Source organism: Halonotius aquaticus (genome assembly GCF_003605575.1).
In the GTDB taxonomy this organism is placed as follows: Archaea; Halobacteriota; Halobacteria; order Halobacteriales; family Haloferacaceae; genus Halonotius; species Halonotius aquaticus.
Genome location: NZ_QKNY01000005.1, coordinates 1 through 54,197, shown reverse-complemented (window position 1 = coordinate 54,197; position 54,197 = coordinate 1). Strand labels below are relative to the sequence as shown.

General features: G+C 60.2%; 62 protein-coding genes and 4 tRNA genes (1 of these 66 running past the window's edge). 28 read left to right on the top strand and 38 right to left on the bottom strand.

Features of this window, described 5'->3' with window-relative positions; all coding sequences use genetic code 11:
• From ubaA to DM826_RS03395, 7 genes are all read right to left on the bottom strand, one after another.
• Positions 1-409 carry the 5' end (the start) of an SAMP-activating enzyme E1 gene (ubaA, locus tag DM826_RS03425; protein WP_120101491.1) on the bottom strand. Its footprint begins 416 nt before the window's first position, so only the first 409 of its 825 coding nucleotides appear in the window; its start codon is at positions 407-409; the stop codon falls past the left edge of the window.
• A 55-nt stretch (positions 410-464) separates the two neighbouring features.
• Entirely contained in the window at positions 465-2,219 is a 1,755-nt protein-coding gene (locus DM826_RS03420) for a methyl-accepting chemotaxis protein (protein WP_120101490.1), read from the bottom strand.
• Positions 2,220-2,352: 133 nt separating this feature from the next.
• On the bottom strand, positions 2,353-2,943 hold the full coding sequence (locus DM826_RS03415; RefSeq protein ID WP_120101489.1) for a 50S ribosomal protein L15e: 591 nt from the start codon (positions 2,941-2,943) through the stop codon (positions 2,353-2,355).
• Between the two features lie 186 nt (positions 2,944-3,129).
• The gene (locus tag DM826_RS03410) at positions 3,130-3,669 is read right to left on the bottom strand and encodes a hypothetical protein (RefSeq protein WP_120101488.1); all 540 of its coding nucleotides are present in this window, start codon (positions 3,667-3,669) and stop codon (positions 3,130-3,132) included.
• 37 nt (positions 3,670-3,706) lie between these two features.
• Positions 3,707-4,873, bottom strand: a complete 1,167-nt coding sequence (locus DM826_RS03405; protein ID WP_120101487.1) for an asparagine synthase C-terminal domain-containing protein — start codon at positions 4,871-4,873, stop codon at positions 3,707-3,709.
• On the bottom strand, positions 4,870-5,556 hold the full coding sequence (locus tag DM826_RS03400; RefSeq protein ID WP_120101485.1) for a PHP domain-containing protein: 687 nt from the start codon (positions 5,554-5,556) through the stop codon (positions 4,870-4,872). Before DM826_RS03400 ends, DM826_RS03405 begins: the two co-directional genes overlap by 4 nt.
• Before the next feature lie 75 nt (positions 5,557-5,631).
• A complete protein-coding gene (locus tag DM826_RS03395) occupies positions 5,632-5,823 on the bottom strand; it encodes a hypothetical protein (RefSeq protein ID WP_120101483.1) in 192 nt (63 codons plus the stop codon).
• 129 nt (positions 5,824-5,952) lie between these two features.
• Between DM826_RS03395 and DM826_RS03390 the strand changes: the two genes are divergently transcribed.
• Complete coding sequence (locus DM826_RS03390; protein WP_120101481.1) at positions 5,953-6,294, top strand: glutaredoxin family protein; 342 nt, start codon at positions 5,953-5,955, stop codon at positions 6,292-6,294.
• 137 nt (positions 6,295-6,431) lie between these two features.
• Positions 6,432-6,995 (top strand): DUF7110 family protein, encoded by a 564-nt coding sequence (locus DM826_RS03385; protein ID WP_120101479.1) that lies wholly within the window; start codon positions 6,432-6,434, stop codon positions 6,993-6,995.
• 46 nt (positions 6,996-7,041) lie between these two features.
• On the opposite strand, the gene DM826_RS03380 is transcribed toward DM826_RS03385, so the two are convergent.
• Complete coding sequence (locus tag DM826_RS03380; protein ID WP_120101477.1) at positions 7,042-7,731, bottom strand: methyltransferase domain-containing protein; 690 nt, start codon at positions 7,729-7,731, stop codon at positions 7,042-7,044.
• Between the two features lie 140 nt (positions 7,732-7,871).
• Here DM826_RS03380 and ahaH point away from each other — a divergent pair, with 140 nt between their 5' ends.
• Both ahaH and DM826_RS03370 read left to right on the top strand, forming a co-directional pair.
• A complete protein-coding gene (ahaH, locus tag DM826_RS03375) occupies positions 7,872-8,204 on the top strand; it encodes an ATP synthase archaeal subunit H (RefSeq protein WP_120101474.1) in 333 nt (110 codons plus the stop codon).
• On the top strand, positions 8,191-10,446 hold the full coding sequence (locus tag DM826_RS03370) for a V-type ATP synthase subunit I (RefSeq protein ID WP_120101472.1): 2,256 nt from the start codon (positions 8,191-8,193) through the stop codon (positions 10,444-10,446). The genes ahaH and DM826_RS03370 overlap by 14 nt, the downstream gene beginning before the upstream one ends.
• A 35-nt stretch (positions 10,447-10,481) precedes the next feature.
• Here the strand turns inward: DM826_RS03370 and DM826_RS12775 are convergent, their stop codons facing one another.
• From DM826_RS12775 to DM826_RS03350, 5 genes are read right to left on the bottom strand one after another with little or no spacing between them, the layout of a single operon-like run.
• A complete protein-coding gene (locus tag DM826_RS12775; RefSeq protein ID WP_133304626.1) occupies positions 10,482-10,724 on the bottom strand; it encodes a hypothetical protein in 243 nt (80 codons plus the stop codon).
• Positions 10,725-10,782: 58 nt separating this feature from the next.
• Positions 10,783-12,042 (bottom strand): hypothetical protein, encoded by a 1,260-nt coding sequence (locus tag DM826_RS12770; RefSeq protein WP_165853239.1) that lies wholly within the window; start codon positions 12,040-12,042, stop codon positions 10,783-10,785.
• Between the two features lie 12 nt (positions 12,043-12,054).
• Positions 12,055-12,840, bottom strand: a complete 786-nt coding sequence (locus tag DM826_RS03360; RefSeq protein WP_120101466.1) for a bactofilin family protein — start codon at positions 12,838-12,840, stop codon at positions 12,055-12,057.
• A 2-nt stretch (positions 12,841-12,842) separates the two neighbouring features.
• Entirely contained in the window at positions 12,843-13,763 is a 921-nt protein-coding gene (locus tag DM826_RS03355) for a hypothetical protein (protein WP_120101463.1), read from the bottom strand.
• Between the two features lie 2 nt (positions 13,764-13,765).
• Complete coding sequence (locus DM826_RS03350) at positions 13,766-15,409, bottom strand: hypothetical protein (RefSeq protein WP_133304624.1); 1,644 nt, start codon at positions 15,407-15,409, stop codon at positions 13,766-13,768.
• 261 nt (positions 15,410-15,670) lie between these two features.
• On the opposite strand from DM826_RS03350, the gene DM826_RS03345 reads away from it, so the two are divergent.
• Positions 15,671-16,765 (top strand): HEAT repeat domain-containing protein, encoded by a 1,095-nt coding sequence (locus tag DM826_RS03345; RefSeq protein ID WP_120101459.1) that lies wholly within the window; start codon positions 15,671-15,673, stop codon positions 16,763-16,765.
• A 34-nt stretch (positions 16,766-16,799) separates the two neighbouring features.
• Here DM826_RS03345 and DM826_RS03340 read toward each other — a convergent pair whose 3' ends face one another.
• Positions 16,800-17,987 (bottom strand): serine/threonine protein kinase, encoded by a 1,188-nt coding sequence (locus tag DM826_RS03340; RefSeq protein ID WP_165853238.1) that lies wholly within the window; start codon positions 17,985-17,987, stop codon positions 16,800-16,802.
• Between the two features lie 187 nt (positions 17,988-18,174).
• The gene (locus DM826_RS03335) at positions 18,175-18,810 is read right to left on the bottom strand and encodes an IS6 family transposase (RefSeq protein WP_120101455.1); all 636 of its coding nucleotides are present in this window, start codon (positions 18,808-18,810) and stop codon (positions 18,175-18,177) included.
• Positions 18,811-18,957: 147 nt separating this feature from the next.
• Between DM826_RS03335 and DM826_RS03330 the strand changes: the two genes are divergently transcribed.
• The 6 genes from DM826_RS03330 to DM826_RS03305 are packed head-to-tail and all read left to right on the top strand — an operon-like array spanning position 18,958 to position 24,438.
• On the top strand, positions 18,958-19,269 hold the full coding sequence (locus DM826_RS03330; protein ID WP_120101453.1) for a F0F1 ATP synthase subunit C: 312 nt from the start codon (positions 18,958-18,960) through the stop codon (positions 19,267-19,269).
• Positions 19,270-19,288: 19 nt separating this feature from the next.
• A complete protein-coding gene (locus DM826_RS03325; protein ID WP_120101452.1) occupies positions 19,289-19,870 on the top strand; it encodes a V-type ATP synthase subunit E in 582 nt (193 codons plus the stop codon).
• A gap of 11 nt (positions 19,871-19,881) precedes the next feature.
• On the top strand, positions 19,882-20,940 hold the full coding sequence (locus DM826_RS03320) for a V-type ATP synthase subunit C (RefSeq protein WP_120101792.1): 1,059 nt from the start codon (positions 19,882-19,884) through the stop codon (positions 20,938-20,940).
• Positions 20,937-21,263: a V-type ATP synthase subunit F gene (locus tag DM826_RS03315; protein ID WP_120101451.1), complete on the top strand. Its 327-nt coding sequence runs from the start codon at positions 20,937-20,939 to the stop codon at positions 21,261-21,263. The genes DM826_RS03320 and DM826_RS03315 overlap by 4 nt, the downstream gene beginning before the upstream one ends.
• A gap of 2 nt (positions 21,264-21,265) precedes the next feature.
• Positions 21,266-23,023, top strand: coding sequence for an ATP synthase subunit A (locus tag DM826_RS03310; RefSeq protein WP_120101450.1), 1,758 nt, complete (start codon positions 21,266-21,268; stop codon positions 23,021-23,023).
• Entirely contained in the window at positions 23,023-24,438 is a 1,416-nt protein-coding gene (locus tag DM826_RS03305; RefSeq protein ID WP_120101449.1) for an ATP synthase subunit B, read from the top strand. Before DM826_RS03310 ends, DM826_RS03305 begins: the two co-directional genes overlap by 1 nt.
• A 42-nt stretch (positions 24,439-24,480) precedes the next feature.
• Here DM826_RS03305 and DM826_RS03300 read toward each other — a convergent pair whose 3' ends face one another.
• From DM826_RS03300 to DM826_RS03265, 8 genes are all read right to left on the bottom strand, one after another.
• Entirely contained in the window at positions 24,481-24,660 is a 180-nt protein-coding gene (locus DM826_RS03300) for a hypothetical protein (protein ID WP_120101447.1), read from the bottom strand.
• A gap of 285 nt (positions 24,661-24,945) precedes the next feature.
• Positions 24,946-25,377, bottom strand: coding sequence for an Hsp20/alpha crystallin family protein (locus tag DM826_RS03295; protein WP_120101445.1), 432 nt, complete (start codon positions 25,375-25,377; stop codon positions 24,946-24,948).
• A 99-nt stretch (positions 25,378-25,476) separates the two neighbouring features.
• Positions 25,477-25,926, bottom strand: coding sequence for a type II toxin-antitoxin system VapC family toxin (locus tag DM826_RS03290; RefSeq protein WP_120101443.1), 450 nt, complete (start codon positions 25,924-25,926; stop codon positions 25,477-25,479).
• Positions 25,923-26,270, bottom strand: a complete 348-nt coding sequence (locus DM826_RS03285; protein WP_120101441.1) for a helix-turn-helix domain-containing protein — start codon at positions 26,268-26,270, stop codon at positions 25,923-25,925. The genes DM826_RS03290 and DM826_RS03285 overlap by 4 nt, the downstream gene beginning before the upstream one ends.
• 102 nt (positions 26,271-26,372) lie before the next feature.
• Complete coding sequence (gene pheA, locus DM826_RS03280; RefSeq protein ID WP_120101438.1) at positions 26,373-27,185, bottom strand: prephenate dehydratase; 813 nt, start codon at positions 27,183-27,185, stop codon at positions 26,373-26,375.
• Positions 27,186-27,230: 45 nt separating this feature from the next.
• Positions 27,231-27,566, bottom strand: coding sequence for a phosphoribosyl-ATP diphosphatase (hisE, locus tag DM826_RS03275; RefSeq protein ID WP_120101436.1), 336 nt, complete (start codon positions 27,564-27,566; stop codon positions 27,231-27,233).
• The gene (gene pdxT, locus DM826_RS03270) at positions 27,563-28,177 is read right to left on the bottom strand and encodes a pyridoxal 5'-phosphate synthase glutaminase subunit PdxT (protein ID WP_120101434.1); all 615 of its coding nucleotides are present in this window, start codon (positions 28,175-28,177) and stop codon (positions 27,563-27,565) included. Before pdxT ends, hisE begins: the two co-directional genes overlap by 4 nt.
• A gap of 41 nt (positions 28,178-28,218) precedes the next feature.
• A complete protein-coding gene (locus DM826_RS03265; protein WP_120085109.1) occupies positions 28,219-28,383 on the bottom strand; it encodes a preprotein translocase subunit Sec61beta in 165 nt (54 codons plus the stop codon).
• Between the two features lie 117 nt (positions 28,384-28,500).
• Here DM826_RS03265 and trxA point away from each other — a divergent pair, with 117 nt between their 5' ends.
• Both trxA and DM826_RS03255 read left to right on the top strand, forming a co-directional pair.
• Positions 28,501-28,767, top strand: a complete 267-nt coding sequence (trxA, locus tag DM826_RS03260; RefSeq protein WP_120101790.1) for a thioredoxin — start codon at positions 28,501-28,503, stop codon at positions 28,765-28,767.
• A gap of 61 nt (positions 28,768-28,828) precedes the next feature.
• A complete protein-coding gene (locus DM826_RS03255; RefSeq protein WP_120101431.1) occupies positions 28,829-28,978 on the top strand; it encodes a 50S ribosomal protein L40e in 150 nt (49 codons plus the stop codon).
• Between the two features lie 108 nt (positions 28,979-29,086).
• On the opposite strand, the gene DM826_RS03250 is transcribed toward DM826_RS03255, so the two are convergent.
• On the bottom strand, positions 29,087-29,713 hold the full coding sequence (locus tag DM826_RS03250) for an MBL fold metallo-hydrolase (RefSeq protein ID WP_120101429.1): 627 nt from the start codon (positions 29,711-29,713) through the stop codon (positions 29,087-29,089).
• Positions 29,714-29,817: 104 nt separating this feature from the next.
• Here DM826_RS03250 and DM826_RS03245 point away from each other — a divergent pair, with 104 nt between their 5' ends.
• The 3 genes from DM826_RS03245 to DM826_RS03235 are packed head-to-tail and all read left to right on the top strand — an operon-like array spanning position 29,818 to position 31,285.
• Complete coding sequence (locus DM826_RS03245) at positions 29,818-30,015, top strand: DUF5786 family protein (protein ID WP_120101426.1); 198 nt, start codon at positions 29,818-29,820, stop codon at positions 30,013-30,015.
• Between the two features lie 12 nt (positions 30,016-30,027).
• Complete coding sequence (locus tag DM826_RS03240; RefSeq protein WP_120101423.1) at positions 30,028-30,654, top strand: endonuclease dU; 627 nt, start codon at positions 30,028-30,030, stop codon at positions 30,652-30,654.
• A 22-nt stretch (positions 30,655-30,676) separates the two neighbouring features.
• Positions 30,677-31,285 (top strand): uracil-DNA glycosylase, encoded by a 609-nt coding sequence (locus DM826_RS03235; RefSeq protein ID WP_120101421.1) that lies wholly within the window; start codon positions 30,677-30,679, stop codon positions 31,283-31,285.
• A 189-nt stretch (positions 31,286-31,474) separates the two neighbouring features.
• Here the strand turns inward: DM826_RS03235 and DM826_RS03230 are convergent, their stop codons facing one another.
• Entirely contained in the window at positions 31,475-32,206 is a 732-nt protein-coding gene (locus DM826_RS03230; protein WP_120101419.1) for a DUF6663 family protein, read from the bottom strand.
• Positions 32,207-32,316: 110 nt separating this feature from the next.
• Here DM826_RS03230 and DM826_RS03225 point away from each other — a divergent pair, with 110 nt between their 5' ends.
• Entirely contained in the window at positions 32,317-32,694 is a 378-nt protein-coding gene (locus tag DM826_RS03225; protein WP_120101417.1) for a DUF2237 family protein, read from the top strand.
• A gap of 27 nt (positions 32,695-32,721) precedes the next feature.
• On the opposite strand, the gene DM826_RS03220 is transcribed toward DM826_RS03225, so the two are convergent.
• Positions 32,722-35,268, bottom strand: a complete 2,547-nt coding sequence (locus DM826_RS03220; RefSeq protein WP_120101415.1) for a DNA topoisomerase I — start codon at positions 35,266-35,268, stop codon at positions 32,722-32,724.
• Between the two features lie 108 nt (positions 35,269-35,376).
• Here DM826_RS03220 and DM826_RS03215 point away from each other — a divergent pair, with 108 nt between their 5' ends.
• Positions 35,377-35,625 carry a hypothetical protein gene (locus DM826_RS03215; protein WP_120101413.1) on the top strand — a complete coding sequence of 83 codons (249 nt, stop codon included), beginning with the start codon at positions 35,377-35,379 and terminating at the stop codon, positions 35,623-35,625.
• A gap of 260 nt (positions 35,626-35,885) precedes the next feature.
• On the opposite strand, the gene cmk is transcribed toward DM826_RS03215, so the two are convergent.
• Positions 35,886-36,509, bottom strand: a complete 624-nt coding sequence (cmk, locus tag DM826_RS03210) for a (d)CMP kinase (RefSeq protein ID WP_120101788.1) — start codon at positions 36,507-36,509, stop codon at positions 35,886-35,888.
• 155 nt (positions 36,510-36,664) lie between these two features.
• Between cmk and DM826_RS03205 the strand changes: the two genes are divergently transcribed.
• From DM826_RS03205 to DM826_RS12950, 5 genes are all read left to right on the top strand, one after another.
• The gene (locus DM826_RS03205; protein WP_120101411.1) at positions 36,665-37,417 is read left to right on the top strand and encodes an NRDE family protein; all 753 of its coding nucleotides are present in this window, start codon (positions 36,665-36,667) and stop codon (positions 37,415-37,417) included.
• A gap of 25 nt (positions 37,418-37,442) precedes the next feature.
• Positions 37,443-37,793, top strand: a complete 351-nt coding sequence (locus DM826_RS03200; RefSeq protein ID WP_120101409.1) for a helix-turn-helix transcriptional regulator — start codon at positions 37,443-37,445, stop codon at positions 37,791-37,793.
• A gap of 58 nt (positions 37,794-37,851) precedes the next feature.
• Positions 37,852-37,924 (top strand) — tRNA-Asp (locus tag DM826_RS03195).
• 327 nt (positions 37,925-38,251) lie between these two features.
• Positions 38,252-38,632: a DUF7718 family protein gene (locus tag DM826_RS03190; protein ID WP_120101407.1), complete on the top strand. Its 381-nt coding sequence runs from the start codon at positions 38,252-38,254 to the stop codon at positions 38,630-38,632.
• 10 nt (positions 38,633-38,642) lie between these two features.
• Positions 38,643-38,786, top strand: coding sequence for a hypothetical protein (locus DM826_RS12950; protein ID WP_165853237.1), 144 nt, complete (start codon positions 38,643-38,645; stop codon positions 38,784-38,786).
• A 50-nt stretch (positions 38,787-38,836) separates the two neighbouring features.
• Here the strand turns inward: DM826_RS12950 and DM826_RS03185 are convergent, their stop codons facing one another.
• Positions 38,837-39,364 (bottom strand): NUDIX hydrolase, encoded by a 528-nt coding sequence (locus DM826_RS03185; protein WP_120101405.1) that lies wholly within the window; start codon positions 39,362-39,364, stop codon positions 38,837-38,839.
• A gap of 223 nt (positions 39,365-39,587) precedes the next feature.
• On the opposite strand from DM826_RS03185, the gene DM826_RS03180 reads away from it, so the two are divergent.
• The gene (locus DM826_RS03180; protein ID WP_120101403.1) at positions 39,588-41,135 is read left to right on the top strand and encodes a methyl-accepting chemotaxis protein; all 1,548 of its coding nucleotides are present in this window, start codon (positions 39,588-39,590) and stop codon (positions 41,133-41,135) included.
• A 20-nt stretch (positions 41,136-41,155) separates the two neighbouring features.
• Here the strand turns inward: DM826_RS03180 and DM826_RS03175 are convergent, their stop codons facing one another.
• From DM826_RS03175 to DM826_RS03150, 6 genes are all read right to left on the bottom strand, one after another.
• Positions 41,156-41,422, bottom strand: coding sequence for a hypothetical protein (locus DM826_RS03175; protein WP_120101401.1), 267 nt, complete (start codon positions 41,420-41,422; stop codon positions 41,156-41,158).
• 56 nt (positions 41,423-41,478) lie between these two features.
• Complete coding sequence (locus DM826_RS03170) at positions 41,479-42,231, bottom strand: protein-L-isoaspartate O-methyltransferase family protein (RefSeq protein ID WP_120101398.1); 753 nt, start codon at positions 42,229-42,231, stop codon at positions 41,479-41,481.
• Positions 42,232-42,271: 40 nt separating this feature from the next.
• Positions 42,272-42,895 (bottom strand): protein-L-isoaspartate O-methyltransferase, encoded by a 624-nt coding sequence (pcm, locus tag DM826_RS03165; protein ID WP_120101396.1) that lies wholly within the window; start codon positions 42,893-42,895, stop codon positions 42,272-42,274.
• Between the two features lie 254 nt (positions 42,896-43,149).
• Positions 43,150-43,809, bottom strand: coding sequence for an HVO_0476 family zinc finger protein (locus tag DM826_RS03160; RefSeq protein WP_120101394.1), 660 nt, complete (start codon positions 43,807-43,809; stop codon positions 43,150-43,152).
• An 89-nt stretch (positions 43,810-43,898) separates the two neighbouring features.
• Positions 43,899-45,827: an ABC transporter ATP-binding protein gene (locus tag DM826_RS03155; protein WP_120101392.1), complete on the bottom strand. Its 1,929-nt coding sequence runs from the start codon at positions 45,825-45,827 to the stop codon at positions 43,899-43,901.
• A gap of 62 nt (positions 45,828-45,889) precedes the next feature.
• Positions 45,890-46,369, bottom strand: a complete 480-nt coding sequence (locus DM826_RS03150) for a DUF192 domain-containing protein (RefSeq protein ID WP_120101390.1) — start codon at positions 46,367-46,369, stop codon at positions 45,890-45,892.
• 85 nt (positions 46,370-46,454) lie between these two features.
• On the opposite strand from DM826_RS03150, the gene DM826_RS03145 reads away from it, so the two are divergent.
• Both DM826_RS03145 and ppsA read left to right on the top strand, forming a co-directional pair.
• Positions 46,455-46,527: transfer RNA gene (locus DM826_RS03145), tRNA-Val, on the top strand.
• Between the two features lie 191 nt (positions 46,528-46,718).
• The gene (gene ppsA / locus DM826_RS03140; protein WP_120101388.1) at positions 46,719-48,953 is read left to right on the top strand and encodes a phosphoenolpyruvate synthase; all 2,235 of its coding nucleotides are present in this window, start codon (positions 46,719-46,721) and stop codon (positions 48,951-48,953) included.
• A gap of 129 nt (positions 48,954-49,082) precedes the next feature.
• Here the strand turns inward: ppsA and DM826_RS03135 are convergent, their stop codons facing one another.
• Positions 49,083-50,873, bottom strand: a complete 1,791-nt coding sequence (locus tag DM826_RS03135) for an L-aspartate oxidase (RefSeq protein ID WP_120101386.1) — start codon at positions 50,871-50,873, stop codon at positions 49,083-49,085.
• A 124-nt stretch (positions 50,874-50,997) separates the two neighbouring features.
• Here DM826_RS03135 and DM826_RS03130 point away from each other — a divergent pair.
• Positions 50,998-51,071 (top strand) — tRNA-Phe (locus DM826_RS03130).
• Between the two features lie 213 nt (positions 51,072-51,284).
• Positions 51,285-51,737 carry a hypothetical protein gene (locus DM826_RS03125; RefSeq protein WP_133304623.1) on the top strand — a complete coding sequence of 151 codons (453 nt, stop codon included), beginning with the start codon at positions 51,285-51,287 and terminating at the stop codon, positions 51,735-51,737.
• Between the two features lie 61 nt (positions 51,738-51,798).
• Here the strand turns inward: DM826_RS03125 and DM826_RS03120 are convergent, their stop codons facing one another.
• From DM826_RS03120 to DM826_RS03110, 3 genes are all read right to left on the bottom strand, one after another.
• The gene (locus tag DM826_RS03120; RefSeq protein ID WP_120101382.1) at positions 51,799-52,446 is read right to left on the bottom strand and encodes an endonuclease III domain-containing protein; all 648 of its coding nucleotides are present in this window, start codon (positions 52,444-52,446) and stop codon (positions 51,799-51,801) included.
• 76 nt (positions 52,447-52,522) lie between these two features.
• Positions 52,523-53,851, bottom strand: a complete 1,329-nt coding sequence (locus tag DM826_RS03115) for a sodium-dependent transporter (protein WP_120101380.1) — start codon at positions 53,849-53,851, stop codon at positions 52,523-52,525.
• Positions 53,852-53,945: 94 nt separating this feature from the next.
• Positions 53,946-54,021: transfer RNA gene (locus DM826_RS03110), tRNA-Cys, on the bottom strand.
• Between the last annotated feature and the right edge of the window lie 176 nt (positions 54,022-54,197).

The window sequence follows — 54,197 nt, the reverse complement described above, 5'->3', positions numbered from 1 at the left end:
ATCGCGTCGGGAAATTGTCGGAGCCATCGACGACGAGGTCGTAGTCGGCGATCAGTTCGGCGGCGTTGTCGGGGCTGAGGCGTCGGTCGTGAGTTTCGACCGTCACGTCGGGATTGAGGTCGGCGACGAACGCCGCCGCACTGTCGACTTTCGGCCGGCCCACATCGCTGTCGGCGTGGATCACCTGTCGCTGGAGATTTGACCGCTCGACGACATCGTCGTCGACGACGCCAAGCGTGCCGACGCCGGCGGCCGCAAGATACTGGATAACCGGCGCGCCGAGGCCGCCCGCGCCGACGACGAGCACACTGCTATCCAGCAGTGTTGCCTGCCCCTCGGGGCCGATCTCGTCGGTGATGAGATGCCGCGAGTAGCGGTCAAGTTGGGTTGCATCCAGCGAGAGGCTCATAGCCCCAGGTTGGGCGACAGCAAAATAAGACCGCGGATGTCACTGCTCGAGTGGCTCAGTTGTTGGCCGGGACGGTAAACGGGTCGTTCGTCGACTCGGTGTGTTCGATCACGTCGCCGTCCTCGTTTGTATCCGCGCCGTTCGTGTTGACCGTGTCGCGCTGACCGGTCGCTCCCTCGGTGGCCACGTCCTCTTCAAGATCAAACTGCGAGAGGAGCGATTCGAGTTCGTCGGCCTCGCTGGCGAGTGATTCGACCGTCTCCGAAACGGTCGACAGCGACACCGTCTGCTGTTCGGCCGCCGACGCCGCGCTGGCGGCATCCTCGGCGGTCTCATCGCTGATGTCGGCGACCTCATCCACGACGGCCGCGACATCCTCCGCGGAGGTGGCCTGTTGGTCGGTCGCGTCGCTGATCTCGTGGACGCTGTCGCTCAACTCGGTGACGACCTCAGCGATCTCATCGAACCGGCCCAAGGAGCGTTCGACGGCGTCGGTGCTCTCGCTGACGCGCTGGCTGGCTGATTCGACCTCGGCGATCGTGTCGTCGGATTGGGCCTGAATCTCTTCGAGGCGGTCGGCGATCTCGCCAGCGGCGTCTTTCGTCTCCTCGGCGAGACTTTTGACCTCCTCGGCGACAACTGCGAAGCCATCGCCCTCCTCGCCGGCGCGGGCGGCTTCGATCGAGGCGTTGAGTGCGAGCAGGTTGGTCTGTTCGGCGATATCGGTGATCACCGAAACGATCTCGTCGACCTCGTCGATCCGGCTGCCGAGTGCCTCAACGCTGTCGGCGGCCTCGGTGATCTCGACTTCGATCTCATCGAGTTCCGCGATCGTATCGGTCACCTCTTGGCGGCCCTCGGTGGCGGCCTCGCTTGCGGTTTCGGCCGTTCGGCTGACCTCCTCGGCGGAGGCGGCGATCTCCTCGACGGTCGCCGACAGCGTGTTGACCTCGCTGACGGCGGCTTGGAGCTGCTCGCGTTGCTCGTCGGCTCCGGCGGCGATTTCGTCGGTGGCGGCGGCGATCTCGTCGCCCGCGCGGTCGAGTTCGGTCGTGCTCTCGACGACGCTGTCGGTCGATCGGGAGACCTCAGCGGCGAAGGCGGCGGTCTCGCCGAGGGATTCCTGGAGTGTTCGCAGCAGCTCGTTGTATCGCTCGATAACTACGGTGTAGGTGCCGTCCTCGTCGTTGACGACGGCGGGGTCGATGGTCGCCGTCAGATCGCCGTCGATGGCGGCGGTCGTCGACTCCTCGAAGGCCTCGACAAGGCGTTCAAGCCGGGCCGAGCGGGTTTCGACCTCGTTGGTGTGGGCTTCGAGGTTGTCAGCCATCCGGGTCAGCGATTCGCCGAAGGGGCCGGGGACGGACTCATCGAGGGCGTCGTCGTCGAACTCCTGTTCGGCTAAGGCGTCAGCCTGTGCGGAGACCGTCGCAAGATAGGACTGCAGCGCGCTGAACGAGCGGGTGAGTTCGCCGACCTCGTCAGGCTGGTCGGTGGCGACGGCCTCGGTTTCGACGTGGCCCTCAGCGATCCGTCCGGCGGCGGTTTCGATGTCGGCCAGTGGGTCGATCAGATCTCGCTGGACGATCAGGGCTGTGTTGATAAACGCCACAGTCGCGCCAGTGAACAACAAGGCCTGGATCGCTGTCAGTACCGTTCCCGACAGGACAAACGGGAGCCCAAAGAGACCGATGGCGACGCTGAACTGGATCGCCACCGCTGCCAGCATCTTCCGACGGACGGAGTCGGTGATCCGGAGCCAGTCCATCGTCTTCCAGAGGACGGCTTCGTAGCTATCGAGCAGTGACATATTGTCCGGTACATCAGTCTAATATAAGAAAAAGATGTAGGTTATCACTGTCTGGGAATCGACAATTCGACGGAAAACAGCCCGAACCCGGGGCTCGATCGGTGAGCAGCGGTCGTGAGACCGAGGTGAGCAGCTACTTGCTGCGGTTGCGATCGCTGTTGACGCTCGGGCGCGCGTGCTCAGTCCCTTTCCCACGGGTCTGCATGCCGCGGCCTTTGTCGCCCGCGTTGGTGAGGCCACGGAACGCCCGACCCTTGTGTTGATCCTCGCAGATCCAGTTGAGGTCGTCGTCGGCCTCGATGGCGGGGTGGTTCGGGTCGATGAGGATGACCTCGTGCCATTTCTGTGAGCCGTCTTCGCCGACCCAGTAGGAGTTCAGCACCCGGAGGTTGCGGTATTTCCGGGAGGCGCGCTCCTCGGCGATGCGCTGGATCGATTTCCGGCGGCCGATACGGTTGACGCCCTGCCGTTTGGTACGGCGACCGGCTTTGTGTCGCTGCTTGCGCGCCCCGCCCTTGCGGACGGACACGCGGGCGACAACAACGCCCTGTTTGGCTTTGTAGCCCTGCGAGCGAGCCTTATCGAGGCGGGTTGGGCGATCGACGCGTTCGATCGCTCCTTGGTTCCGCCATTCCTGTTTGCGCTGCCACTGTAGTTCGGCGAGTTTGCCCTCGCTTGGGCTCTCCCATGCTTCGCGGATGTGTGAGTAGACGCTTCGTGCCATAGTTGTCCTCGGGCGCTTGCGATTCAGTCGGTCAGGCCGACCACATTTCGTCCCGGCGAACCGGGTGCCCACTGGTAGCCCGTAACCGCAGTGAGTTGCCTGTTCTATCCCCGAAGCCCGTTTAACCGCTTCGGACTCGCCGCACCGCGGGACGGTGTCACACGGTCAGGAGTTGCCGCCGAGACGTTACGCTGGACAGTCGCTTTCGCTGACGGCCTGTCGCTCCGACCCCTGTTGGATCGCGTTCTGCCCACCGGAATCAAGATTCACGACGACCGCGCGGCCGCCGTAGCCGTGTGTCTGGTCGTGGCCGCGAACGACGACACAGGTTACGTCGTCAGGGATTTCGATCGGCTCGCTTCGCTCAAACGGCTGTTCGTCATGTGGGTGTGTGAGATCACGGCGGCCGAGTTGTGTGCCATCAAGCGTTTCGACCTGCCACCAGTCGGCATACCCCTCCTCGCCAGCGTCGTCGTGGTGGAGACCAACAGTGAACGTACTCGCTCCGCCGCTGTCATCGACGACAACACTCACAACGTTGGCCTCGCGGAGATCCAACTCGCTGTCGTCGTCAGCGGTTGTCGATTCGTTGTCGTCGCTTGGGCTCTCAGATTCGTTGCCGTTGGTTTGACCCTCGGATTCGTTCTGCTCAACGCTGAAACAGCCAGCCAGCGTCGTCGACAGCGTGAGCCCGCCGGCGAGCGTGAGCACGTCGCGTCGATTCATAGCCGGGATTCAGCCGCGATGGTGAAAAAGTCAGGTCTCAGTTGCACAGCTCGCGAATATACTGCCCGACGTGGTCGTCCATCCGTCGCTTATACCCGTTTTGGCGAGCGAGCCGATCCAACTCGCGGCTGACGTAGGTGCCATACTGTACCGCTTTCTTGTCCGCGCCCGCGACAGAGTCCGGGAGGCCGACCGTCTCACGAGCAACCCGCCGCAGGGCAACCTTCCGCGCCTCAGGCGTCGCCAGCAACTCGCCGGGCAGCCGCAACGCGGCGTCGACAACGCGATCCTGGAGGAACGGCGTCACCGGCTCAACGCCAGCGGCCGAGAGCCCACACACGTCGCGTTCCAGCTGACCGGGTAGCGTCTCGATCGTCTCCCGCACCGCGCCGCGAACCGTGTCGCTGTCGACGCGGTGATCGTCGGCCGGCTCGACGACCTTCGAGTAGCCGCCGAACAGTTCGTCCGCCCCCTGGCCGAGCGCGAGGCGATCGTAGCCGTCGGCTGCGGCCCGCTCGGCGACAACGAGCAGCGGCAGCGCGATCGTTACGTCCATCGGATTTGTCCGGTCAATCGCAGCAGCGACCCGCGGGACGGCGTCGATCAGATCGTCGTGAGTGAGTTCGATGACCGTGAGGTCGGCGGCGCGGTCAATTGCGGCGGCAGCCTCGCGGGCGGCGGCGATGTCGTGGCAGCCCTCGAAGCCGACGACGTACAGTGGCGCGTCCGGGAAGCCGCTGGCGACAAGCGCTGAGTCGACCCCACCAGAGAAGGCGACGGCAACGTCGTCTGTGGCCGTCTTCTCGGTGTCGGCGTCAACGCCGAGCGCGCCCGTGAGTGCGTCGGTCACGGCCGCCATCGCCGCGTCGCTGTCGGCGGCCGGCGGCTCCGAGAGCGTGAGTCTCGTCTCGTCGCCGTCGGCGGTGCGGACGCCGCCAGGTGGGACGACAACTGGATCCTCAAGGTCGCCAGGCGTGAACGCCCACGCGCCGTCGGCGGTCGGGTCGGCTGCGTCGGCCTCACTGTAGACCGGCTGGCGACCCAGAATATCCCGGACGAGACGATCGTCGAGACGGCCGCCGAAACCACCCATATCCGCTGGGCCGCGACCGTTTGTGCCGGGCAGCGGATCGCCCCCATCGAGCGCGGCGCGCACAACGTCGGGGTCGGCACCGCGAAGCGGCGGCTGTGGTGGCTGCCTCATCGGAACAACTCACGGATCGCCCGCTGGGCGCGGCGTTTCGCGCCGCCGCCGAACTGCCGGAGGCTAACGTGCCACGGTGTTCGGTGGCCGATAACGCTGGTTCGGCCGCCGCGGATCGCATCGAGAATCGCGTCGGCGGTTGGCTCGTCGGCGTCGACCTCGGTGACCGCTTGGCCGACCAGCTCGGAGATGTGGGCATCGCTGCCGGCGGTCATCGGGAGTTCGCGTTCGAGGGCGAACTGTTCGGCTTGGCGGTTCGCCCGGCCGGTAAACAGCCGGGAGTTGTAGACCTCGATGGCGTCGGCCGAAGCGAGTTGGTCGTCGGTGATATGCGGGGCGACGCCGTGGCGGGATTTCTGGAACGGATGGGGAACGACGGCGATTCCACCCTGATCGTGGATGCGGTCGAGCGTCTCATCGTAGGAGAGCCCCGGCGGAACGAGTTCGTCGATGCCCAACGCAAGGATGTGGCCGACAGCGCTGGTGACCTCCATGCCGACGATCCCGACAAGGCCGTAGTCTGGCGCGCTCACCGCGGTCTCGATGCTGGCGTCGATCTCGTCGTGGTCGGTGATCGCAAGCGCGTCGAGCCCGACGGCCGCGGCCTGTTCGAGCAATAGATCGACGGGGTCGCGGCCGTCATGGGAGCGTTCCGAGTGGGCGTGAAGCTCGACGCGAAACACATCGCTTCCTTCGTGGCGACGCTAATAACTCCCCCCGTTTGCGTCGCGGTCGACAGGGGGCTGTCAGCGATCGGCTTAACTGCTCGATCGCATGCTCGGGACGATCAACAGGACGGCGATAACGGTTGCCAGGACGACCGCACCGCCGTAGGCGACGGGCAAGGGGTTGCCAACTTCGATCCCGTGTTGGATCTCAGAGATGACAAACGCGGTGCCGGCCAGTGCCAACACGAGCCCCGCGCCGCCCCAGGTGATGTTCGCGTTCATACCCATGGCTGATTCCATCAGCCTACAAGGAGGTGTCGGATTCCAACGGGTGCCGATGGCCGCCAGCGGGCGCACCCGGAGAGGGAACCGGACGCAACGCCTATGGCCCCGTCGTTCCTATGGAGTGGTATGACCTTCCAACCCGACAGCGAACTGGACGCCGAGTCCGTCCAGGAACGCGTCGATGAGGCGATCGAAAGCAACGATGTGGTGCTGTTCATGAAGGGGAATCAACTGATGCCGCAGTGTGGCTACTCGGCCAACGCCCTTGAGTTGATCAGCGAACACGTCACGGAGTTTGAGACCGTCGACGTGCTGCCGGCCCTCGACGAGTACCGCGAAGCCCTATCGACTCACAGCGATTGGGAGACGATCCCGCAAACGTTCGTCGACGGCGAGTTTGTCGGCGGCAGCGATATTCTGACCGAACTCGACGAGCGCGGCGAACTCGAAGCGACGCTGACGACCTGAGCCCACACGAGGTCGCTGGCGACGCCGCCCACAGCCATCGGTCGCTGGCGGACACGAAAGGATAGCCCATATACCAGTGGGGGCCCTACAGTCGGTAGGTATCGGCACCCACGTCGACGACACCACCATCCAACATCATGACAGGCCGCGTATTCCGTCTCCACTCGACGCTTGAATTGCCGCTCGAAGACCTAGAGGAGTATCTGGAGGATCCAGATCTCCCCGACGAGATCGACGAGGTGACACTCACCCGACGCAACAACACGTTAATCATCAACGCCGAGGCCAGCGACGAGAGCCTCAGCAAATACACCCCAACAGCCCAACTCAAAGCCAGCGTGACCGAAACCCGGGTCTACGAGGAGGAACCGCCGCGGGCCGGCGGGCCGAGCTGGGGCGACGAGGAGGAAGAAGAGATCCCCTCGGAGCTCGTCGAGTTCGCCTGCTTCAAGGGCGACCGCGAAACCGTGCTCCAGAACACCGCCGTCCAGTACGGGATGTTCGAGGTGCTCACCGAGATCGCCAAGCTCTCTGAGAAAGGGACGCTGACAGCGATCTCCGAGCACGACGGCGAGCTCGAAGCAACACGGATCGTCGAAGGCGAACAACGGCCCGCAACCGTCGAGGTCGTCGAAAACCCACAGAACAGTGCCGGGAAAAACGGTGTCGACTGGCGCGACAACGAGTTTATCGACGAATAGCGCGAGGACGTGTTTTTCTGCGGCCCAGCCTGGAGGCTACGGCGCGTTAATCAGCCGCGGAATCACCGGCTGTGGCGTGGTCGGTGGCTGCGTCGGCAACGCCGTCTGTGGCCGCGGCCGCCGGGACGGTCGCAACCGTCGTGATCGCCTTCGGGCTACCGGGGCTGGCCTGTTGGATATGGTGTTCGAAGTCAGTGTAGCCGGCAGTCTCAAACATGCGGTCGGCCTCGTTTTCGTCGTAAAACAGCATGATCGCATCGGCGAGTTTCTGCATGACGACCGAGTTTGGATAGTCGGGGCCGACAACGAGGACGCGGCCGCCGGGCTTGGTGACCCGCCGGAACTCTTCGAGGGCGTCGATCGGGTTGGGCCAGTACTCGATCGAGCCTGACGACCAGAGGTGATCAAACGTGTCGTCAGCAAACGGGAGGCGTTCGGCGTCGCCGCGGTGGAATTTTACCTTGTCGTGCTTGCCGAACTTGGCGAAGGCCTTCTCCATCTGATGGATCGACTGGTCGAGACAGTACACGTTGTCGGTGTGTTGGAGCAGCCCCTCGGTCGCAAACCCGGTGCCTGAGCCCACATCGAGGACGCGGTCGTCGGGCTGGATGTCGAGCCACGCGATGGCCTCGTCGCGCATCTCGTCGTTCCAGATGAAGGGGTTGATTGTATCGTAAACCTTCGAGAGATATTTGTAGAACAGGCGCGCTCTGGCCTTGTTCTCAAGGATTCCCATGTCAGTATTCCCTATGGGCGGCGTGACAATAACGGTACGGATTTGCTGAACACGCGGAGCCGACACAGACCCATCGAACCGCCGAGACGTTCCGCAAACACCTTATATGCAGCTACTGCAATTCCGGATGATTAGTGAGCATGCCGAGACAAGAGGTTCTCAACGAGATCAAGGCGGCCGAGGACGACGCCGAGGAGATCGTTGCCGAGGCGGAAGCCGACGCCGAGGAACGCATCGCCGAGGCCCGATCCGACGCCGACGAGATCCGCACGACGGCCGAGGAGGAGGCCGAACAGGACGCGGCCGAGCGACTGGAGGCGGCCCGCGAGGAGATCGACGCCCGCCGTGAGGAAATCCTCGAAGAGGGCGAGGCAGCCCGGGAGGAGCTCGTCGAGGAGGCCCAAGACCGGATCGACGAGGCCGTCGAGCTGGCCATCGATCGCTTCGAGGAGGCCGTGAATGCTCAGACCTGAGCAGATGAGCAAGGTGTCGGTGACGGGCTCAAAACGCGTCATCGACGACGTCATCGAGGCTGTCCACGCACTGAACCTGCTGGATCTGTCTGACTACGACGGCTCTTGGAAGGGCTTCGACGGCGGCCGCTCGCTGGAAAGCGCGGAGGAAACCAACGAGCAACTCGTCACCGTTCGCGCGCTCAAAAGCACGCTCGGGATCGAGGACGACGACGCCGGCCAGACCCGGATCGTCGACCGCGAGGAACTCAACGCCGAGCTCCCCGAGCTCCGCGACCGCATCAACGACCTCGACGACCAGCGCGGCGAGCTTGAAACCCAGATCCGCGAGATCAACGAGGAGATCGAGGCGGTCGCCCCCTTCGCCGAACTCGGGCTTGATTTGGCTCTCCTGAGCGGCTACGACTCGCTGGCCGTCCTCGTCGGCCACGGCGACCGCGACGCCATCGCCGCGGAACTCGACGACGAGGAGACGATCAACCGCTTCGAGATCTTCACGGGCGGCGACACACAGGCGATCTTCGCCCAGCCCGCCGAGGGGTACGACCCCACAAGTGAACTCATCGCCGACTCACTCGTCGGTGTCGAGTTCACGACGCTATCGGTGCCTGACGCCGAGACCTCTCCCAAGCAGTACGTCGCTGACCTCGAAAGCGAAAAGGAAACACTCGAAGCCGAACTCGGCGAGGTCGAAGCCGAGTTGGAAACAGTCAAAGCTGAGTCGGCTGGCTTCCTGCTCGCGGCTGAGGAGTATCTCGCCATTGAGGCCCAAAAGAAGGAGGCGCCACTGTCGTTTGCGACGACGACCAACGCCTTCGTCGCCGAGGGCTGGATTCCGACCGACCGCTACGACGACCTTGCGGCCACGCTCGATAGCGAGGTCGACGGCCCGGTCGATGTCGACGAGATCGAGCGCGCCGAATTCAAATCGAACGGCGAGGCGCACGTCGAAGACCACGGCAGCGCGGCTGACGCTGATGCCGAGGCTGCTACCGATGGCGGCGAAGTCGTCGCCGACGGCGGTGGCGCGGTCACGATGAACGATGACGATCCGCCGATCATCCAGAGCAATCCCGGCATCGTCAAACCGTTCGAAGTGCTCATCGAAGCTGTCAGCCGGCCAAAGTACAACGAGTTCGATCCGACGGTCATCCTCTTTCTGACGTTCCCGGCCTTTTTCGGGTTCATGATCGGTGACCTCGGCTACGGGCTCATCTACATGGGGATCGGCTACTACCTGTATACGGCCTTCGACAGTCAGGGATTCAAGAGCATGGGCGGGGTCACCATCGCCGCCGGTGTGTTCACCGCTGTCTTTGGGATTCTCTACGGTGAGCTGTTCGGCTTACACGTGATTGCGACGTACTTCTGGGAAGGCGTCGTCGACCTTGCCCACGCACCGATAGAGAAGGGTCTCTCGCCGGCTGGTGCCGACTGGGCCCGCGGCTGGCTCGTCGTCAGCGTGCTCGTCGGTGTTGTCCACCTCAATATCGCGTGGATTCTCGGCTTCATCGAGGACTTCCAGATTCACGACCTCAAACACGCGATCTACGAAAACGGCTCGTGGATCCTGATGATGAATGGGCTGTGGGTCTGGGTCTTCAGCGACGCGGTTCGCGGTGCGGTGCCGGAGTTCATCTACACCACCTTCGCTGCTGAGGGTGTGCTCCCACTCGGATTCAGTGGCTTCCCGGCGATGGGGCTGTTCAGCATTCCGGTGATTGGTGGCGAATTCACGATCCCGCTGTTGGTCTTCGTCATCGGGCTGTTCCTCTTGGCCCTCGGCGAGCCGATCGAGGTCGTCGAATTCCTGAACGTCCTTGTCAACGTGCTGTCGTACACCCGACTTGCGGCGGTGCTGCTCGCCAAGGCGGGGATGGCTTTCACGGTCAACCTCCTGTTTTTCGGCGTGTGGGTCACCGAAACGAGCCACGGTGCGGAGTGGCACTTCGGGCTGCAACACTCGCCGGCGTACTACCTCGAACAGGGCACCTATCACGGTGAGGCGGTCACCGGCGTGTTGTTCCCGGGACTCGTCCACGGGGAAGCCGCCTCGCTGTTGATCGGGATTCTCGTCCTCGTTCTCGGTCACATCCTCGTCCTCGCGCTTGGTGTGACGAGTGCCGGCCTGCAGGCGGTGCGTCTCGAATACGTCGAGTTCTTCGGGAAGTTCTTCGACGGCGGCGGCCGCGAGTATACCCCGTTCGGCTACGAACGGGAGCATACTACGACCGAGAGCTAAATCAGCACCACCAGTTCTTAGATTTGCTAAGTCTGCTACTGATCATAAAAGTGGAAGCCAACACCCCACATAGCGATAAGGAACGTTGAAACCACAAGCATTCCACTTATTTCGTCAGATATATTTACACCCGTAAGACTGGTAAAAAGTCCACCAACCATATGTGACAGATCACTGAACGGAGGTATGTACGTGTTGATATGTTTGACCAGAAATGCTGCTGCGATGTATGAAACGAGATGACCGCTTATATGGGAGCCACTGGATTTTGCTGGCATTATTGATGGAAAAATGTTGAACTTGCTACGATATACTTCCACCGGTATCGGCACCATTTCACATAGCGTCGGTTGCTGCACGCATAACGCGGTCGTTGCGATCTATTTTGAGTAGCTGAAGAATGTCTTCCGATTTCGAGTCTTCAATCTCAGCGCAGGCTTCACATACAGCAATCCGAATCTCGGGATCATCGCTATCAGCCCACTCATCAAGAGCGGCCAACACTTCATCTGTGGCCGGGTATTCGGTGAGGGCCGTTCCAAGCCGCTGCACATCATTTGCAGTGACTTGATCGTCGATCTGGGCAAGAATCTCATCGGGAGCAGCTACACCCGGTGTAGAAGGTTCTTCATCGGCAGTTGGTTCAGTGTCAGATTTGGGCTTCTCTTGGGATGGCTCATCGTCTGCCGAAGTAGCTGTGGTGCTCTCTCCTGCCGAATCGTCTTCAACTACATCATGGTCTACTGGTGCATCTCCGCTTGGGGCTGACTCTGAGCTTACAGTTGTTTCGGGGGTTTCGCTTTCAGAAGAAACGTCGTTCTCGCTGCCGCTAGAATTGGGGTTGGACGGTTGAGAATCACCTGCAGGAGTTTCAGCATCGTAGGTCATGGCACTTGCTTCTGTTTTATTCACAGAACCTTGTGTTCGAATCTTATATCCACAATAGACCACAAAGAAAATCGCCGCATAGTTAGCTAGCGAGAAGAAAACAATAACAAAATTACTGGCAAATTTTTCTAGCATCCAGAATCGAGGACGAGAAAGAATAAAATAGACTCCTGTTAATTCCCCCATAAACTGATTGAATGTGCTGCTAATAAGTAGGAAGATACCGTATGCAAATGCGATATTCAACCCTCCACCTTGAGTTGAGCTATTTTGAACCCAGTAACCCAACACAGACGGCACAAGAACAGTTACTACTAGTCCGGCCTTCCACCAAGCACCTCTTAGCTCATACTGTATAAGTCGGCTTAGTATAAATAAAGCATTCAAGCCAGCAATAGCAAAGAGACCCATGTAAAATCGTTCATAATAGTTGCTTGTTACTGAACCACTTGAGCTTGGAAAGGTAGTTGATTCGGAATCAGCTAACGAGTCGGACGTTTCAGATTGTTCACTATCAGATTCGCTGGCAATGGCTGTGCTAGACTTCTCTCGTATTTCCCTTGTAGATGTATTGGGAACCGAATTCGCAACATCACCAGCACTCACATCAGATCGCTGGAATAGCTTCACTACAAGCTTTATTGGGAACACGACAGCCTTGATAATACCTTTCAGTATTTTTAGCGTTATCTTGATTGCAAAGATCATCGGTTGAGCTATTTATATAATGTCAGGGACGTGGTCGTCACTCACACCAAGCGTGTTTAGAATCTCTCCTGCCGCAGGAGTATCGACTCCCGAGGTCGCGGTGACGACCTTCTGCAGAGTCAATTCAAGTTCCTCAAGCCGGTCGGTGACTACCTCTAGGTTGAGGATTCGCGGCGACAGCGTAAGATAGGTTGATTCGTGCAGCTCGATCAAATCATCTTCATCCATTGTCGGGAAGTCAGCTTCGTCAATGTCCAACTGACCAAGACCAGTTACTGTCACAGGAGTATCAAACTCAACTTTACCTTCGACAATCGCTTGGGGGAGCACTGTTGACACCCCTGTTAGGGTTGCCTCACCATACGTTTTGAAACTGTAACAGAGCGTATTTGTAGCTGACAGTCGTGTCTCTGCCGTGATGAGGCCGATCACAACGCAATTTTCAAGTACAACATTACTACCAACAACGTTCCCATAGACAATAGTATTCGTCAATCTGACTCGCTGTCCTGTAATTGTGCCATACACAGCTGAGGCTGATGATGTTATTCTTCCATCTGTTCCGATATCTCCGTCCACATTGCCAGACTCTAATTCAACACTCTCTGCACCCATTACCGATCCTTCAACCTTCCCGCGGTCGATATTAATCGTCTCACCATAGATACTTCCCTCAACCGTCGCGCCAGGTTTGATTTTGACAGGCCTGCTGATTTCTGACTTAACAGTAGGTGTTATTTTTCCGTCATATGTCTCATTTTCTTCGATAATTGCCCGTGTCTTTTCAATTGATGCCATGGTTACGTGTCCTCCTCCAACGTTACCTCAACTTGCTCTGGCAGTGCGTCTTCATACGCATCAGCTGTTGAGACGAGCGGTGGATCAGATGTTGTATACTGTTCGATATTATCCGTAATGCTAGCTTGATCAATCTGCTCTGTCCGGGTTTCATTTATTGGACATGCAGACACCACAGAATCCATGCCTGGCAGTGGAGTCAATGTTGCACCGTCTTCAGAATCATTCTCAACTGCTGACGGTTCAATGAGCGTTGTACTCGTACTGCCATTGATTTCGACCTCCACAGCGTAGTATGGTAACTGAATTGGTTTCGGCTCTTCTACGTCAGTCTCGATGTCAGTTCTTGTTCTATCTATTTGCTCTACCAGTTCATCCTGCTTTTTTACAAATTCATGAATTTCGCCGACGGCTTCTGACGTTCTCGATTCAACCCGTTCCCTCCGGTTCTTCACAACCGCATCATTTTGTGCTTGAAGTGACATCCAAGCCGTCGTGACGTGTTCTGCGAACGGTGTCTCAATCCCCTCCTCAAATTGATTCTCATCAATCTCAAAAATGTGCGACCCTACGTCCCGGATGCGGCTGGCTGCCTTCTCATCAAGTTCGTCGTGTTTATCTTCGTATCTGTCGGCGATACGTTCTAATTGCCTGTCAAGCTCTTCTTCCTCAACATCAATTCGTTCCCTCTCAGCATCAATCTGCGGGAGGATCGATTTGACCTCAACCATATGCTCCATCATCTTCATCTCAGCTTGAGCTTGGATGGTGTCATTGATCGCCTCCAAAACTTTTTCAACACCATCAGTAATCGCTGTGTGGACTTTGGTTATCTCACTCTTTATTTTCTGACCTTCTTTTAGTGTATCTTTGAGTGTTCTATGTATAGATTTCAGGATTGGATGAAGATCATCGTTTGCCATGATTATTTCCCCCTCTTATTTGGTTTGTTTGCGTGTGTTGTCGCAATTGCTCCCATCACTCCTTTAGTCATCTCTTGTTGTTCGGCCACCTGTCTGCCAGCAATCTCAGCTTCTTTAGCCACCTGGCCCTGTGTGATTTCAGCCTGCTGTTCCATCTGTGCCTTGGCAATTTGCCTCTGTTGTGCCATCTGTTCTTTGTGTCTCTGTCGTTCTTCTTCACGCATCATTTCAGCCCGCTGTTCCGCTTCGTTTTCGGCTTCTTGAATGCGATTTTCAACTATGCCCTCGGTTTCTTTCAGCGTTTCCTGTGTTTTCTGATCTATTCTCTCGAACGAGTCGGATATATCTTGTCTGAATTTTTCTTTTCGTTGACTGCTAAGCCGTTCATACTTGACCATCAGGTTACCAATCTCTTCAACGATTCCCTCTTTGGCTTTTGCCTCAGTCTGAAGATCTCGAATACGGGATCTGATATCCTTAATTCGGTTTTCGACATTCCGAATCTCTTCACGACGCTGTTCGAACTCTCGTTCTTTTAGCTCGGCCTTCTGATCCTCAATGGATTCATATACCTCACGACGCTGATCGTCTTTTTCTGTCCACAGTTGATCCCAGACATCTAACACGACTTCATCCCGAATCCGGTGGCGTGGAATTCCGCCGTCCAGCGCAAAGTTGGATCGGCAAGCATCACAATGCCACTCACCATCAACACCGACAATCTCTAACCGTGACTCAATATCATCCTCCATGCAATCGGGACAATAGAAATTGTATGAAATCATCCCAAACATGTCGCCAGCAGTCTTGATATGATCATTGAGGAGGCTTGTGGCCGTTTCTTGTAGTCCAGATAGCTCGTTAGCCAAGTCTCGGCTGTGATCACTCACATTCAATAAAGTTGACTCACCGTGATCTTCGTCAGCCATCGACTCAAAGTCACTAAACGTGGTAACTTGATCTATTGCTTTTTCTAGTGAAACCGAGACACCACCTGCGTCAATTGGATCTTCCTCTGCCATTGGTGCGAGTTTGTCAAGCGTGCTAACGGCAGACTCCTTTTCTGTCAGCACTGGTGCAGTAAGTTCGTGTCGCTCCGCAGTATTGATCGCATTTTGAACGTCCGCAACCGATTGGACGAAATCAGTCTCTACATCCGATTGATCAGTCATTACTACAGGAAACTCACTCATTTCAGCAAGGTTTTCTTCAACAGACTCCACAACATTGGGGTCATCCAACAACTCAACCGAGAATTCCTTTCTTTCTATTGAATCAGTGGCATCAAATACTACTGTCCCGTCTCTGTCGGGTATCATATAACCAGTCCAGTAGCCTTTTTTAATGCCTGTCACTGATACGTCCGGTTCTTGAGAACGTACGTATCCAATACCGCCACCACCGACTAGAAGACCCAATGCAGATATGCCGATTCCAATATTATTGCCCGTGGAGAATATACCGACTCCGACGACAACTAACAACAAGCCTGCAGCACCGAGACGTTTGATCCTACCCCACTGTGAATTTACATGTTCACTAACTTCGTCGTCAATGGCTTGCTTAATTGCCAGCGTTTGTGCTTCTCGCTCACTGATCGGTTCGTTGCCGTCGAATATGGTGTGAGGTAAACGCATCCATTCCAACAGAACAAGCCGTTTATTTTATATTTTGGGTTTGCATTATATTTTGAATATATAAAATAAACAATTAATTGCAACCATCTTCCAGTCGTGATTTGGTTATGAGAGCCAACAGTCTGACCAAAGAATATAAATCGATTGACTGAACATGTTGGATTGATTGGTGATGAAACAGAAAGAATCAAAGAACAGTAATAGATTAGACCACCCACAGATGACTGATCTCACTGCCGTTCAACAGCACAAACAAATAATTTTTTTAACATGATATTCACGCTCAAAATCCTCCGAAAATTGTTGGGTGTCGTATTTAAGATGGTGAAATTACCGATCAAATTGGTAAGTCTACTGTCTGGATCTCAGGTAGCAAGTGTTGGCTCAACAGTCGGGGAGAGTATGGAGGAAGCCTCTACAGAGACGACTAACTCAGAACCCGCTGAAGAAACAACACCAGTGGGTTCCCCAAATAAAACTCCTCAAGAGGCACAAAAATATCTCACTTGGCTACAGTATGGTATGTTTGGTTGGGGTGCACTCCAAGCCATTTTGTTTGTGATAATTATTACTTCTCTCGGCATGATATCACTTCAGGGACAGTCAGGAATCTTACCTCTTGTCGGCGTGATTGGTGGAATTGGCGTACTATTGCCGATAGCAATTGGTGTCGGCTTGCGCCGTGAATCGAAGATAGCATGGTACGCAGCGATAGGATATGTTGTTCTGAATGCTCTTTCCATATTTGCATCACCACCATCAGCCATCGTCCAGCTGCCTCTAGCAATCGGGTTTGGGTATCTTGCGCTAAACAGCAAACCTGCTGTAGAATCCACGATCAACGAGCCAGCAAACGATGAGAAAACAACTAAATCGGATGCTGGTGAGGCAGATAAACCCGAGTCAGGCAGCCAACAGGCCTCATCCAGCGACGTATCAAAGAAAACCGCCGAGCAGGAGGAGGACAGCGAACAATCATCGGGAGAATCAGCACAGAAAGACGAAATGTCTCATAAAGAGAGTGCAGCAACGTCTGGCGAAGGCAGTAGTAATAAACAGGCAAAACTCCAATTGGAGGAATACGAATCACGCTTGTCTGATAAAGATGCAACAGAGCGGCAAGAGGTCTGTAGAGAGTTAGCAACTGCAATTGACGCGGAGGAGGTTCCTACAGATGCAGCTGTTGATCAATTGACCGCTATTTTGGAAAATGACGATGATACCGCAGTGAGAAAAGCCGCCTGTGAAGCACTTGGTGCTGCTGACACCCCAACCGCGACTGATGTACTTGAAACATATAGACTGGATTCAGACAGGGAAATCAGTCAAACTGCAAGCCAAGTATTGAGAAACAAAGCTGATTAGCGTTTTCTATCAAATATTATATTATCTGGATAAACTATTTATCGCTGTTTTCGTCTTCAGAGCTGGTTTTTGGGTTCATCCCTGGAGGATCATCTCGGTACTGCCAGGGGACCTCTTTTTTTCTTTCTGACTCCGCCCAAGAATCCAGTTGTTCCAAAATATCTGCATTTTCATTCCAAAGTGTAGTATTTTCGGTATTATTACCGAAATTACCCAAGTTATTTGCTGTGACATCGTTGAATTCTGCTCCGACTTCAGATTCCACAGTTTCCAATTCGGACTCTCGGTGATCTGTCGTTGTATCAGTATTACCCCGACCACAGATGAGAGTGGGGCTCTGATCATGTGCAACAGTATGAAACAGAGATTCTAAGTCACGACGGAAGTCAAGCATTGACTCATACCTTTCTTTTCTTCGTGTTGAAAGAGCGGTAGCCAGCACCTCATCCACTGCTGCTGGAAGAGTTGGGTCAACTTTTGTTGGTGGAGTGGGTGATTTACTGGTGTGTTTATACATTACCTCAACTGATTTTCCAGTGAATATTTTCTTCGCGGTGAGAATCTCATATACAACGGTGCCGAGTTGATATATATCCGTTATGTTGTCTGGGCTTTCGTATTCTTCAGGTTCAAACTGTTCTGGAGCTGCATATCTCGGTGAAAGGGCGTTACTGTCTTGGGCTGTATCGAATAAGCACTTGGATACACCCCAGTCGCCAATCTTTGGCACATCCCAAACATCATTGGATAGTCTTCGAAATAATATATTATCAGGTTTTATATCTAGATGCGCTATGCCAGTAGTGTGTGCTTCCCAGACCGCATCAGCGACCGACACAGAAATCCATAATCCCTCCAAGTGTGATATAGATTCAATCCGGTCAGACAGGCTTCCTCCGTCCATGTGTTCAAACCCGATCCAAGGAAACGGTTGCTTTCCCCAGTCCACCAATTCAACTATATGATCGTGATCAAGCGCTGAACATATCTCAGCTTCATTTTCAAACTTCTTGAATATATCTTCGGAGACAGTCTTGTTTCCTGATGGTTGCTTAACGACGATATCATCATCTAGATAGTCAGTATACATACGTAAAATATCGGTATCCGAATTAGCTGCAATGAGTTCTTTTTTCTTTAGTTCAGAAAGACTGACTGTAGTATTAGGGCCCGTGGGTATCCATTGTGGTATCTTTGGATGTACATCCGGGGGGAGCGTCATGTTAGTATACATTAGCCGTAGAGGGTAACAAACCTTTGATCAAAAAACCTGCACCGTGTATGGTGGAAGGGAGTTGGGTACGACCAGACAATTTCAAAATAAACTAATATATTACTCGAATCATGATATAAATATCAATTTTAATTCTATATCTCGGAGATATGACCTGTGTGTGCGGGGGTAGTGTTCAGATAAGCTGGTTCCATGCGAAGCTGAACGATCTGAGCCAGTCGTCGGCTGTGTCTGCTGAGGCGTTGCTGAAACAGTTCGAGAAATAGATAGTTCTGCGTTTTAGTTCTCTGAAGACACGTTCGACAGCGTTTCGATTTCCATGTTTTTCGTATCTGAAATCGTAGCCGGCTCGGTGACAGGCAGCCTGTAGTGAGTGGGCACCATCAATGAGAAAGACGGCGTCAGCAACGTCGTGTTTCTCGCTGAGCTCAGCGAGAAACACTTCTGCGAGTCCGGTGTTAGTCGTCGGTTCAAGGTTTGTATGCAGCAATTCGTTTGTCTCTGAGTCAACCGCTGCGTACAGCCAATATCGCTCGTCGTTGAGGTGGATCACCGTTTCATCAACCGCAACGTGATCCGGGCCTTTCCCAGACGTGGGCTGTAGATCCGCCTTGTGAACCCAGTTATGTACGCTTGATCGAGCGCGTTCGACACCGAATACCTCAAGTACAGAAACAGTATTCGAAAGTGATAATCCAGACAGATGCAGCTGAATACTGAGCTTCATCAGAAACTCCGGTGTCGCTTCTCGTTCCACAAAGGCTAACTCAATTTGGTCGATACTGCCACTGAGGCGTCCGAATTCTTCCATAAGCACGTAGAACTCGTGACGCCTCACTTTTCACTCCTTGTCTGAACACTGCCGTGTGCGGGTTTGGGAAGCTTTATGTCGACGGTGAGACGAAACGCAACTGTTCGGCGACAAGCCAACGCAACCTGAGCGGACGACACATAACACATGAGCTTGGAACTTACATCACAAGTCGGTAATATCGTATTGACGAGTGGAAACGCGGGCGCAGCCGCAGAGGCAGCTGCGAGCGCAGCCGCAGAGGCAGCATCATCAACCGGAGCCCTCAGCCCATCGGCAGCGGCTGCCCTCGGTGTTGGACTGGCGGCCTTCGGCGCTGGCTATGCGGAGCGCGGCATCGGTGCGGCCGCAGTCGGCGCAATGGCCGAAAACGAGGATCTGTTCGTCAGAGGCCTGATTCTGACTGTCCTGCCCGAGACGCTCGTGATCCTCGCACTCGTTGCGATCTTCCTCGTCTAACGGGGCGTTCCTTTCACCAATGAGTTTGGAACACGTCGTAGACGACATCAAAGACGAAGCCCGCGCGCGTGCAGAGGAGATTCGTGCGGACGCCGAGGAGGAAGCCGAGGCAATCATCGCCGAGGCCGAGGCCGACGCCGAGGCGATCAAAGACGAGCGCGCCGCCGAGGTCGAGTCCCAGATCGACCAAGAGCGCGAACAGGCACTGTCGAGTGCGAACCTCAAAGCCAAACAGCAGCGGCTCGAAGCCCGTCGGGACGTCCTCGCCGATGTTCGCGAGGAGGTCGAAGTCGCATTGGTCGAGCTGTCGGGTGACCGCCGCGAGTCGCTTACCGAGGCGCTCATCGCAAACGCCGCGACGGAGTTCGATGACGACGCGACCGTCACCGTCTACGGGCGCGGCGACGATCAGGAACTCATCGAGGGGATCCTGACGGACTACGACGGGTTCAGCTTCGGCGGCGAGCGCGACTGCCTCGGCGGCGTGATCGTCGAGAGCGACACCTCACGCGTTCGGGTGAACAACACCTTCGACTCGGTTCTCGACACCGTCTGGGATGAGAACCTGAAGGAACTCTCAGAACACCTCTTCGAGCAATGAGCACGCCCGGCATGAACGCATCGTCCGGCTCGCCCGGTAGCTCGAACCCCGAGTACGTCACCGCCCGGGTGCGAGCCCGGAGGGGCGTGCTGTTCGACGACGACGAGTACAGCAAGCTCGTCCGGATGAGTCCCGCGGAGATCGCCCGCTACATGGAGGAATCCGAGTACGAACAGGAGATCAACGCCCTCGGCAGCCGCCACAGCGGCGTTGACCTCATCGAGTACGCGCTGAACCGCAATCTCGCGCGGCACTTCGATGCACTGCTGGGCTTCGCCGAGGGGCAACTGTACGATCTCATCGCCCGCTACCTGCGAAAATTCGACGCCTGGAACGTCAAAACGGTGTTCCGCGGCGTCTACACCGACGCAGACAGCGAGGCCGTCGAGACCGATATGATCCGGGCCGGCGAGTTCGACGACGCCCTGATCAACCGCCTGCTTGAGGCCGGCACCGTCGAAGATGTCGTGACCGTCCTCGATGGCACGATGTTCGGCGACGCGGTCGACGCGGCCTTTGAGGACTTCCAAGAGAGCGAGACGCTGGTGCCGCTGGAGAACGCCGTCGATCGGGCGTTCTACGAACAACTACTCGGCACCCTTCCCAGCGGGGAGGCGATCGATCTCTACCGGGAGTTCCTCGAAGCCGAGATCGACTTCCGGAACGTTCGCAACGCCCTGCGGCTTGCCCGCAGCGGCGCGGAGATCGACCCCGGCGAGTACTTCATCGATGGCGGGCGGCTGTTTTCGGCCAGCGAGATGACGACACTGGTCGAAAACACCGACGAGCTCGTCGCGCGGATCCGAGAGAGCCGGTACGGCACAAAGCTCTCGGAGCCACTCGATGAACTGGAGGCCGCCGACAGCCTCATCGACTTCGAGCGCGCCTTGGAGGGTGTGTTGCTACGATACTCCAAACAGCTCGGCAACGTCCATCCGTTGTCGATCTGTCCGGTCGTAGCCTACATCTTGATGAAGGAGCGGGAAGTAACCAACATCCGTGCCATCGCTCGCGGCCGCGAGGCCGGGCTGAGCGAGACGGCCATCGAACAGGAGTTGGTGATCCTATGAGCCAGGAGATCGCGGTCATCGGCAGCCCGGATTTCACCACCGGCTTCCGGCTGGCCGGCGTGCAGACGTTCGAAAACGTTCCCGACGACGAGAAGGACGACGCGCTTGACGACGCCGTCGAGCGTGTTCTCGACAACGAGAACGTCGGTATCATCGTCATGTACGACGACGATCTCGATCACCTGTCCCGCGGGACGCGGAAAGCAGTCGAAACCAGCGTCGAGCCAACGCTTGTCACCCTCGGTGGCGGCGCGGGCAGCGGCGATCTCCGCGGACAGATCAAACGCGCCATCGGCATCGATCTGATGGAGGAAGACGACTAACTATGAGTCAAGCAACCCAACAGGACGCCGCAACCGGCGTCATCGAAAGCGTCAGTGGGCCGGTTGTCACCGCCCGCGATCTCGACGCCCGGATGAACGACGTCGTCTATGTCGGCGACGAAGGGCTGATGGGCGAGGTTATCGAGATCGAAGGCGACGTGACAACCATCCAGGTGTACGAGGAGACCTCCGGGGTCGGCCCGGGCGAACCCGTCGAGAACACGGGCGAGCCGCTGTCGGTCGACCTCGGCCCTGGTATGCTGGATGCCATCTACGACGGCACCCAGCGCCCACTCGACGTGCTGGAAGAGAAGATGAACAGTGCGTTCCTCGACCGTGGGGTCGACGCCCCCGGCATCGACCTCGACAAGGAGTGGGAGTTCCAGCCCGAGGTCGAGGCAGGCGACGAAGTATCCGCCGGCGACGTGGTCGGCATCGTCGAGGAGACGGTCACCATCGACCACAAGGTCATGGTGCCACCGGACTACGAGGGCGGCGAGGTCGTCGCCGTCGAATCCGGCAGCTACACCGTCGAAGAGACGGTTGTCGAACTCGACAACGGCGAGGAGATCTCGATGCACCAGGAGTGGCCGGTTCGCCAGCCACGCCCGGCCGTCGAGAAGAAGACGCCGACGAAGCCGCTCATTTCGGGCCAGCGCGTCCTTGATGGGCTGTTCCCGATCGCGAAAGGCGGGACGGCGGCGATTCCGGGGCCGTTCGGCTCTGGGAAAACCGTCACTCAGCACCAACTCGCCAAGTGGGCCGACGCCGACATCGTCGTCTACGTCGGCTGTGGCGAGCGCGGCAACGAGATGACCGAGGTCATCGAGGATTTCCCCGAATTGGACGACCCCAAGACGGGGAACCCGCTGATGGCCCGTACCTGCCTCATCGCCAACACGTCGAACATGCCTGTCGCAGCGCGTGAGTCCTGCATTTACACGGGCATCACCATCGCGGAGTTCTTCCGCGACATGGGGTACGACGTGGCACTCATGGCCGACTCCACCTCGCGGTGGGCCGAGGCCATGCGGGAGATCTCCTCCCGGCTTGAGGAGATGCCCGGCGAGGAAGGCTACCCGGCCTACCTCTCGGCACGGCTCAGCCAGTTCTACGAGCGAGCCGGCTTCTTCGAGAACACCAACGGGACGACCGGCTCGGTGTCGGTCATCGGTGCCGTCTCGCCGCCCGGTGGCGACTTCTCCGAGCCAGTTACGCAGAACACGCTGCGAATTGTCAAAACGTTCTGGGCCCTCGATGCGGACCTGGCCGAACGGCGGCACTTCCCGTCGATCAACTGGAACGAGTCCTATTCGCTGTATCGGGATCAGCTCGATCCATGGTTCGAGGAGAACGTCACCGAGGACTGGTCGGAGATCCGCCAGTGGGCGATCGACGTCCTCGACGAGGAAAGCGAGCTCCAGGAGATTGTGCAGCTCGTCGGCAAGGACGCCCTGCCGGAGGATCAGCAGCTAACCCTTGAGATCGCTCGCTACCTGCGGGAGGCCTACCTCCAACAGAACGCCTTCCACCCGACGGATACGTTCTGCCCGCCGGAGAAGACTCACCTCATCCTCACGACGATCAAGACGTACAACGACGAGGCCTTCGAGGCCCTCGACGCCGGCGTGCCGGTCGAGGATCTCGTCTCGCTTGACTCCACGCCGCGGATCAACCGGATCGGCGTCCAGGAGGACTACGAGGCGTTCATCGAGGAACTCAAAGACCATATCACCGAGGAACTGCGGGGGATGTACTAATGAAAGAATACGAGACAATCAACGAAATCAGCGGACCGCTCGTCTACGCCGAGGTCGACGAACCGATCGGCTACGACGAGATCGTCGAGATCGAGACCGACGACGGCCGCACGCTCCGCGGCCAGGTCTTGGAGTCCAGCGACGGCCTTGTGGCGATTCAGGTCTTCGAGGGCACCAGCGGGATCGACCGCAACGCATCCGTGCGCTTCCTCGGCGAGACGCTGAAGATGCCCGTCACCGAGGATCTGCTCGGCCGAGTCATGGACGGAACGGGCCAGCCGATCGACGGCGGCCCAGAGATCGTCCCCGAGTCCCGCGAGGACATTATCGGCGCGGCGATCAACCCCTACTCCCGGGAGTATCCCGAGGAGTTCATCCAGACCGGCGTGAGCGCCATCGACGGCATGAACACCCTCGTTCGCGGCCAGAAGCTCCCGATCTTCTCGGCGTCTGGACTGCCGCACAACGATCTGGCACTCCAGATCGCTCGGCAGGCCAGCGTGCCTGAGGAGGAAGAAGAGGGCGAAGAGGGTAGCGAGTTCGCTGTCATCTTCGGCGCGATGGGGATTACCCAGGAAGAGGCCAACGAGTTCATGGACGACTTCGAGCGCACCGGCGCGCTGGAACGCTCCGTGGTCTTCGCCAACCTCGCGGACGACCCCGCCGTCGAGCGGACGGTCACGCCGCGACTCGCCCTGACGACCGCCGAATACCTCGCCTTCGAGAAGGACTACCACGTCCTTGTCATCCTCACGGACATGACCAACTACTGTGAGGCACTGCGCGAGATCGGTGCCGCACGTGAAGAGGTGCCGGGTCGCCGTGGCTACCCGGGTTACATGTACACCGACCTGGCGACGCTATATGAGCGCGCCGGTCGGATTCAGGGCCGTGAGGGCTCGGTGACGCAGATCCCGATCCTCACGATGCCCGGCGACGACGACACCCACCCGATCCCCGATCTGACGGGGTACATCACGGAGGGCCAAATCTACGTTGACCGTGACCTCAACAGTCAGGGTATCCAGCCGCCGATCAACGTCTTGCCGAGCCTCTCACGGCTGATGGACGACGGGATCGGCGAGGGTCTGACCCGCGAAGATCACGAGGACGTCGCCAACCAGATGTACGCCGCCTACGCGGAGGGTGAGAACCTGCGCGACCTGGTCAACATTGTCGGCCGCGAAGCGCTCAGCGACCGGGATAACAAGTATCTCGACTTCGCTGACAACTTCGAAACCCAGTTCGTTGACCAAGGGTTTGACACCAACCGCGAACTGGAGACGACCCTTGATCTCGGCTGGGATCTGCTCAGCAAGCTGCCGAAAGAGGAGCTCAACCGCATCGACGAGGAGTTCATCGAGACCTACTACGTCGACGACGAGGCCGAAGAAGTCGAAGCGACCGCCGACTAACTCGCCGTTTTTTCCTGCTGTTTCGGTTTGCTACAGCACGCTTCAGGCAGTGTCGCGTGTGTCGAAATAGTTGTTCACGAGCAGCGGCGCGATGACGCCGAGTCCCAACAGGCTGGCAAACGGGAGCCAGCCGGGCAGCGTGGTTGCGGTGTCGATGCCGACGGCGGCTGTCACGGCGACAGCGATGAAGCCGAGGATGACGATGTTCTCTCTGGAGGGCATGGCTGTCGGTGGCGGCTGTGGCAGCAAAATGGTACTGGTGGCTAAAATAACGCTGTTCAGATACGAGCAGGCAAAGAGCTGGATCGGCCGACTGACAAGACCACACCCTGGCGGAATGAAAGGGCGAGGTGCGCTCGGCGAACCCCGACGACGTAAGCACCGCAGGAACGAACATAGTGAGTGACGAGGAGCACAGCGAGTCGCGGGAGCCGAGCGCGCCGAGGGCTTTCTACAGCTAATAGCTCAGCCGACTACTGATTTGAAGACTACCGCGAAAGTTCAGGCTTATTCTACGTCGATCTCGTGGCCGCCGGGCGCATCGGGATCAAGCTTCGGTAGCGTGACCGTCAGCACGCCGTTGGTGTAGCTCGCGGTTGCGGCCGCGGCGTCGACAGCCTCGGGGAGCCGCACCCGGCGACTGACCGACTGGTGGCTGCGTTCCTTGCGGTGGTAGTTAGCGTCTTCCTCGACGGCCTCGGTCTCGGCGTCCGCACTGAGCGTGATAGACTCCTGGTCGGCGCGGAGATCGATATCGTCCTCAGCAAAGCCGGGGAGGTCGGCGGTCACGACGATCTCCTCGCCGGTGTCAGCCACGTCGACGCTGATCTCCGAGAGGACACTGCCGCCCTCAAAGGTTTGGCTCAGCTCGCCGAACTGGTCGTTCATGCGCTCGATCAGCTCGTCAAGCTCCTCGAAGGGATTTGGTTTCTCAGGCATACCTGATCATTGGTGGCTTATGGGTTTGAATCTTTTCGTCGTTTACTTAGCGACAGAATTTCCCCGGTGGCAGCCCCAATTCTCGTGACAATACCAACATCACGGGGCGACCTCGTCGTTCGGAACAACGGTGAATCCGAGCGTACGGAAGCCATCATCGAATGCGAAGACGTGGTCGATATCGCGGTCGGCAGCGAGCACTGCCGTTGTATGATCGACAAACGAGATCTCCTGATCGTCGTAGGCAGCGAACTGCGTGGCCGCGGCATCGAATGTATCCGGCTCAACAGGCAGGACGGTGATGCTCTGGGAATCACGGACGGCAGTCAGCGTTCGGACGGCAACATCGTGGCCGAGTTTGTACCGACAGAGCGTTGCCGCTTCTGCGAGCACAGCCTGTGTCGTATAGAGCGGCCGATATGGGAGCCCACCGGATCGGATCCGCTCGAAGACATCCGTGGCCGTCTCGTGGTGGGTATCATCGCTGTCGGCACGGGCGTACAACGCGCCGGTGTCAATCATCAGCGGCGTCGCGCTGGAAACGCTCATGTGCCGCCGTACAGTTCCTCGTCAACAGTCTCCGAAACGGTGTGCTCACCAGATGCTCCGGGTTCCAACTCCCAGATCGGATCCTCGGGGTTGATCTCACTAGCGTCCACCGGCGGCTCAGCGAGCCACCAGACCACGCGGCCTGCCGTCTTCCGGCTGGCAACGCGGCCCTGCGCTTCGAGCGTTGCCAGCTTTCGCCGCCCGGTCTCCCGCGAGCAGTCGAGTGCGTCGGCGATATCGCCGGAAGTGACGACAGGGCCATCGACACGCTCAAACACCCCGAGTACGTCCGCAAGCGTGACGGTTTCGGTGTATCGACCGCCATCACCCCGATCTCGTGACATGCCTGTCAGTTAGCACGCAAGCAGTATTATCCTTGTGGCGTACCCACTATGGAAACCGCGGATGGTTGTCGCACTGCGTAGCCATGCTCGGTCGCTGTCGATTTAGTACAGCACGTGTTTCGTATCGTAGGAGCCGAGGTTGCGAACCCACCCCTCCGAAGCCAGCTCCTCGATCTCATCGAGGGCGTCCTGGACGCGGCTTTCGTAGACGCCGGCCTCGATATCGAAATGGAAGAGGTAATCCCCGAGTCGCGCGCCGCTCGGGCGGGATTCGACCCGCGAGAGGTTGATATCGCGGTCGGCGAACGCCTCCAGTAGCTCCAACAGGAGACCGGGGTAGTTGACGTTCGGGTAGACGATCAGCGACGTTTTGCCGCCGGCGTCGGTTCGCTCCGCGGCGGGCGCGACGACGAAGAACCGCGTGGCGTTGGAGTCCTGATCCTGAATGTCCTCAGCGAGGATCTGGAGGTCGGTTCCGTTGGTCGCGTTGTCGGGGTGGCCGATGCCGGCGATGGAGCTATCTTCGCGAGCCGACTGGACGCCGCGGGCGGTGGAGGCGACGGCTTCCTGTGTGGCGTCGGGATAGTGGCCTTCGAGGTAGCTGCGACACTGGGCGAGCGCTTGGGCGTGGCTGGCGATGGTGTCAAACTCCTCGCCTTGGGCGAGCAGCGCGTGGCGGATCGGCGTGACGATTTCGCTGGTGACGCTGACCTCGTAGTTCGCTAAGGCATCCAGCGTTTCGGTGACACTACCCTCGATGCTGTTCTCGATGGGGACGACGCCGCGTTCGAAGTCGCCGCTGGCGACGGCTTCGATGATCGCGGTCACCGACTCCCGGAAGGCAACGTCGTCGGCGACGGCGCGGGCGGCACGGTGTGAGTAGGTTCCGGTCGGACCGAGCGTGACGGCGTTCATTGGCGGCGTTTCGGCAAGCCGGCTGAAAAACGCGTCGGGAACGACTCAGAACCGCGATTCGAGTTCGTCCCGTAGGTCGTCGACATCCAGCCCTTTCATCGCAAACAACACCAGCAGATGGTAGACGAAGTCAGCCGACTCATATTGAAGCTCGTCGAGGTCATCATCTTTTGCCGCCAAGATCACCTCGGTCGCTTCCTCACCGAGTTTTTCGAGCACCTCGTTTTCGCCTTTCTCGTGGGTGAACAGCGAGGCCGTATAGGAGTCCTCCGGGAGTTCTGCTTGCCGCTGTTTGATCGTCGCAAACAACGAGTCAAGCACGGCTTCGGGATCAGCAGCATCGTCGACCCCGTCGAACCCAGTGGCAGTATCGTCGCTCATTGACTGACCTCCGGGGTCTCGGCTGTGGCCGGCTGGCCGTCGAACAGCGCGAGTTCGTGCAGCCGGCTGTCCTCAGTCAGTTCGGGGTGGAAGGAGGTGGCAACGATCGGCCCCTGACGGACGGCAACTGGGCTCCCCCCCCAGTCAGCGAGCACGTCGACACCTTCACTAACCGATTCGACCAGCGGCGCGCGGATGAACACCGCCGGAAACGGCTCGTCGAGGCCGTCGATATCGAGTGGGGCTTCGAAGCTATCCTTCTGGCGGCCGAAGGCGTTTCGGTCGACCGTGATATCAAGAATATCCAGCGACTGGACGCGCTCGTCCTGTGGATTCCGGGCGGCGACAATCAGTCCGGCACAGGTCGCCAAGATCGGCTTGCCGGCTTCGACGTGGGCGTGGATCTCCTCGTCGATACCCTCATCGGCAAGCAGCCGGGAGATCGTCGTCGACTCCCCACCTGGCAGAAGCAACACGTCGCAGTCGTCGACGAGCCCAGCCTCGCGGATCGTCGTGATCTCGGTGTCGACGCCGCGAGCATCGGCGACACGCCGGATCGCGGCGGCGTGTTCACTCACATCGCCCTGGACAGCAATCACGCCAACATGCATACCGATAGCTGGCGCGCTGGAGACAAAAACTACCGGATCGATCAGGCGACCGTCAGCGTCAGCACCTGCACGAAGACACCAAAGAGGACGCAGAACGCCATCACGGTTTTCGGATCGATACGGATCGCGTTGCGATCCTCGGAGTCGAAGTACCGCACCAAGCCGGCACTGGACATCAGTCCGCCGGAGTTCCCACTGGAAGCCATTACCGACACTCGCCACTTGGGCGACCTAAGCGTTTCGGCTTCCACCGCGGTCGTCGGCAGCTTCAACGACGGGGTGGAAACCCTTATGACCGCGTCGGCGCAACGATGGGCCGCACGATGACTGTTCGACTAACAGACTTTTACGCCGACTGGTGTGGCCCGTGTAAGACGCAGGATCCGATCCTCGAGGAGCTGGAGGCCGACTACGAGGACGTGGAGTTCGCCAAGGTCGACGTCGACGAGGAACAAGAGGTCGCCAACGAGTACCAGGTGCGATCGCTGCCGACACTCGTCATCGAAAACGACGACGGCATCGTCGAGCGGTTCGTCGGCGTCACCCAGCGCGGCGATCTCGAAGACGCCCTCCAGGACGCCGGCGCCTAACGCGGTCGATCGCGGGGCTGTTCTCGGAACTGTTAAACAGCGACCCCCACAATGAGCGGATATGCCAACCAACGACGTCGCCGCCAGCCGAACGCTCAACAAACAGATCTGCATGCGGTGTAACGCGCGCAACGCGCCGGACGCCGACAGCTGCCGGAAATGTGGCTACTCGCGGCTCCGCCCGAAAGCCAAAGAGCGACGCGCAGCCTAATTCTGCCGGTTGGTTTTTCAGCAGTCTCACAGCGCCGAGCGACAGCCATGTCGCCGGCGACAGCGAAACCCACAGGATCAGTAGTCGAACGATCCCGCGGGATCGACGCTACTCGTCGGGGTATTTCGGTTCGCGTCGCTCTGCGCGCTCAAGTGCCCGTTCGATGACGGTTCGGACATCGTCGCCAGCGGGGTCGGCGTGGAAGGGATCGCCGTGGCCGGCGTACATCGCCGACACTGAATCGGGCAGTCGGTCAAGGATGCGTTCGAGACTCTCGATCAGTCGTTCGCGTGACTGCCCGCGGCGGTCGGTGCGGCCGAAGCTGCCGTCGTCGAACGCGCCGTCGTTGTATACCACCACGTCGCCGCTGAACAGCGCGTCGTCGCTCACAAACGAGAGGTGGTCACTCGCGTGGCCGGGCGTGTAGATCGCTTCGAACTCGTCGTCACCGATGGTGATGGTGTCGCCGTCGCCGATTTCGGCGGTACGGCGTGGATGCTCGGCGTAGGTATAAAGATCAGCGTCGAATCGATCCAAAACGGCGTCGAGTTCGCCGACGTGGTCGCCGTGTTGGTGGGTGAGCACGACCCGATCGAGATCATTGACGTGGTCGGCGATCACATCGACAACGCCGGGCATGGTGCCCGCATCGACGAGTGTCGGCGTCTCGCCGTCGACGAGATAGGCGTTGCAGGTGAAGACATCCGCGCCGTCAGTGACGACAATCGGCTCCATACCGGGGCAACGTGGTCGATCAGCAAAAGTCCCCGGCGTCGGGTGACTACTGACAACCAGCCTGCATGGGGATTTTTCAGTCCAGGAACCATATAGGCCAATGTATGGGATTCGGAAGCTACGATGAGTCTGAACAGGAGAACCAAGATTTTGACACCGACTTCGAGGACGACGACGGGCTCGACGCCGGCGAAGCCGAACACAAAGGCAGCGTTGATTTCGAGATCGGCGCGTCCAACGACGAACTGCTCGACAGACTCGAATCGATGAAGGACGAACCCGACGCCGAACCCGCAGAGTAGGCCGCTGCTGCGATGGCTCCGAAGCCCGGTAGTCGGGCGGTCGGCATCGCCGCCTCGGATGGCCCCGAATATACTCAGTTGTGTGGGGCCGTCGTTCGTGCCGACCGCGTCGTTGAGGACTTCGTTTTCGCCCGTTGTACGACCGGTGGCAGCGACGCGACCGCCGCGTGTCGTGACCTACTCGATCGACTGGACAGACCGGACGCGCAGTGGCTGCTGCTCGCCGGTGTCGCGCCCGCATGGTTCAACCTCATTTCTCTCGACGACGTGCACGCGGCCGCCGACCGCCCGGTGATCGCGGTCTCCTTCGAGGATAGCGACGGGTTGGACGACCCGCTTCGTGCGCACTTTTCGGGGGAAGCGTTACAACGACGACTCGCCACCTACCGCGAACTGCCGCCCCGCGAACCAGTCGCACTCGACGACACCGAGCTATGGATGCGAACGGTCGGCATCGACACGGCCGACGCTGCCGACATCATTCGGACGTTTACTCCCGACGACAACGAGCGTCCCGAACCGCTCCGGGTCGCCCAGCGGGCCGCCCGCGCAGGTCGTCAGCAGGCCGAGCGGTTCGGGTGGGCACCGACCGACGAGGCGACTGCCGGTGACGCGGCGGACGAACCGACCGACAGTTAAGCCACCGTCGCCACCAATCGGTATGGACGGATTCGACGGCCGGTGTGTCACCGACTGCGAGCAGTGCCCCGATCTCGTCGCCTCCCGGAGCCAGATCGTCAACGGCGTCGGCCCCGACGACGCCGACCTGGTGTTCGTCGGCGAAGCCCCCGGCGCAAACGAGGACGAGAAGGGTGAGCCGTTCGTCGGCCGGTCAGGATCAGTGCTCGATGACGCACTCGGTGACGCCGGCGTCGACCGATCTGCCGTGCGAATCACCAACTGTGTTCGGTGTCGACCGCCGGAAAACCGCGATCCGACGACCGACGAGCTTGCCAACTGTCGAGGGTATCTGGAGGCTGAGATCGAGAGCGTCGATCCGAGCTTGGTCGTCACCCTCGGCAAGGTGCCGAGTGAACACCTGCTGGATCGGTCGGTTGCGATCACAAACGAGGCCGGCGACGTTGTCGACTGTCGACTCGGCGATCGCTCACAGCGGGTGTTGCTGTCGATGCATCCGGCGGCGACGCTGTACGACGCCAGCCAGCGGGACGCCTTCGAGGCAACGATCGCATCGGCGGTTTCACTCGCCGGCCTGGGCGACGGCGACAGCGATGATGGCGACGGCCAGTCGAGACTCGGCGAGTTCTGATCGGTTCGCTCACCCGTGCGTTTCTGGCTCTGAAACACGGCGAATGGGGTAAGTGACCAGCGGGGCGACCATGCTGGTGGGGCCATCCCATCGACCGCCGGTTCCCACCCGCCGGCGGGTCGTGTGTTGTGTCCACGCCCCCGGCGGCCGGTTCTGCCCCGACGCGGCCGCCGTTCCCTCTCGTTTCGTTCAGACGGCCGGCAAGCCGTAGGTATCGCGGACAGTTTGCGCCAGCATCCCGTCTTTGCGGAAGACGATATACACCACGACAAACGGCTCATCGGCGGGGTTGAGAACGAAAACCGCGCGCTCGGCGGGATCGTCAGCATCGCTGTCAGCCGTGGACGCAACATCATCGGTGTCGGCAGCATCGTCGCTGTCGTGGGTGGCGTTAACACGCTGGATCAGCGGCTCGATCGGCGTTGCGCCCGTCCGAAACTCCTCGAAAAGGTCTCGCGGCGGGTCTTGTTTCGCAAACACGTAGACGACGCCGTTGGGTTCCTTGCCGGTGCTGTAGGTCACCGCGGAGTTCATCGCCTCGCCGGCGACCTGGGCGTCGTGCCACGTTTCCTGGGCCTTCTCGAAGAGGCCGGTCACGCCGTCGGCGTACTGGATCCGGGTGCGGTTCGTGATCGTACAGTCAAGAAAGGCGGCGTCGCTGTCGTCCCATGCGAGTTCGGCCTCAACGACGTACCCGGGTTCCAGCGACCGGATCGTGTCGGCTGTCTCGGCGCCGAGATCGGGCGCGTCGGTCTCCGGATCGTCGTCGACGGCTGGCGGGGTGACGGCGATCGGGCGCAGATCGGCGTCGGGATTCTCGCCGGTCGCCGCAGCGGTGGCTTCAGCGAGATCGACCAGCAGGATCGTGCCATCCGGGCGACGGTCGAGGACGCGAAACCGGCCGGTCGTCGTCGGCTCCATACCCCGGCTTATCGAGGGGCGCGAATAAGCCCCGCGGCTCGGGGTTGCGAGTCGACAAAAAGCATGGCGGTAGGCCGAATAGCTATACAGACGTAGCCGGAAACATCGGTATGAGCGACACCGAACACAACGTGTTGGGTGGCGAGTTACAGCCCTGTAGCGACAGCCACGAAACCGGCTTCCTGCGGGATAACCACTGTCGACACCTCGGGCGCGATCCCGGCCGCCACGAGATCTGTGCGGTGATGACACAGGATTTTCTCGAATACAGCCGCGAGCAGGGCAACGACCTCATCACCCCGCAGCCGGAACTCGACTTCCCCGGGCTGCACCCGGGCGACCGCTGGTGTGTCTGTCTCCCGCGGTGGATCGAAGCCCGCGAGGCCGGTAACGCGCCGCCGGTAGTGCTCGAAGCGACAAGCGAGGGCGTTCTCGATGAACTCACAGTCGACGAACTCCGCGAGTACGCCGCCGCGGACGATGAATAGGAAGCAACTCGACAGCCGCCAGCAGCGTTAGTCGGCGTCAGCCTGCCAGTCGCGGACGGTATCGGCACCGACGCCGTCGACTTCCTCGGCCAGTTCGTCGGGATTTGCGTCTTTCAGGCCCGCAACATCCTCGATGCCGGCCGTCTGTAGCTTTTCGGCTGTTTTTTCGCCGATCCCGCTGATCGTCTCCAGTTCCGAGCCGTTCTGGCGAGCCTGGTACTCCCGGTAGTTGCAGATCGGACAGCCAAGCTCCCACGGCTCGCGATCGTCGTCCTCGTAGGTGACGAGTAGTTCCGGCAGCCCGTGTTCCTCACAATGGTCGTCGGTGATCTCAATGTCGCCGCGCCGGGGCAGCGGCAGCGAATACTCACAGTCGGGGTACCGCGTACAGCCGACGAGCCGCGAGCCGTTGCGGAGCTGTTTGATCGCCACCTCGCCGCCGTGTTCCTCACTGCACTCGGGGCAGTCACCGATGACGCGGTCGGCCTCGGCATCGGCGGCGTCAGCCTGACACTGCGGGCAGCCGTGGACGAACGTCTTCCGGCCGGCGAGTAGTTTGACCTCTCTGAGCTCGTGTTCCTCGCAGGTCTCATCGAGCAGGAGGGGTTTCCCGGTCGACGGCAGCGGGAGCGTGTACTCGCAGTCAGGATAGCCGTTGCAGCCGATGAAGTACGACCCTTGCCGGCTGGTGCGAATGAGCAGGTCATCGCCGCACTCCGGACATGGGCCCAGCGTTTTGTCGGCTTTGAGTGATTGCTGGATCTGGCTGCCGATCTCTTCGCGGGAGTCGGTGAGGTCGTCGAAGACCTCGTCGAGGAGTCGGCGGGAGGCTTCGGTTACCTCGTCGTACTCTTTCTCACCGGCCGCAATCGCCTGCATGTCGGCTTCGAGTTGGGCGGTCATCTCCTCGGAGACGACTTGGTCGGCGAAATCCTCGGCGGCCTCGACGACCGCCTTCGCCAGCATCGTCGGTCGCGGCGGATCGTTTTCGAGATAGCCGCGGTCGTAGAGCTTCTCGATGGTGTGGTGGCGGGTCGATTTCGTGCCGATCCCCATCTCCTCCATCGTCTCGATCAGCCGCGATTGGCCGTAGCGACGCGGCGGCTGGGTCTGTTTGGCCTCGATTGCGGTGTCGGTGATCGTCAGCTCGTCGCCCGCCGTCACGTCGGGGACGTGGGTTTCCGACTGGCTGAAGTACGGATAGACGGCGTGGTAGCCGGCCTCAACGAGGCGTTTCCCGTTGGCCTTCAGCGTGAGATCCTCCGTGGTCGGTTCACCGTCGACGACGACCTCACGGTCGGCGATTTCGGCGACGACCTTCAGGTGTTCCCATGTTGCGTCGTCGGCAACGGTGGCAAAGAACCGGCGGACGACGAGTTCGTAGATCTCCCATTCGTCCTCTGAGAGTTCGCTGCGGCTGGGGAGTTCGCCGGTCGGATGGATCGGCGGGTGGTCGGTCGTCTCCTCGTCGCCTTCGGTCGGAGTGATGTTGTCGGCTGCAAGAAGACTCTCGGCGTCGTCGCCGAATGTGTTGTCGGCGGTGAATGATTCCAGCAGTTCGCGGGGGTCGAGATCCTCGGGATACACCGTGTTGTCGGTGCGGGGGTAAGTGAGATAGCCAGCGGTGTACAGTTCTTCGGCGATGCTCATCGCCTGCTGGGCGGAGTAGTTCAGCGAGCCGGCCGCGCGGATGAACTGCGTGGTGTTGAACGGCGCGGGCGGGCTGTCAGTGCGGGTACGGCGGTTGACCGAATCGACAGCGGCGGTCTCGGCGTCGGCGAGGGCGTCGTAGACGGCTTCGGCGCGGTCGCCATCCCGGAGGCGTTCGGCCTCGTTGCCGTCCTCGTCGCGATAGAAGTACTGGCTCTCGAAGCCGCCGTCTTCGTCAGTTTCGAGATCGGCGAACAGTTCCCAGTAGTCCTCGGGATCGAAGGCTTCGATCTCGCGTTCGCGGTCAACGATCAGTTTGAGTGTCGGCCCCTGCACGCGGCCAACGGAGATGAAATCGTCGCCGAGTTGGCGCGCCGAAAGGGAAAGAAAGCGGGTGAGTGCCGCGCCCCACAGCAGGTCGATGACCTGTCGGGCCTCACCGGCGGCCGCGAGCTCGAAGTCGAGTTCGTCGGGATTGCCGAAGGCCTCAGTCACTTCGCGGTCGGTGATCGAGGAGAAGCGCACGCGGTCGATCTGGACATCCTCGTTGACCTCCCGCACCAGTTCGTAGGCTTCCTTGCCGATCAGCTCGCCCTCGCGGTCGTAGTCGGTGGCGATCGTGACATGCGAGGCCTGGCGGGCGAGCTGGCGGAGCGCGCGGACGATCCCCTCCTGGGTGGGCTGTTTGTCGATCGGTGCGTCGATCAACTCGACGGGTTCGACATCCCGCCAGTCGTTGTACTCCGGCGGGAAGTCAACGCCGACGACGTGGCCCGAGAGGCCGATACAGCGGTTGCCACCCCATTTGTAGACGGTGGTGCCGGCGACACGCTCGGTGTCGGCGGTGCCGTCGCTGAGGATGTCGGCGATCCGCCGGGCGGCGTTATCCTTCTCGGTGATAATCACTGCAGGGCCGCGACTCATTGGGTCGGCGTAGGCCGCTGGCTCGCCTAAAGCTTTCGCGCGACGGGAGCCACAGCCCCGTGTGAGACGACCGGCGGGTTTTTGCTCACTGCTGTCGTCAATCCGGCTATGTTGAAGCTTCTCCTCGGTGGTGTCGGCCTTGTTGAGACGTTGTACCCGGAACGGTTCATGCAGGTGCTCACCCGACTCAGCTACGAGTACGACGACGATGCCCCAACCCCGAAACCGTGGGTCGTTACCGCCGCACGACTCGAAGGGCTGGTCATCCTTACCGCGGTCATCTGGTCGGCACTGAAGACGGACTGCAACTGCAGCCTACTGTCCCGCGACAACGAGGTCGACGCCAACACGGAATAAATCGACACGAGAACGTACACGAGGCATTCCCCACAGCAGGATTTGCAGTCGAAATAGTAGGCTATGGGTTCAAGTGCGTCTGAGAGATACCCAGCGTCGTTCGTCAAGTTGAGAGACAATACCCGCTCACGTCGACGGCTTCTATTATTCGATTAAACTGTTTGGTGGCACACTGTCGGCGGCAACACCACAGTTTCGCCTGCAAATACTGACGGTATCGTCACGGTGGGATCCCAGTTGCCCGAGGGAGCCGCACCTGCTCAGAACTCTACAGCAGGTGTCTCGTAGGCACCCTCATCGGCTTCGGCGTCGTACTGCTCGATCGCGGTTTTGACCAGCTGGAACACGCCTTCTTTGCCCCAGCGGGCGGTGTTGATGTTGAGGTCGTAGAACTCCCGATCTTCGACGTCGATATCGTAGTATTTCTGGTAGCGGCCAGCCTCGCTGACCTCTCGGACGCGCATTTCGGCTTCGGTTTCCTCACGGCCCTCGATACGGTCGACCCGTACCTCATCCGGCGCGTCGAGCCAGATGCGGAGATCGGCGTTCTCGCCGGCGAGCCAGCCAGCCAGCCGGGATTCGAGGATGAAGGGTTTCCCGGAGGCACCCCACTTTTCGGCGATCGATTGGAGTCGCTTGTCGAGTGCGCGATCGATATCAGCGGAACTGTCGGCGATGGCGGTCTGCTGGTGGAGGCTGAGTTCGCCATCCTCGGCGAGTTCCCGGAAGATGTCGCCACCCGACACGTAGGGGCAGTCCATCGCCTCCGAGAGTCGTTCACAGAGCGTCGTCGCCCCACACCCCGGCGGGCCGGAGACGGTGATGAGAAGATTGCTGTCGATCTCTGGCGTCGATGGCTTGCTGGCGTGGCCCTGCGTGCTCATATACCCGCCCTGTTTCACATGAACGTACCTTATGGTATCGATCTTAGCCCCGGTCGGTGGGTGTGAGTCAATCTATCGAATGAACGAACAAGACGGTCGACACCGAGTAACGAGACAGGGAGAGATTCTTGTCGGCGACGCCGCTACAAGGGATTGTGTGTACACTCGTCCTCGCGTGGCAGGCTGTCGCCGACGCGCCGGTCGTCGTCGCCGCCAACCGTGATGAAGCCACCGACCGCCCCAGCGAGCCGCCGGGGGTGTATCGATCCGAGCCCCAAGCGATCGCCCCGCGAGACGCCCGTGCTGGCGGCACGTGGATCGGCTACAACGAGGCCGGCCTGTTCGTCGGGATCACCAACCGCTGGGTCGATCGCGCGGGCGAGCGCTCGCGGGGGCAACTCGTCGCCGACTGCCTCAGCTGCGAATCGGCTGATGCCGCCGTCGACACGGTCGAACGCGCGGTCGCGGCCGACAGCTACGCCGGCTTCAATCTCGTCGTTGCCGATGCCGATCGGGCCACCCTGCTTGAGTGGGATGGCGAACTCGGCGTCACCGATTTCGAGCCCGGCGTCCACGTCGTCGTCAACGTCGGCGCGGACGGGGCGTCCTTCGAGCCGCCGGGACGCCCGGAAATGGGTCACCAGCAGGCCGCCAACGCGACCGCGGTGCGATCGGCTCTTAGCGTTGAGGCGGGGCCCCCACCGACGGCCGCGGCGTGGCGCGAGCGGGCCGCCGCCGTGCTCGGCGATCACGAGTACGGCGTCTGTGTCCACGGCGATGGGTTCGGAACACGGTCGGCGTCGATAATCGAACTCGGCGGTGAGGCCACCGCAGGCGTCGGAGGCTACTGGTTTGCGGATGGGCCGCCATGTCGGACAGGCTTCGAGCGCGTCGAAAGCAGCCTTTAAACGAGTTGCGACCCCAGAAGAAGTAATGAGTGTGTCCGAAGCCGAGGTCGACCTCTCCGCCGACGAGCAGCGCGGACTCGAACTCATCAAGGAAACCGGTGGGATCCATCAAAGCGATTTCTGGAAGGAACTCGATATCTCCTCGCGGAAGGGGAGTCGGATCGCCGAAAAGCTGGTCGATGCTGAGTTGATCAACCGCGAACAGACCGTCTACAACGGACACAACACCTACTACCTTGAGCCGACCGCGAAGGATCTGGAGTTCCGGCTGCTGATGGCCGGCGATCTGCTCTCGCCGTTTATCGGTGAGGAGGAAGTCGATCCGCAAAGTGACTCCTTCTCGCAGTGGCTGATGAATCTGGCCTACGAGGAGTAGTCGACTGCCGGAAAAGAGAAGCCTTATTTACCTTACCGCGGTACGATAGGATGCGTTCGCCCGGATGGTGTAGTGGCCCATCATACGACCCTGTCACGGTCGTGACGCGGGTTCAAATCCCGCTCCGGGCGTTCTTCCGACGAACAATACTCCCGAGCACCGCGTAGCGTGTGCGAGGGTTCCCCCGTGAGTCGGAACCGTTCGACAGCGGATTTGAACCAAGGAGTGAAGCGAACACAGTGAGCGGAACGACTGCGGTTCAAATCCCGCTCCGGGCGTCTTCTGCTGTCGCAACTACGAACGAGGAGCGGAGCGACGAGTGAGTCTGCGACAGCAAAGCGGCCAGAAGGAATTTGAAGCAACGAGCGAACGCAGTGAGCGAGTGAGGTTCAAATCCCGCTCCGGGCCTCCACGTCCAGATTTTTATCCGATGCCGCGGAGAGACAGCACCGAGCGCGATGGGCGAAAAGAAACCGCGGGACTACGACAGGGAGTTCACAGAGCGAGTAGGTCGTCGATCCCGCCGCCGGCTCGGTGTCGCCATCGAGTGCGGTGTCGTCACACGGTTCGTCGTCCAGTTGGAGTATGGGCGCAACATCGTCGAAGATGAGTGGGAGGAAGTAGTCCGATACGATCACGACAGCAAAGGTAGCAGCGAAGCCGCCCACGACGTGACCGAGGATGGGCTTCACATCGACATCTACCGCGACGGTGCAAAAATCGAGAGTCACGAACTGACACCGCCGCTCCCGTCGAATATCGCCCTCAACCGCGCCGAAGAGCACTTGAGAGAGCCCTCGAAGGCTACATACGGAGATTCGAAGAATGGCACCAGATAGAGTAGAGCCGATGACCGACGAGGAAATCGAGGAACTGCGAGACGGACTAGCGGAGCAACAGGACGAAATCCGCGATTACCTCGAAAGTCGCGGTGTCGATGTGGATCCGTGGGAGGACTCGGCAACGGAAGCGCGGGCCGACGGCGGCGAATAATTAGTCTCTCGTCGGGAATTCAAAGACGGCGTCCGGACTGAGTCGATCGATCAAATATACCCCTCTTCACGAGCCGCCAACAACGCTGTCAACGTCCAACCTGTCGTCGGCGACGTTTTCGCCGACTCAATGGCGTCCGCAACAGGCATGAATCGCCACTCGATGTACTCGCCCTCATCGGGGTCGGCATCACCGGCCTCCAGTCCGGTGGCAACGACCAGCCCGCGCTGGAACCGCATCGTCGCACTCGGGTAGTACGTCGACAGCAACGTACACTCCTCGGCCGACAGCCCGGTTTCCTCCTTGAGTTCGCGTTCGGCGGCCTCAACGTAGGATTCGCCGGGTTCGACGTAGCCGCCGGGGCACTCCACGAACGACTCCTCCAACTTCGGGCGGTACTGTTCGACCATCGCCACGCGGTCGTCGGTAACGGCGACGATCCCAAGGCCATCTTTCGGTTTGTCTACCCAGTAGTAGTCGGCCTCCCGACCCGAGGGTTCAATCACGCGGTCGTAGCCGGCGGTGAACCAGCCACAGTCGTATTCGGTTTCCGAGGCGAGTCGCTGCCAGCCGGTCATACCCGGGGGAGTGTCCGCAGTTCGGGTAGCCGTTCCGGTTCGAGAACCGACTACAGCGTCGAAAAGCCACGCTATAAGAGTATCTTATATGCTGTGTTTTTCCGCGTATTAATCTATACACATGGTGTATTTCATCAGTTTCGAAAACGATTCTGTTTCTAAATCAGATCAACATTCGTGAATAAAAACTTACGTATGTCGACACAATGAACCATGATAACGAATGTCAGTAGACAACGAGCAGGTCGACACCGAATCGAAGGCAGCCGTTGAGGACGGGATGATCGCCAACGCCCAGGGCGCGGTCGGGGTCGTGCATGCGACCTCCGAGGCGGTCGACGATCGCCTCGAAGCGATCCAGTCGACGGCGACGCGGCAGGTCGATGAGATGGAAAGCGTCGCCAGCGAGGTCTCGGATCTGAGCGCGACCATCGAGGAGGTCTCCTCGTCGGCCGCCGAGGTTAGCGAGACGACCGATCGAGCGGCGACAGCGACGACCGCCGGGCGTGAGGCCGCCGCCGAGGCGACCGACGCGATGGAGACCGCCTCAACAGCCACCGAACAGGTACAATCACAGGTCGAAACCTTAGAGCGCAAGGTCAGCCAGATCAACGAGGTCGTCGACGTGATCGATCAGATCGCCGAGCGCACGAATCTGCTGGCGCTCAACGCCTCGATCGAGGCCGCCCGCGCCGGCGAGGAGGGCGACGGCTTCGCGGTCGTCGCCGAGGAGGTCAAAAGCCTCGCCGAGGAATCCCAGACCCGAACCGAGGAGATCGAAAGCGCGGTCACCGAGATCCAAGACGTTACCGCCGAGGTGACCGATGCGCTTGATGAGGCGGTCGACGCCGTCGAAACCGGAGCCGAGGAGGTCGAAACCGCCGACGACGAACTCGATGTCGTCACCGAGGAGATCCAGTCGGCGGCCGCCGGCATCGACGAGGTCTCAACCGCCGTCCAGCAGGGCGCGGAGGCCGCCACCCGCGTCGCCTCAGTTACCGAGGACACCGCCGACGCCGCCCGCGGGATCGAGAACTCTGTCGGTGAGATCCACGATGAGCGTGCCGATACCACCGACCTGCTCGCCGAGATCGACGACGTGCTGTCGGCAGCCCGCGAGGGCAGAGAGGCACGGCTCCGCGAGGCCGAAACCGTGCCGACAGGACTGGATGGATTCGATCGAAACGGCGGGCTGCCGGCCGGCTCCCGGTCGGTGGTAACCGCCGACACGGGCGAGGGCGGTGTCAGCGAGCAGGCTGTCGACGAGGCGGTGGCGACCTGTTGTGCCGCCGCCATCGACGCCGGCTGGGCGGTCTCGCTGTCGCCGACCGCAACGATGGATCGCCGGACGCTGGCGAGCGCGCTGTCGGCCACCGCCGAGGTGACGCTGACGGACGCGCTGGCGAGTGATCGGCTGTTCGTCCTCGATCTCTTCGGCTCCTGGGAGACCGGGGAGAATGTCATCGACGTGACGACCCGCGGCCTGGATGAATCCAACGCCCGCGTCGACACGAAGCGTGACCGCCCGCTGTTTGTTATCGGCAACATCACCGGCGAGTTGGATCTCATGGGCGAGCAAGCAGTGAGAGAGAACACCTACGAAAACGACGGCGACGTGCTGAGCGACGACGATCTCGTCGTCAACGTTGTTGATAAGGCGACTGTTCCTGATCAACTGACCTCCTTCTACGTGGGGGCAGCCGACCGCCACTGTGAACTGGAGACCAGTCAGCCGCGACACAACGGCGGACAACCGACTGGGTCGCTGTAGCCGTCGAGAGCGCGGCGGTCTCAGCCACCAAGGCGGGTGAGAACAACGTAGCCGCCGACGGCGAGAACGACAAGCAGCAACGTCCCAAGGAGGAAAAGTCCGGCAACAACCGGGAACACCAACGACAGCGCGACGAGGAACGTAAGCGCAAACAGCCCCAGGAGGATGACAACGATCGCCTTCGAGGGATCTTGGGCGGTGGCGACGGCGATCCGCTCTTTCAGCGTCAGGGCTGCGAAGGTGTCCTCATCGGGGTCGTCATCTGCGGAAGGCTCTGATCCGGCCACGGGTGGTGTTGGGTCGCAATGATCCTGAGTGTGTCGCTTGCGAGTGCCGGACTGGGCTACCGCGAGTCAAGTCGATCATCCCAGTCCAGCCACTCGTACTCCCAGCCCGTTTTGGCGAAGTAGCCCTGGGAGTCGAACTCGGCGTCCTCCCGGCGCGTCCGGTTGCGCTCGTGGCCGCTGGGCTGTTCGCCGTCGACCAACATCGGGCGAAAGCCGACAGGGCCGAACTCCCCGACTAATTCGAGGCCGCCGTCGCCTGCGGGCTCAACAGCAACGAGCGTCTGGTCGGTCGTCCCGCGTGGAAAGACGATCCGGCCCCCGTCGGCGAGTTGCTCGCGGATCGCCCGCGGCACGTCATGAACCGCACTTTCGATCAAGACGCGATCGAAGGGCGCGTATTCAGGGTAACCGCGAGCCCCATCGCGGCGATCGACCAACACCGAGTCGTAGCCCGCCGCGCCGAGGTTGTCGCGGGCGATGTGGACGAGCCGACGGTCGATATCGATCGCGTGGACGTGCCGGCCACCGACGATCTCGGCGAGGACGGCTGCCGTGTAGCCGACACCCGCACCGACGACGAGCGTGTCGTCGCCTTCACCGGCCTCAAGCGCAGCAATCATGCGGGCGACCGTCCGGAGGCCGAGCACGCGGGAGCCGGCAACCTCGTCGCTGCCGGGCTCGTAAGCGTCGTCGACGAACTCGTGGCGCGGGACGGTTCCGAGGGCATCCAGCACCGCGGCTCCGAGCGGTCGCTCAAGGGCGTGTTCCAACCCGTCGACCATGTCGGCCCGGAGCGTTTCGTGATCCATTGTCGGAACTGGGGGGCGGAACGGCTTAACCCCACCGCGGTCAGCGCATCTGAACAAACCGCACCGGCGCGATCGTTTCAGATTCGCAGCTCCCGTCAGGCTGCGGGACAAGCCGCTTAAGTTCCTGCTGGCCTGTCCCAAAGGGCCCGACGACGACGCCGTCGGTCGCAGTCTGCTCAATCACCGCCGACGGCGGCTCGGCGGCAGCACAGGTGAGGTAGCTGGCGTCGAAGGGGGCCCGCTCGGGCCACCCCTCCCGGCCGTCACCGATGCGGACAGCCACGTCATAGCCGAGGTCGGCGAGTCGCTGGCGGGCCGCCTCGCCAAGGTCGCGATCGTACTCGACGCTGTAGACGTTGCCGTCGCCGACGACCTCGCTGGTGACCGCGGCGTGGTAGCCACAGCCCGTGCCGATCTCGAGGACGCGATCGCCGGGGTCGACATCAAGCAGGTCGACCATTTGGCCGACCATATGCGGCGCGCTGATCGTCTGGTCGTTGCCGATCGGCAGCGGGCGATCCTGGTAGGCCTGCGCCTGCTGGTCGGCATCGACGAACTCGTGGCGCGGCACCGCCCGCATCGCCTCGGCGGTACTCGATTTCGTGATGATGTCGTTGGCGACGAGGCTGTCGACCAGCCGGTCGCGGGCTGTCGCCATGTCCATGGGAGAAATTGGCGCACGGCATATGTAGCCGTTACGCCCAGTTGCGTTATGATCTCAACCAACCGTTATCCTGGTGGACTGAAAGGGCGAGGGCGTTCCGCGAACCCCGAGGACGCAAGCACTGCAGGGCCGGAGGCCCGAAGCGCGCAGCGACTCGCGGGAGCGGAACGGCCGAGGGCTTTCTGGACGACAGTAGCCACAGTACGGTTTCCAGTAGAAACAGCGGATCACCGACGCGATTTTGAAACGTTATCTTACCACGCCGACCACGCGGTCGTCTGCTCGTCGACCCCGTAAATGCGCTTGCAGTCCTTCGCGTACACCATATCGCCGTCCTCGTCGAACTGATCGAACCGGTAGCCCTCGGCGTCATCTCGAACCAGCAGCCCGGTAATGGTGAACTCATCGTCGCCGAAGGATTCGGTCGCGCCGACACGGAACTCGTAGTCGCCAGGGACGTTGACCGTGAGGCTTCGGCTTTCGTCGCGGGAGCCGTCGTTGGGATGCAGCGTCACGTTGACCGAGACGTTGTCGACCGCGCGCGTCCAGACGGCCGCGACGTCGTCCATGACCGCGCTCTCAGGGCGGGCGTCGCCATCCTGGAGTTCGAGGCTGGTCACCCGGGCCTGAAAGATCGCCTCAGGCGTGTCGACAATGAACTCATCGCCAGCCTCGACTGTCTCCTCTGGGTCGACATCGATGTGCGTGCTGATCGATTCGCCGCCCTGGGAGACGATCACGCGTTTCTCGACGGTTGATGTCGATTCGATCGTCTCCTTGTGGACGTGCTCGCAGTCGTTACAGCGAACGGTCGCGGTGCCGCCGGGCTTCAATACCTCATGAACGGTGTCGTCGTGGGGCGAACAGGCCGGACAGGAGAGGGCCACGGTATCGCCAGCGTCGAGATCACTCATTGGTGTTTGTTCCGTGGCTGAGCGTAAAAGCCGTGTGACACGTGGCGATGCCGCGAGAGCGGCGAATGGCGGCGAGACGCCAATATCGATCAGTCGTCTTCGGCTGTCTCGGTGCGGGCCTGTCGGCGGGCGGCGCGATCGATGAACTCCTGGGGCAGCGAGTCGATCTCACCGGCCTGTACCCCCCAGAGGTGGGCGTACAGCCCGTCGGCACGAAGGAGCTCCTCGTGGCTGCCGCGTTCGACGATCCGACCGTCTTCGAGGACGACGATCTGGTCGGCGTCCTTGATCGTCGACAGCCGGTGGGCGATGGCGAACGTTGTCCGGTCGGTCGTCAGGTTGTCAAGACTGCGCTGGATCAGCATCTCAGTCTCGGTGTCGACATCGGAGGTCGCCTCATCAAGCACGAGGAGATCCGGGTCTTCGAGAATCGCACGGGCGATGGCGATCCGCTGGCGTTGGCCACCGGAGAGTTTGACGCCGCGTTCGCCGACCATCGTCTCGTAGCCGTCGTGGAGGTTCTGGATAAAGTTGTGGGCTTCGGCGGCCTCGGCGGCCGCCTGGATCTCGGCGTCGGTCGCCTCAAAGCTGCCGTAGGCGATGTTGTCGCGGACGGTGCCGTAGAACAGGTAGGATTCCTGGCCGACGTAGCCGATGGCCTGCCGGAGAGAGGTGCGGCTCACCGACTGGATCTCCTGGCCGTCGATCCGGATCGCACCCGAATCGGGATCGTAGAGCCGCAAGAGCAGTTTGAGGACGGTCGATTTGCCGGCACCGGTCGGCCCGACGAGGGCGAGCGTGTCGCCGCCGTCGACGCTGAAGCTGATATCGTCAAGCACCGGCTCCTCGCTGTAGCTGAAGCGCACGTCGTCGTATGCGACCTGCCCGTCGTCGACGACGAGGTCGTCGCTGCCGGTGTCGTCTTCGAGCGCGTCGGTTTCGTCCATCAGCCCGAAGATCCGCTCGGCGGAGGCCTCCGCCCGCTGGTACATATTGATGATCTGGCCGAATTGCGCCATCGGCCAGACGAGCTGCTGGGTAAAGAGGATGAAGACGACGAACTCGCCGGTCGAGAGGGTGCCGGTGAACGGGCCCGGGCCCGACCCCGAGAAAACCCACAGCCCGCCGACGAGGAAGGTGAGGATGAATCCCGCCCCGGAGATGAGCTGGAGGCCGGGGAAGAAGCGAATGCGGATCGTGATCGCTCCCCAGTTGGTCTCGTAGTAATCCCGCGAGACGTCGTCGACGCGGCCGGATTCGAACGCCTCGGTGTTGGAGGATTTGATGACCTGGATGCCGCCGAGATTGTTTTCGAGTCGGGAGTTCACGTCGCCGACACTGGAGCGGACGGCGGCGTATTTCGGTTGGATTGTCGTGACGAAAATATAGGTAAACAGGGCGATCAACGGGACGGGCGAGAGCGCGACGACAGCGAGTTGGGGGTTGAGATAGACGAGATACGCGGCGATAGCGACGACCATGACCGCCAGCCGGAAGGCGGAGTTCAGCCCGTCGTTGAGGAACCGTTCTAGTTGGTTCACGTCGTTGGAGAGAATCGACATCAACTCGCCGGTCTGTTTGTCGGCGAAAAAGCCCATATCGAGCTGCTGCATCGTGTCGTAGGTATCGGTGCGCACGTCGTGTTGGATGTCCTGAGCGAAGGAGTTGAACCCCCAGTTGCGGAGCCAGTGAAAGCCCGCGCCGACGACAAAGGAGGCCGTGATGAGGACGATAACGAGTGTGAACTGGTCGATGGGTTTGGTCGGCAGCCACGCTTGCGGTACCACCGGCAGCGAGAAGGGTTCGACACCCTGGAACAGGCTGTCGATGGCGACCCCGAGCAGGATCACCGGCAGCAGATCCAGCAGGCGCGCGGCGAGGCTGGCGAGAACCCCGAGCAGAACCGACAGCCAGTACGGCCGGCCGTACTCGCCGACCAGTCGGCGCATCGGGTCGTCAACCCGTTCGCGCTGCTCCTCGAAGGGATCATCATCGCTTGCCGGCTCGATGCTACTCATTGGATTGTGTAGGTGAGCTGTCGGCAAGAGGGTTGGCTTCGGTAGTGGCTTTCCCGCGGCGATTAGCGATATGCGGTGGGGAGCTCGACCTGATCGCCGACCGTGATGTCGTTGTCGGTCGTGTAATTGGAGGGGAGTTCAAGCACGTACCGTCCTGTTCCGTAAAACGTCTGCTCGGCGTCGACCGCTGCATGGTGGATCGTCGTGATCTCACCGTCGGCGTCGACAAAGACGATGTCGAGAGGGAAGGCCATATCGCGCATGACGTAGCCGTGTCGCCCCTCGGTGGTGTGGACGAACAGCATCCCCTCGTTGGGGCCGAGGGCGTCGGTGGTGCTCAGGCCGGTGACGCGTTTGTTGAAGGTATCGGCGATCCGGGCGTCGACGGTGGCACGTTCGGTAGCGGTATCGGCGTCGACAACGGTGACGGTTGCCCACGTGTAGTCGCCGGCGAAGACGCCACTGGTGACGGCGACGGTGCCGCCGCCAAGCAACACGGCGACAGCAACAGCGACGAGAAGCCACGCGGGCGGGCGCGTCATGCACGACTGGTTGGGCTGACGGCTCCATAGGGCTTCCGCCGCGGAAGGAAACCGTTATTGACGGCCGGGCGGTTCCATCGATTGCGGGCTCGTGGTCTAGTGGTTATGACGCGGCCTTTACAAGGCTGAGATCGGTGGTTCAACTCCGCCCGAGCCCATGACGGCGAGCGTGAGGTCGCTTGCGACCTCGATTGCGAACGGCGAAGCCGTGAGCACGCGAGCCGCGTTGCTGTTCTGCGAGAGCGAGTTGAAACAGAGAGCAGCTTTGCTGCGACCGAAACACAGCTTGTATGATACTATCGGCGACGCATACAAAAATTATAATCCATTATAATCATTAACCGTGAGCATGGCACACGTTCTCCGGTTAACTGATCAGGCTATTGATCGTTCTAACGCGGGCGGCAAAGCGATGTCGCTGCAGCAACTGCACCAGACCGGTGCCGACGTGCCAGACGGATTCACCGTTACGACACAGTCATACAGAGATCACTTGGAGAAAATCGCACTGGGCAACGTAGACAGATATCTTAGAAGCGGGGATCTCGGCGAAAAAGCAGCTGAACTGCGAGACGAGATCCTAAACACAGCTGTCCCGTCGACGGTTTCGGAAGAGATTCTCCAGGTCTACGACGACGAGTTTGCTGCCGGCGACCGGGTCGCTGTCCGCTCGTCAGCCACAGCCGAAGATATGGACGAAGCATCGTTTGCGGGGCAACAAGACACGTATCTAAACGTCCAACGCGATGAGCTGATCCAACGGATCAAGGAGTGTTGGGCATCGCTGTTCACCAAGCGAGCGTGTGTCTACAGAGAACGGAACGACATCTCCCATGCGGACGCTGAGATGGCTGTCGTCGTCCAGCAGATGGTCGATGCGACAGTCAGTGGCGTGCTGTTTACCAGCGACCCTGTCAGCGGAGACGAGAAGATGACAATCGAGTCCGCATGGGGGCTTGGCGAAGGGGTCGTCGCCGGTGAGGTCACACCGGATCGATTCGTTGTGGATGGCGAGACAGGCGAGCTCCTGACAACGGATCTATCGACAAAACGGCAGCAGTACACGTGGAGCGGCGACGATACGGAGCTGATCGCGGTGCCCGAGGCAAAACAGGAGGCCAGAACGCTGACCGACGATCAGATACAGACCCTCTGGACGACAGCCCAAGAGATCACCGACTACTTTGGGGAGCCACAGGACATCGAGTGGGCAATCGACGACGGCGAGCTCTACATCCTCCAGTCGCGACCGATCACGTCGATCACCAGCAGCGCGACAGCCGACACCGAAACCGGCGTCATCGTCGAAGGGCTCGGCGCAAGCCCAGGAACCGCGGCCGGCACGGTACGACAGATCGAGCAGATCGACGAGACAGACCGGATCACCGGTGGCGACATCCTCGTGACAGGGGTCACGACCCCGGATATGGTGCCAGCCATGCAGCGGGCGGCTGCGGTTGTCACCGACGAAGGTGGGATGACGAGTCACGCGGCGATCGTCTCACGAGAACTCGGTGTGCCGTCAGTCGTCGGCGCAACTGACGCGACTGAGATACTGACCGATGGACAGACGGTGACTGTCGACGGCGACAAAGGCGTTGTCACGGCGGGGGGAGACGATGAGACAGCCCAAGAACAGACGGATGATCTGGACGAGCTGCGGCCGGAGACTCCTGTCACGCCGATGACCGCGACGGATATCAAGGTCAACGTCTCGCTCCCACAGGCTGCCGAGCGAGGGGCCGCAACGGGTGCCGACGGGGTCGGATTACTCCGACTGGAGCACCTGATCTTAGGGCTCGAACAGACCCCCACAAGCTATATCGAAGAACACGGTGAGAACGCGTTTGTCAACGAACTTGTCGAAGGGATTCAGACGGTTGCCGATGAGTTCTACGCCAGACCCGTTCGTATCCGGACACTGGACGCCCCAACCGACGAGTTCCGCAAGCTAGAGGGCGGTGAATCGGAGCCGGTCGAGGACAATCCCATGCTCGGTCACCGCGGGATCAGGCGGTCGCTGGCGACAGAGACCGTCTTCAGATATCAACTCAAGGCGTTTCAGCGGCTGCGATCGGTCGGCTATGACAACGTCGAGATCATGTTCCCGCTCGTCAACGATGCCGATGATGTCGATACGATCATGGAGATCATGGCGGATGTAGGCATCGACACGGCCAAAACACGGTGGGGCGTGATGATTGAGACCCCGGCAGCCGCGCTGCAGGTGGAGTCGATCACTGACCGACCGGTCGATTTTGTCTCCTTTGGAACCAACGATCTGACGCAGTATACCCTCGCCGTCGACCGAAACAACGAGCGGGTGTCCGACCGGTTCGATGAAACCCACGACGCGGTGCTGACGCTGATCACGGATGTCATCGAGGTCTGTCGCGCCAAGGATGTCGACACGAGCATCTGCGGTGAGGCAGCATCCAAGCCGACAATGATCCGACAGCTGATCGAATCAGGTGTCACCTCACTCAGTGTGAATATCGATGCGGTTCGGGATACCCAACACGAGGTAAAACGACGAGAGCAGCGGCTACTGCTCGATTCGGCACTTGCGGAGCGATCAGAGTAACCCAGACCGGCTGACGGCTGGTGTGACAGCACCAGGTTCTCTCTGTTCGTTTCGGCTGTGGGCAGTCACACGGAGCGACACGGATGCACGGCGCTGTGCCACACAGTACGCGACTGGCTAACACAGGCCCTACTCTAGCTGATGGTAGTCGAGTTCGTGGCCCTCATCTAAGGCCGCTTGGACGGCCTCGCTTGGTACCCCGACCGGCTCTGTATGCGTCGTCATGCCGCCGACATCAGCCTGCTCGTAGTAGATGTTGTGCTGCCATGTCTCATCGACCGCAGGATGATCCGTTCGGTAGTGGGCCCCGCGGGACTCGGCGCGTTGCTTCGCGCCGCGAAGAACGGCCTCAGCGGCGGTCAGCATGAACCCGACATCGACAGCGAACTCGAAGGACTCGCTGGTCAGCGGGCCGGTGTTCATGTCGCTGGCCTTCTGTCGCACGGTGTCGAGCTTGTCGAGTCCGGCGTCCAACTGCCCCTCCTCGCGGAGGAGGCCGGCGTGCTCCCACATGAGTTCCTGTAGCTCCTCGAAGACGGCCGTGACCGCGTATGTACCGTCGGTGTTGGCTAGCGCCGCGAGGTCGGCAAACTGCGGTTCGATGACCGTCTCGCGGAGATCGTCGGGAACGGTTCCGGGCCCGTCGATCCGGTCGGCGATGCGGTCGCCGGCGACGACGCCGTAGGCGACAGTTTCGGCCAGCGAGTTCCCGCCGAGGCGGTTGGCACCGTGGACGCCGGCCATCGTCTCGCCGATGGCAAACAGGCCGTCGACGTCGGTCTCGCCGTGGGCGTCGACGGCGACGCCACCCATCCCGTAGTGGGAGGTGGGCGCGACCTCGACCGCTTCTTCGGCCATGTCGACGCCGAGCTCCTGGAATCGCTCGTACATCCGCGGGAGTCGCTCCTGGATGAAGTCGGCCTCGCGGTGAGAAATATCGAGATAGACACCGCCGGTGTCGGTGCCGCGGCCCTCGGCGACCTCCTCGGCGATTGCGCGGGCGACCACGTCGCGGGCGTCGAGTTCCATCTGATCCGGCGAATAGCGCTCCATGAACCGCTCGCCCTCACTGTTGAACAGCCGGCCGCCCTCGCCCCGAACCGCCTCGGTGACGAGCCGGCCGCTCCAGGGTTCCCACTCGGGGTCGGACTCGTCGACGGCCATCCCGGTCGGGTGGAACTGCACGAACTCCATGTCCATCAGCTCCGCGCCGGCGTCGTAGGCTAACGCCGGGCCGTCGCCGTTGTTCTCGTCATCTCTGGAGGTGTGGCGGTTGTAGATCGCCGCGTAGCCGCCGGCGGCCAGCACGACGCTGCCGGCGTTGAACAGGACGAACTCGCCGGAGTCCATATCGAAGCCGACCGCGCCGTAGACCGCCTCGCCGTCGCTGACGAGCTTCGTGATCATCACGTCCTCGCGGTAGGGGATCTCCAGCTCTTGGGCGCGGTCAACCAGCGTGTGCAGGAGGGACTCGCCGGTGTGATCGCCGGCGAAGGCTGTCCGGCGGAACGACTGGGCACCGAAGTATCGTTGGTCGATCTCGCCGTTTTCGGTTCGGGAGTATTCCATCCCCCAGTCGTCGAGCTCCTGCAGCCGGTCGGGCATCTGTTTGGCGACGGTTTCGACCTTTATGGGGTCGTTGAGGAAGTGGCCCTCGTTGAGGGTGTCGGCGGCGTGGATCGCCCACGAGTCCTCGGGGTCGTGGGTACCGAGCGCGCCGTTGATGCCACCGCGGGCCCACGTCGTGTGGGCGTCGCCGTGGCTGCGCTTGCCGAGGACGAGCGTGTCGTCGATCCCCTGTTCGGCCAGTTCGATGGCCGCTCGGGCACCGGCCGCGCCGGCCCCGATCACGAGGACAGACACGTCGACCTCGGTGTATGCTGGTACGGCATCGGTCGTTGCAGTGGAAGGCTGACTCACGACTACTGTAGGGGCTGTAGCTACTTGAGGGGTTCGCGCGCACGCGCGCGAGACAGAACCGAGAAAAACGCGGTGCCGTCTTTCGAAATCCTTTTTACTGCAATTCCCATCGCTTGGAGTGCGCGCCGCCTTAGCTCAGACTGGGAGAGCACTCGACTGAAGATCGAGCTGTCCCCCGTTCAAATCGGGGAGGCGGCATTCCACTTTTCGCTCCTTCGCTCGGCGAGCAACAGCTCACGTTAGTCTGGAGAGCGACCGGGGGCGGCCACTTGCAGGATGGTACCATCATCGGGTGCCGACCACAGCAACTCAAACAGACACCGCCAAAACATCGATTTTTGAGGGTTACTGAGCGGACACCGGGACAACCCAACCACTTACCTTGCCGCCGGACGACTAGAGACGTACCCGATGGAACCAACCCCGGCACCACCACTCGGAGACAGGCCCCACTGCTCGGACTGTCGTGCGGCCCTGGAATCCGGTGGTCGACAGGCGATCTCGTTTCTCCTTGTGGAGACACTCACGGTGCCGGTCGTTGGCTGCGATGCCCATCTTGAGGAGTTTCGGGCGATCTGCGAACTCACAACCGAAGACAACGCAGAGCTGTTAGGCCACCTGCCGGCTGGCGGGATTCAGTGTCCAGCCTGTCGCAATCACGAGCAGGGCGGCGGTATGCCACTCATCTTTGTCGAAGCCGGCGCGGTTGGGATCTTGGCGTGTGAGCGACACGCCACAGCAGTGATCGAGTGTTACCAATCAGGGCTGCAGGCACGACAGCAGTTGGGCGCAAACGGGCCCCGCGGTGGTGGCAGTATCCACAACACCGGTGGGATCGAACTGCCGGATCTCGACGACAGCTAACTCGAAGCGAGAGACAGGCACCTGGGGAACACGGCGCGTGTACTGAGAGCCGACGCCACGCTCAACAAGACGGACACTCACAGTAGCTCGCACAGACTGGATTATCGCAGTCAGGGTTTTGTGCCGAACAGTACTCCTTGCCGTGCGTGATCAACAGCACGTGCAGGCTGTATTTGATGTCATCTGGAACGATCTCATTCAGCACCTCGTGTGCGTGGTCGGCCGTCGTCGATTCCTCGATCAGGCCGAACCGGGTCGCCAGTCGCTCGATGTGGGTGTCGACCGCGAAAGTCGGTTTCTCGAAGTGGAAGTTCAACACCACATTCGCGGTCTTCGAGCCGACGCCTTTGATATCGGTCAGCCACGCCTGGGCGTCCTCGGTGTCCATCGTATCGAGAAACGCCAGCGTGTACTCGCCGCCCGTCTCCTCGCGAATCGCCGCCAGCGACCGCTGGATACGCGTCGCCTTCTGGTTCATCAACCCAACCTCGGAGATAACGTCTGCCAGTTCGTCGTGGTCGGCTCTTTCCATCGCCCGATAGTCAGGATAGGCCGCAAACAACTCCTTGGAGGCACGGGCTGTCTGTACGTCGGCAACATTCTGAGAGAGGATCGTCGTGAGGAGCTGCCGGACGCCATCTTCGCTATACGTCTTGTTTGGTCGCCCATGGAGCTCGATCAGATCGCGGTGCAGTTGCCGAATGTCCATACTGCATGTCAGCACTACGGCGGTAACTGGATATCGGTCACTCCGTGGTCGATTGGAGGTCAACTAACCGGAGCGATCAGAGAAGGCTGGTTTGGATCGTCTGAATCACGTCGAGGATATTCTGATACAGCACGTATGAGAGCACCACAACAACCGGCACTCGGAGTACCCAAATCCAAAGTTTCGGGATGAACTGCGGGGAGGTGAGTCCCTTGCTGAACTCTGTGATCGCGTCGGTGGCGTACACCCACCCGCCGAAGAGCGCCAACAGCAATCCACCAAGCAGCAGTAGCACGTTGTTTGCAATGGCGTCGTAGACGGTGAGATACTGGAGATCAAACGCCGTGGGGAGTCCGACAATAAAGATGCCAGCCACCGAACCAGCGGTTGCATACGAGCGCGCGATCCCGGTGGTGTCGATGATAAACGAGACGATCACCTCAAGAATACTGAACGCACTCGTCAGAGCCGCCAACAGGAGGATGACAAAGAAGACCGTCCCGACGAGTCGACCGCCGGGAAGCGTGGTGAACGCGCCAGCCAAACTGACGAACGTCGCGCCGATCCCACCGTCCCCGGGGGCGATACCTTGGGCGAAAAACACCGGAAAGACGATCAGCCCAGCGAGAACAGCGATACAGGTGTCAGCCAGCATAATCACGAACCCATCACGCAGCAGGCTTCGATCCTCATCAAGATACGAGCCGTAGGTGATCATGACACCCACCCCGGTCGAGAGCGTGAAAAACGCCTGACCGGCCGCAGCCGGCAGGATCGCAAGCGCGTCGCTGCGCAACGTCGCAAGGTTCGGTGAGAGATAGTACGCATACCCCTCGGCAGCACCCGGAAGCGTTGCAGCGTACACCGCCAAAAACAGCATGAGTCCGACCACACTCGGTACCAACAGCTTTGCGGCCCGTTCAAGCCCGTCGCGAACGCCGAAGCCGACAACACCAGCGACAAGCAGGATAAAGAGCAGGTCAAAGCCGGCGGTGTTCAGCCCGCTTGAGACCTGCCCGAAGTAGGCCTCCGCACTACCGGTGTACGCGCCGGTGAGACTTCCGAAAATATACTGGATGACCCAGCCGCCGACGACGCTGTAGTACGAGAGGATGATGAAGCCGGTGATCGAGCCGATCACCCCGATCGCCTTCCAGTTGCCGTAGCCGATCGCCGGGAAGGCGTCAACGACATTTTGCTTCGACTCACGCCCGATGACAAATTCGACGAGCATCACTGGCAGCCCGATAAACGCAACAAGGAGGAGGTAGACAACGAGGAATGCGGCCCCGCCCGACTCGGCGGTAATAAACGGAAACCGCCAGACGTTGCCCAGTCCCACCGCGCTGCCAATCGCGGCAAGGATGAATCCCAGCCGCGTTGCCCATGTCTCACGAGAGCCCATATGGGTGGCTGTCACCGGCGGCTAATACGTTGCGTGCATCGACTCCGGACAGGAACGGTGTCAGTAGCAATAATAGGCTGATGAAAGGAAACGAAGCCAAGGGTCGGATTTGAACCGACGATGGGCGGCTCTGCAGGCCGCTGCGTTAGGCCGGACTCTGCCACCTTGGCGCGTGCTGTAGTATCTCCGAGAGTCGCTTAAGCCTAGCGGTTAGCCCGCCTGCATGAACTGACAGCGATCGCTGCCGTTCCTGCCATTTCCGTTTCGTGTGAGTGGAATCGCGAGGGCTGCCGCTAACCGGTCGAAACGTGTCGACGAGTCATCGAAGCGACTCGCCATGATGAAT

Excerpts from the sequence above, each read along its gene's own strand:
- DM826_RS03420 (WP_120101490.1), bottom strand. The coding sequence starts at position 2,219 with ATGTCACTGCTCGATAGCTACGAAGCCGTCCTCTGGAAGACGATGGAC.
- DM826_RS03415 (WP_120101489.1), bottom strand. The coding sequence starts at position 2,943 with ATGGCACGAAGCGTCTACTCACACATCCGCGAAGCATGGGAGAGCCCA.
- DM826_RS03410 (WP_120101488.1), bottom strand. The coding sequence starts at position 3,669 with ATGAATCGACGCGACGTGCTCACGCTCGCCGGCGGGCTCACGCTGTCG.
- DM826_RS03405 (WP_120101487.1), bottom strand. The coding sequence starts at position 4,873 with ATGAGGCAGCCACCACAGCCGCCGCTTCGCGGTGCCGACCCCGACGTT.
- DM826_RS03395 (WP_120101483.1), bottom strand. The coding sequence starts at position 5,823 with ATGAACGCGAACATCACCTGGGGCGGCGCGGGGCTCGTGTTGGCACTG.
- DM826_RS03390 (WP_120101481.1), top strand. The coding sequence starts at position 5,953 with ATGACCTTCCAACCCGACAGCGAACTGGACGCCGAGTCCGTCCAGGAA.
- DM826_RS03385 (WP_120101479.1), top strand. The coding sequence starts at position 6,432 with ATGACAGGCCGCGTATTCCGTCTCCACTCGACGCTTGAATTGCCGCTC.
- DM826_RS03380 (WP_120101477.1), bottom strand. The coding sequence starts at position 7,731 with ATGGGAATCCTTGAGAACAAGGCCAGAGCGCGCCTGTTCTACAAATAT.
- ahaH (WP_120101474.1), top strand. The coding sequence starts at position 7,872 with ATGCCGAGACAAGAGGTTCTCAACGAGATCAAGGCGGCCGAGGACGAC.
- DM826_RS03370 (WP_120101472.1), top strand. The coding sequence starts at position 8,191 with ATGCTCAGACCTGAGCAGATGAGCAAGGTGTCGGTGACGGGCTCAAAA.
- DM826_RS12775 (WP_133304626.1), bottom strand. The coding sequence starts at position 10,724 with ATGCCAGCAAAATCCAGTGGCTCCCATATAAGCGGTCATCTCGTTTCA.
- DM826_RS12770 (WP_165853239.1), bottom strand. The coding sequence starts at position 12,042 with ATGATCTTTGCAATCAAGATAACGCTAAAAATACTGAAAGGTATTATC.
- DM826_RS03360 (WP_120101466.1), bottom strand. The coding sequence starts at position 12,840 with ATGGCATCAATTGAAAAGACACGGGCAATTATCGAAGAAAATGAGACA.
- DM826_RS03355 (WP_120101463.1), bottom strand. The coding sequence starts at position 13,763 with ATGGCAAACGATGATCTTCATCCAATCCTGAAATCTATACATAGAACA.
- DM826_RS03345 (WP_120101459.1), top strand. The coding sequence starts at position 15,671 with ATGATATTCACGCTCAAAATCCTCCGAAAATTGTTGGGTGTCGTATTT.
- DM826_RS03340 (WP_165853238.1), bottom strand. The coding sequence starts at position 17,987 with ATGACGCTCCCCCCGGATGTACATCCAAAGATACCACAATGGATACCC.
- DM826_RS03335 (WP_120101455.1), bottom strand. The coding sequence starts at position 18,810 with ATGGAAGAATTCGGACGCCTCAGTGGCAGTATCGACCAAATTGAGTTA.
- DM826_RS03330 (WP_120101453.1), top strand. The coding sequence starts at position 18,958 with ATGAGCTTGGAACTTACATCACAAGTCGGTAATATCGTATTGACGAGT.
- DM826_RS03325 (WP_120101452.1), top strand. The coding sequence starts at position 19,289 with ATGAGTTTGGAACACGTCGTAGACGACATCAAAGACGAAGCCCGCGCG.
- DM826_RS03320 (WP_120101792.1), top strand. The coding sequence starts at position 19,882 with ATGAACGCATCGTCCGGCTCGCCCGGTAGCTCGAACCCCGAGTACGTC.
- DM826_RS03315 (WP_120101451.1), top strand. The coding sequence starts at position 20,937 with ATGAGCCAGGAGATCGCGGTCATCGGCAGCCCGGATTTCACCACCGGC.
- DM826_RS03310 (WP_120101450.1), top strand. The coding sequence starts at position 21,266 with ATGAGTCAAGCAACCCAACAGGACGCCGCAACCGGCGTCATCGAAAGC.
- DM826_RS03305 (WP_120101449.1), top strand. The coding sequence starts at position 23,023 with ATGAAAGAATACGAGACAATCAACGAAATCAGCGGACCGCTCGTCTAC.
- DM826_RS03300 (WP_120101447.1), bottom strand. The coding sequence starts at position 24,660 with ATGCCCTCCAGAGAGAACATCGTCATCCTCGGCTTCATCGCTGTCGCC.
- DM826_RS03295 (WP_120101445.1), bottom strand. The coding sequence starts at position 25,377 with ATGCCTGAGAAACCAAATCCCTTCGAGGAGCTTGACGAGCTGATCGAG.
- DM826_RS03290 (WP_120101443.1), bottom strand. The coding sequence starts at position 25,926 with ATGAGCGTTTCCAGCGCGACGCCGCTGATGATTGACACCGGCGCGTTG.
- DM826_RS03285 (WP_120101441.1), bottom strand. The coding sequence starts at position 26,270 with ATGTCACGAGATCGGGGTGATGGCGGTCGATACACCGAAACCGTCACG.
- pheA (WP_120101438.1), bottom strand. The coding sequence starts at position 27,185 with ATGAACGCCGTCACGCTCGGTCCGACCGGAACCTACTCACACCGTGCC.
- hisE (WP_120101436.1), bottom strand. The coding sequence starts at position 27,566 with ATGAGCGACGATACTGCCACTGGGTTCGACGGGGTCGACGATGCTGCT.
- pdxT (WP_120101434.1), bottom strand. The coding sequence starts at position 28,177 with ATGCATGTTGGCGTGATTGCTGTCCAGGGCGATGTGAGTGAACACGCC.
- DM826_RS03265 (WP_120085109.1), bottom strand. The coding sequence starts at position 28,383 with ATGGCTTCCAGTGGGAACTCCGGCGGACTGATGTCCAGTGCCGGCTTG.
- trxA (WP_120101790.1), top strand. The coding sequence starts at position 28,501 with ATGACTGTTCGACTAACAGACTTTTACGCCGACTGGTGTGGCCCGTGT.
- DM826_RS03255 (WP_120101431.1), top strand. The coding sequence starts at position 28,829 with ATGCCAACCAACGACGTCGCCGCCAGCCGAACGCTCAACAAACAGATC.
- DM826_RS03250 (WP_120101429.1), bottom strand. The coding sequence starts at position 29,713 with ATGGAGCCGATTGTCGTCACTGACGGCGCGGATGTCTTCACCTGCAAC.
- DM826_RS03245 (WP_120101426.1), top strand. The coding sequence starts at position 29,818 with ATGGGATTCGGAAGCTACGATGAGTCTGAACAGGAGAACCAAGATTTT.
- DM826_RS03240 (WP_120101423.1), top strand. The coding sequence starts at position 30,028 with ATGGCTCCGAAGCCCGGTAGTCGGGCGGTCGGCATCGCCGCCTCGGAT.
- DM826_RS03235 (WP_120101421.1), top strand. The coding sequence starts at position 30,677 with ATGGACGGATTCGACGGCCGGTGTGTCACCGACTGCGAGCAGTGCCCC.
- DM826_RS03230 (WP_120101419.1), bottom strand. The coding sequence starts at position 32,206 with ATGGAGCCGACGACGACCGGCCGGTTTCGCGTCCTCGACCGTCGCCCG.
- DM826_RS03225 (WP_120101417.1), top strand. The coding sequence starts at position 32,317 with ATGAGCGACACCGAACACAACGTGTTGGGTGGCGAGTTACAGCCCTGT.
- DM826_RS03220 (WP_120101415.1), bottom strand. The coding sequence starts at position 35,268 with ATGAGTCGCGGCCCTGCAGTGATTATCACCGAGAAGGATAACGCCGCC.
- DM826_RS03215 (WP_120101413.1), top strand. The coding sequence starts at position 35,377 with ATGTTGAAGCTTCTCCTCGGTGGTGTCGGCCTTGTTGAGACGTTGTAC.
- cmk (WP_120101788.1), bottom strand. The coding sequence starts at position 36,509 with ATGAGCACGCAGGGCCACGCCAGCAAGCCATCGACGCCAGAGATCGAC.
- DM826_RS03200 (WP_120101409.1), top strand. The coding sequence starts at position 37,443 with ATGAGTGTGTCCGAAGCCGAGGTCGACCTCTCCGCCGACGAGCAGCGC.
- DM826_RS03190 (WP_120101407.1), top strand. The coding sequence starts at position 38,252 with ATGGGCGAAAAGAAACCGCGGGACTACGACAGGGAGTTCACAGAGCGA.
- DM826_RS12950 (WP_165853237.1), top strand. The coding sequence starts at position 38,643 with ATGACCGACGAGGAAATCGAGGAACTGCGAGACGGACTAGCGGAGCAA.
- DM826_RS03185 (WP_120101405.1), bottom strand. The coding sequence starts at position 39,364 with ATGACCGGCTGGCAGCGACTCGCCTCGGAAACCGAATACGACTGTGGC.
- DM826_RS03180 (WP_120101403.1), top strand. The coding sequence starts at position 39,588 with ATGTCAGTAGACAACGAGCAGGTCGACACCGAATCGAAGGCAGCCGTT.
- DM826_RS03170 (WP_120101398.1), bottom strand. The coding sequence starts at position 42,231 with ATGGATCACGAAACGCTCCGGGCCGACATGGTCGACGGGTTGGAACAC.
- pcm (WP_120101396.1), bottom strand. The coding sequence starts at position 42,895 with ATGGACATGGCGACAGCCCGCGACCGGCTGGTCGACAGCCTCGTCGCC.
- DM826_RS03160 (WP_120101394.1), bottom strand. The coding sequence starts at position 43,809 with ATGAGTGATCTCGACGCTGGCGATACCGTGGCCCTCTCCTGTCCGGCC.
- DM826_RS03155 (WP_120101392.1), bottom strand. The coding sequence starts at position 45,827 with ATGAGTAGCATCGAGCCGGCAAGCGATGATGATCCCTTCGAGGAGCAG.
- DM826_RS03150 (WP_120101390.1), bottom strand. The coding sequence starts at position 46,369 with ATGACGCGCCCGCCCGCGTGGCTTCTCGTCGCTGTTGCTGTCGCCGTG.
- ppsA (WP_120101388.1), top strand. The coding sequence starts at position 46,719 with ATGGCACACGTTCTCCGGTTAACTGATCAGGCTATTGATCGTTCTAAC.
- DM826_RS03125 (WP_133304623.1), top strand. The coding sequence starts at position 51,285 with ATGGAACCAACCCCGGCACCACCACTCGGAGACAGGCCCCACTGCTCG.
- DM826_RS03120 (WP_120101382.1), bottom strand. The coding sequence starts at position 52,446 with ATGGACATTCGGCAACTGCACCGCGATCTGATCGAGCTCCATGGGCGA.
- DM826_RS03115 (WP_120101380.1), bottom strand. The coding sequence starts at position 53,851 with ATGGGCTCTCGTGAGACATGGGCAACGCGGCTGGGATTCATCCTTGCC.